At 60.4% G+C, this 57,671-nt stretch carries 49 protein-coding genes (1 of these 49 only partly in view); 25 read left to right on the top strand and 24 right to left on the bottom strand.

Annotation, left to right across the window (positions count from 1 at the left end; all coding sequences use genetic code 11):
* The first annotated feature begins 35 nt into the window (after positions 1–35).
* Entirely contained in the window at positions 36–2,198 is a 2,163-nt protein-coding gene (dinG, locus tag ASF13_RS13560; RefSeq protein WP_056237037.1) for an ATP-dependent DNA helicase DinG, read from the top strand.
* Positions 2,199–2,222: 24 nt separating this feature from the next.
* Entirely contained in the window at positions 2,223–3,194 is a 972-nt protein-coding gene (gene ybiB, locus ASF13_RS13555) for a DNA-binding protein YbiB (RefSeq protein WP_056237035.1), read from the top strand.
* Positions 3,195–3,322: 128 nt separating this feature from the next.
* Here the strand turns inward: ybiB and ASF13_RS13550 are convergent, their stop codons facing one another.
* The 3 genes from ASF13_RS13550 to hutH all read right to left on the bottom strand — a co-directional run bounded on the left by ASF13_RS13550 (position 3,323) and on the right by hutH (position 7,870).
* Positions 3,323–4,480: a M20 aminoacylase family protein gene (locus ASF13_RS13550; protein WP_056237033.1), complete on the bottom strand. Its 1,158-nt coding sequence runs from the start codon at positions 4,478–4,480 to the stop codon at positions 3,323–3,325.
* A gap of 131 nt (positions 4,481–4,611) precedes the next feature.
* Positions 4,612–6,297, bottom strand: a complete 1,686-nt coding sequence (gene hutU / locus ASF13_RS13545) for a urocanate hydratase (protein WP_056237030.1) — start codon at positions 6,295–6,297, stop codon at positions 4,612–4,614.
* A gap of 16 nt (positions 6,298–6,313) precedes the next feature.
* A complete protein-coding gene (hutH, locus tag ASF13_RS13540; RefSeq protein ID WP_056237028.1) occupies positions 6,314–7,870 on the bottom strand; it encodes a histidine ammonia-lyase in 1,557 nt (518 codons plus the stop codon).
* Between the two features lie 311 nt (positions 7,871–8,181).
* Here hutH and hutC point away from each other — a divergent pair, with 311 nt between their 5' ends.
* Entirely contained in the window at positions 8,182–8,937 is a 756-nt protein-coding gene (hutC, locus tag ASF13_RS13535; protein ID WP_056237026.1) for a histidine utilization repressor, read from the top strand.
* Here the strand turns inward: hutC and ASF13_RS13530 are convergent.
* Both ASF13_RS13530 and ASF13_RS13525 read right to left on the bottom strand, forming a co-directional pair.
* Positions 8,921–9,481 (bottom strand): HutD family protein, encoded by a 561-nt coding sequence (locus ASF13_RS13530; RefSeq protein WP_056237024.1) that lies wholly within the window; start codon positions 9,479–9,481, stop codon positions 8,921–8,923. The two genes, hutC and ASF13_RS13530, sit on opposite strands and share 17 nt — an antisense overlap.
* On the bottom strand, positions 9,478–10,833 hold the full coding sequence (locus ASF13_RS13525; protein WP_056237022.1) for a formimidoylglutamate deiminase: 1,356 nt from the start codon (positions 10,831–10,833) through the stop codon (positions 9,478–9,480). Before ASF13_RS13525 ends, ASF13_RS13530 begins: the two co-directional genes overlap by 4 nt.
* An 81-nt stretch (positions 10,834–10,914) precedes the next feature.
* Here ASF13_RS13525 and hutI point away from each other — a divergent pair, with 81 nt between their 5' ends.
* A complete protein-coding gene (gene hutI / locus ASF13_RS13520; RefSeq protein WP_056237020.1) occupies positions 10,915–12,129 on the top strand; it encodes an imidazolonepropionase in 1,215 nt (404 codons plus the stop codon).
* Complete coding sequence (gene hutG, locus ASF13_RS13515) at positions 12,126–12,914, top strand: N-formylglutamate deformylase (protein WP_056237019.1); 789 nt, start codon at positions 12,126–12,128, stop codon at positions 12,912–12,914. The genes hutI and hutG overlap by 4 nt, the downstream gene beginning before the upstream one ends.
* Before the next feature lie 259 nt (positions 12,915–13,173).
* On the opposite strand, the gene ASF13_RS13505 is transcribed toward hutG, so the two are convergent.
* The gene (locus tag ASF13_RS13505; protein WP_056237015.1) at positions 13,174–13,695 is read right to left on the bottom strand and encodes a 5'-3'-deoxyribonucleotidase; all 522 of its coding nucleotides are present in this window, start codon (positions 13,693–13,695) and stop codon (positions 13,174–13,176) included.
* Between the two features lie 122 nt (positions 13,696–13,817).
* A complete protein-coding gene (locus tag ASF13_RS13500; RefSeq protein WP_056237013.1) occupies positions 13,818–14,447 on the bottom strand; it encodes a flavin reductase family protein in 630 nt (209 codons plus the stop codon).
* Positions 14,448–14,600: 153 nt separating this feature from the next.
* Between ASF13_RS13500 and ASF13_RS13495 the strand changes: the two genes are divergently transcribed.
* The gene (locus tag ASF13_RS13495; RefSeq protein ID WP_082502350.1) at positions 14,601–15,137 is read left to right on the top strand and encodes a hypothetical protein; all 537 of its coding nucleotides are present in this window, start codon (positions 14,601–14,603) and stop codon (positions 15,135–15,137) included.
* Positions 15,138–15,286: 149 nt separating this feature from the next.
* A complete protein-coding gene (gene rlmF, locus ASF13_RS13490) occupies positions 15,287–16,225 on the top strand; it encodes a 23S rRNA (adenine(1618)-N(6))-methyltransferase RlmF (protein ID WP_056237009.1) in 939 nt (312 codons plus the stop codon).
* Here the strand turns inward: rlmF and ybiO are convergent.
* The 7 genes from ybiO to rhtA form a co-directional block, all read right to left on the bottom strand.
* Positions 16,222–18,489: a mechanosensitive channel protein gene (ybiO, locus tag ASF13_RS13485; RefSeq protein WP_056237008.1), complete on the bottom strand. Its 2,268-nt coding sequence runs from the start codon at positions 18,487–18,489 to the stop codon at positions 16,222–16,224. The genes rlmF and ybiO overlap by 4 nt on opposite strands.
* 258 nt (positions 18,490–18,747) lie before the next feature.
* A complete protein-coding gene (glnQ, locus tag ASF13_RS13480; RefSeq protein WP_056237006.1) occupies positions 18,748–19,470 on the bottom strand; it encodes a glutamine ABC transporter ATP-binding protein GlnQ in 723 nt (240 codons plus the stop codon).
* Positions 19,467–20,126, bottom strand: a complete 660-nt coding sequence (gene glnP / locus ASF13_RS13475) for a glutamine ABC transporter permease GlnP (protein WP_056237004.1) — start codon at positions 20,124–20,126, stop codon at positions 19,467–19,469. Before glnP ends, glnQ begins: the two co-directional genes overlap by 4 nt.
* Positions 20,127–20,281: 155 nt before the next feature.
* Entirely contained in the window at positions 20,282–21,028 is a 747-nt protein-coding gene (gene glnH / locus ASF13_RS13470) for a glutamine ABC transporter substrate-binding protein GlnH (RefSeq protein ID WP_056237002.1), read from the bottom strand.
* A 290-nt stretch (positions 21,029–21,318) separates the two neighbouring features.
* Positions 21,319–21,582, bottom strand: a complete 264-nt coding sequence (locus tag ASF13_RS13465; RefSeq protein ID WP_056237001.1) for a DksA/TraR family C4-type zinc finger protein — start codon at positions 21,580–21,582, stop codon at positions 21,319–21,321.
* 86 nt (positions 21,583–21,668) lie between these two features.
* Positions 21,669–22,172 (bottom strand): DNA starvation/stationary phase protection protein Dps, encoded by a 504-nt coding sequence (gene dps, locus ASF13_RS13460; RefSeq protein WP_056237189.1) that lies wholly within the window; start codon positions 22,170–22,172, stop codon positions 21,669–21,671.
* A 366-nt stretch (positions 22,173–22,538) separates the two neighbouring features.
* Positions 22,539–23,435 (bottom strand): threonine/homoserine exporter RhtA, encoded by an 897-nt coding sequence (rhtA, locus tag ASF13_RS13455; protein WP_056236999.1) that lies wholly within the window; start codon positions 23,433–23,435, stop codon positions 22,539–22,541.
* Positions 23,436–23,801: 366 nt separating this feature from the next.
* Here rhtA and ompX point away from each other — a divergent pair, with 366 nt between their 5' ends.
* Entirely contained in the window at positions 23,802–24,311 is a 510-nt protein-coding gene (gene ompX, locus ASF13_RS13450; RefSeq protein WP_056236997.1) for an outer membrane protein OmpX, read from the top strand.
* A 99-nt stretch (positions 24,312–24,410) separates the two neighbouring features.
* On the opposite strand, the gene ASF13_RS13445 is transcribed toward ompX, so the two are convergent.
* A complete protein-coding gene (locus tag ASF13_RS13445) occupies positions 24,411–25,991 on the bottom strand; it encodes a phosphoethanolamine transferase (RefSeq protein ID WP_056236995.1) in 1,581 nt (526 codons plus the stop codon).
* A 514-nt stretch (positions 25,992–26,505) separates the two neighbouring features.
* Between ASF13_RS13445 and mntR the strand changes: the two genes are divergently transcribed.
* From mntR to ASF13_RS13405, 8 genes are all read left to right on the top strand, one after another.
* Positions 26,506–26,958 (top strand): manganese-binding transcriptional regulator MntR, encoded by a 453-nt coding sequence (gene mntR / locus ASF13_RS13440; RefSeq protein ID WP_056236994.1) that lies wholly within the window; start codon positions 26,506–26,508, stop codon positions 26,956–26,958.
* A 24-nt stretch (positions 26,959–26,982) separates the two neighbouring features.
* Positions 26,983–28,098, top strand: a complete 1,116-nt coding sequence (locus ASF13_RS13435) for an SLC13 family permease (RefSeq protein WP_056236991.1) — start codon at positions 26,983–26,985, stop codon at positions 28,096–28,098.
* A gap of 120 nt (positions 28,099–28,218) precedes the next feature.
* A complete protein-coding gene (locus ASF13_RS13430; protein WP_056236990.1) occupies positions 28,219–29,358 on the top strand; it encodes an HlyD family secretion protein in 1,140 nt (379 codons plus the stop codon).
* A complete protein-coding gene (locus ASF13_RS13425; RefSeq protein ID WP_056236988.1) occupies positions 29,355–30,920 on the top strand; it encodes a DHA2 family efflux MFS transporter permease subunit in 1,566 nt (521 codons plus the stop codon). The genes ASF13_RS13430 and ASF13_RS13425 overlap by 4 nt, the downstream gene beginning before the upstream one ends.
* Before the next feature lies 1 nt (position 30,921).
* Complete coding sequence (locus ASF13_RS13420) at positions 30,922–32,469, top strand: efflux transporter outer membrane subunit (RefSeq protein ID WP_056236986.1); 1,548 nt, start codon at positions 30,922–30,924, stop codon at positions 32,467–32,469.
* Positions 32,470–32,979: 510 nt separating this feature from the next.
* Positions 32,980–33,585: a TetR/AcrR family transcriptional regulator gene (locus ASF13_RS13415; RefSeq protein ID WP_056236985.1), complete on the top strand. Its 606-nt coding sequence runs from the start codon at positions 32,980–32,982 to the stop codon at positions 33,583–33,585.
* Positions 33,586–33,695: 110 nt separating this feature from the next.
* Positions 33,696–34,376: a type 1 glutamine amidotransferase domain-containing protein gene (locus ASF13_RS13410; protein ID WP_056236983.1), complete on the top strand. Its 681-nt coding sequence runs from the start codon at positions 33,696–33,698 to the stop codon at positions 34,374–34,376.
* A gap of 223 nt (positions 34,377–34,599) precedes the next feature.
* Entirely contained in the window at positions 34,600–35,565 is a 966-nt protein-coding gene (locus tag ASF13_RS13405; RefSeq protein ID WP_056236982.1) for a zinc-binding alcohol dehydrogenase family protein, read from the top strand.
* A 134-nt stretch (positions 35,566–35,699) separates the two neighbouring features.
* Here ASF13_RS13405 and ASF13_RS13400 read toward each other — a convergent pair whose 3' ends face one another.
* Complete coding sequence (locus ASF13_RS13400) at positions 35,700–36,170, bottom strand: GNAT family N-acetyltransferase (RefSeq protein WP_056236980.1); 471 nt, start codon at positions 36,168–36,170, stop codon at positions 35,700–35,702.
* A gap of 84 nt (positions 36,171–36,254) precedes the next feature.
* On the bottom strand, positions 36,255–37,193 hold the full coding sequence (locus ASF13_RS13395) for a LysR family transcriptional regulator (RefSeq protein WP_056236979.1): 939 nt from the start codon (positions 37,191–37,193) through the stop codon (positions 36,255–36,257).
* 103 nt (positions 37,194–37,296) lie between these two features.
* On the opposite strand from ASF13_RS13395, the gene ASF13_RS13390 reads away from it, so the two are divergent.
* Positions 37,297–38,505 (top strand): MFS transporter, encoded by a 1,209-nt coding sequence (locus ASF13_RS13390; RefSeq protein WP_056236977.1) that lies wholly within the window; start codon positions 37,297–37,299, stop codon positions 38,503–38,505.
* Positions 38,506–38,758: 253 nt separating this feature from the next.
* Positions 38,759–40,351: an ABC-F family ATPase gene (locus ASF13_RS13385; protein ID WP_056236975.1), complete on the top strand. Its 1,593-nt coding sequence runs from the start codon at positions 38,759–38,761 to the stop codon at positions 40,349–40,351.
* Here the strand turns inward: ASF13_RS13385 and ASF13_RS13380 are convergent.
* The 3 genes from ASF13_RS13380 to moeA form a co-directional block, all read right to left on the bottom strand.
* On the bottom strand, positions 40,348–41,934 hold the full coding sequence (locus ASF13_RS13380) for a sensor domain-containing diguanylate cyclase (protein ID WP_056236974.1): 1,587 nt from the start codon (positions 41,932–41,934) through the stop codon (positions 40,348–40,350). The two genes, ASF13_RS13385 and ASF13_RS13380, sit on opposite strands and share 4 nt — an antisense overlap.
* A gap of 105 nt (positions 41,935–42,039) precedes the next feature.
* Positions 42,040–42,798: a molybdopterin-synthase adenylyltransferase MoeB gene (gene moeB, locus ASF13_RS13375; RefSeq protein WP_056236972.1), complete on the bottom strand. Its 759-nt coding sequence runs from the start codon at positions 42,796–42,798 to the stop codon at positions 42,040–42,042.
* Positions 42,799–44,031: a molybdopterin molybdotransferase MoeA gene (gene moeA / locus ASF13_RS13370; protein WP_056237188.1), complete on the bottom strand. Its 1,233-nt coding sequence runs from the start codon at positions 44,029–44,031 to the stop codon at positions 42,799–42,801.
* Positions 44,032–44,314: 283 nt separating this feature from the next.
* Here moeA and ASF13_RS13365 point away from each other — a divergent pair, with 283 nt between their 5' ends.
* The 6 genes from ASF13_RS13365 (at position 44,315) to ASF13_RS13340 (ending at position 51,902) form a co-directional block, all read left to right on the top strand.
* Positions 44,315–45,271 carry an isoaspartyl peptidase/L-asparaginase gene (locus ASF13_RS13365; RefSeq protein WP_056236970.1) on the top strand — a complete coding sequence of 319 codons (957 nt, stop codon included), beginning with the start codon at positions 44,315–44,317 and terminating at the stop codon, positions 45,269–45,271.
* Positions 45,268–47,118, top strand: coding sequence for a dipeptide ABC transporter ATP-binding protein (locus ASF13_RS13360; RefSeq protein ID WP_056236968.1), 1,851 nt, complete (start codon positions 45,268–45,270; stop codon positions 47,116–47,118). The genes ASF13_RS13365 and ASF13_RS13360 overlap by 4 nt, the downstream gene beginning before the upstream one ends.
* 33 nt (positions 47,119–47,151) lie before the next feature.
* A complete protein-coding gene (gsiB, locus tag ASF13_RS13355) occupies positions 47,152–48,687 on the top strand; it encodes a glutathione ABC transporter substrate-binding protein GsiB (RefSeq protein ID WP_200929786.1) in 1,536 nt (511 codons plus the stop codon).
* A gap of 41 nt (positions 48,688–48,728) precedes the next feature.
* Positions 48,729–49,649, top strand: a complete 921-nt coding sequence (gene gsiC / locus ASF13_RS13350; RefSeq protein WP_056236967.1) for a glutathione ABC transporter permease GsiC — start codon at positions 48,729–48,731, stop codon at positions 49,647–49,649.
* 9 nt (positions 49,650–49,658) lie between these two features.
* The gene (gsiD, locus tag ASF13_RS13345) at positions 49,659–50,564 is read left to right on the top strand and encodes a glutathione ABC transporter permease GsiD (RefSeq protein WP_056237184.1); all 906 of its coding nucleotides are present in this window, start codon (positions 49,659–49,661) and stop codon (positions 50,562–50,564) included.
* Between the two features lie 228 nt (positions 50,565–50,792).
* The gene (locus ASF13_RS13340) at positions 50,793–51,902 is read left to right on the top strand and encodes a PQQ-dependent sugar dehydrogenase (RefSeq protein WP_056236965.1); all 1,110 of its coding nucleotides are present in this window, start codon (positions 50,793–50,795) and stop codon (positions 51,900–51,902) included.
* A gap of 12 nt (positions 51,903–51,914) precedes the next feature.
* Here the strand turns inward: ASF13_RS13340 and ASF13_RS13335 are convergent, their stop codons facing one another.
* Positions 51,915–52,568, bottom strand: coding sequence for an HAD family phosphatase (locus ASF13_RS13335; RefSeq protein ID WP_056236964.1), 654 nt, complete (start codon positions 52,566–52,568; stop codon positions 51,915–51,917).
* A 276-nt stretch (positions 52,569–52,844) separates the two neighbouring features.
* Between ASF13_RS13335 and ASF13_RS13330 the strand changes: the two genes are divergently transcribed.
* Entirely contained in the window at positions 52,845–54,047 is a 1,203-nt protein-coding gene (locus ASF13_RS13330; protein ID WP_056236962.1) for a serine hydrolase, read from the top strand.
* Positions 54,048–54,175: 128 nt separating this feature from the next.
* Here ASF13_RS13330 and ASF13_RS13325 read toward each other — a convergent pair whose 3' ends face one another.
* From ASF13_RS13325 to ASF13_RS13315, 3 genes are all read right to left on the bottom strand, one after another.
* Positions 54,176–55,459, bottom strand: a complete 1,284-nt coding sequence (locus ASF13_RS13325; protein WP_056236960.1) for an HAAAP family serine/threonine permease — start codon at positions 55,457–55,459, stop codon at positions 54,176–54,178.
* Between the two features lie 619 nt (positions 55,460–56,078).
* Complete coding sequence (gene ybjG, locus ASF13_RS13320) at positions 56,079–56,684, bottom strand: undecaprenyl-diphosphate phosphatase (protein ID WP_056237182.1); 606 nt, start codon at positions 56,682–56,684, stop codon at positions 56,079–56,081.
* 346 nt (positions 56,685–57,030) lie between these two features.
* Positions 57,031–57,671, bottom strand: the final stretch of a protein-coding gene (locus tag ASF13_RS13315; protein ID WP_056236959.1) for an aspartate:alanine antiporter. Its footprint extends 1,048 nt past the window's final position; only the last 641 of its 1,689 coding nucleotides appear in the window; its start codon lies beyond the right edge, outside the window; the stop codon is at positions 57,031–57,033.

Genomic DNA, 57,671 nt, shown 5'->3' with positions numbered 1-57,671 from the left:
AAAAATACAGCCCTGTTTCATCAATAGTGGTTGTTATGGCGTTAACTGCCGCGTTAAAAACGCAAATCGCCGGGTGGTACAAAGCCCTGCAACAGCAAGTCCCTGATTTTATCCCCCGTGCACCGCAGCGGCAGATGATTGCCGAAGTGGCAAAAACGCTCTCCGGGGAGGAGGGGCGGCACCTGGCGATCGAAGCGCCGACCGGGGTGGGTAAAACCCTCTCTTACCTGATCCCCGGCATCGCCGTTAGCCGCGCGGAAGAGAAACCGCTGGTGGTCAGCACCGCCAACGTGGCGCTGCAGGATCAGATCTACAGCAAGGATCTGCCGCTGCTGAAGAAGATTATCCCCGATCTGCGCTTCACCGCGGCCTTTGGCCGTGGCCGCTATGTCTGTCCGCGCAACCTGTCGGCGCTCTCCACCGACGAGCAGCAGCAGGGCGATCTGCTGCTGTTTCTCGACGACGAGATGACCGCCAGCAAGGCCGAGCGCGCCGTCTGCAGCGAGCTGCAGAAATCGCTCGATCGCCATCAGTGGGACGGCCTGCGCGACCACTGCGCGGAGAACATTGAAGACTCGCTGTGGCAGCGGCTGAGCACCGATAAGGCCAACTGTCTCGGCAGCAACTGCCACTGGTTCCGCGAATGCCCGTTTTACGTGGCGCGGCGAGAAATTGAGGATGCCGACGTGGTGGTCGCCAACCACGCGCTGGTGATGGCGGCGCTGGAGACCGAGTCGGTGCTGCCGCCGCCGAAAAACCTGCTGCTGGTGCTCGACGAAGGCCACCACCTGCCGGAGGTGGCGCGCGACGCGCTGGAGATGAGCGGCGAAATCACCCCCGGCTGGAATACCCTGCAGCTCGACCTGTTCTGCCGGCTGGTGGAGCAGTGCATGGCGCAGTTCCGCCCGAAACGACCGCCGCCGCTGGCCAGCCCGGAACGGCTGAAGGGCCACTGCGAAGAGGTCCGCGAGCAGCTGCAGATGCTGTCGCAGATCCTCGGCCTGTGGCTGCCGCCGGAGGGCCAGGAGGGCGAACACCGCTTTGAGATGGGGCTGCTGCCGGAAGAGGTGCTGACCATCTGCGCACGGCTGTTTAAGCTGACCGACGCGCTGCGCGGGCTGGCGGAAGGTCTGATGAACGATCTCAGCGAAAAGAGCGGCCAGTATGACGTGGTGCGCCTGCACCGCACGCTGCTGCAAATCAACCGCGCGCTGGGCTGGTTTGAGGCCGGCAGCAAGCTGTGGCGGCTGGCCTCGCTGGAACAGGCCTCCGGCGCGCCGGTGTCGAAATGGGTGACGCGCGAGGTGCGCGACGGCGCGGCGCATCTGCTGTTCCACTGCGCCGGCATCCGCGTCAGCGAACAGCTGGAAAAACTGCTGTGGCGTAAAATTCCCCACGTGGTGGTCACCTCGGCAACGCTGCGTTCGCTGAACAGCTTCCAGCGGCTGCAGGAGATGTCCGGGCTCAGCGAACGGGCGGACGACCGCTTTGTGGCGCTGGACTCGCCGTTTAACCATCGCGATCAGGGCAAGCTGGTGATCCCTGAGATGCGCTTCGAACCGCAGCTGGCCAACGAGGTGCAGCACCTGGCCGAAATGGCGCACTTTTTCCGCGACCAGATTAAACAGGGCGCGCACAAAGGCATTCTGGTGCTGTTTGCCAGCGGCCGGGCGATGCAGCAGTTTATCGCCTACCTGCCGGAGCTGCGGCTGACCATGCTGGTGCAGGGCGATAAACCCCGACCTTTGCTGGTTGCGCTGCACCGCAGGCGGGTCGAAGAGGGGGAGACCAGCATTCTGGTCGGGCTGCAGTCCTTCGCCGAGGGGCTGGACCTGAAAGGCGATCTGCTCTCTCAGGTGCATATCCATAAAATTGCCTTTCCCCCGGTGGACAGTCCGGTTATTTTGACCGAAGGTGAATGGCTGAAGAGCCTGAAGCGCTATCCGTTTGAGGTGCAGAGCCTGCCGAGCGCGTCGTTTAATCTGATCCAGCAGGTCGGGCGGCTGATCCGCAGCCACCAGTGCTTTGGCGAGATCGTGATTTACGACCGCCGGCTGCTGAGCAAAAGCTACGGCGCGCGCCTGCTGGGGGCGCTGCCGGTGTTTCCTATCGAGCAGCCGCCGATGCCGGCGGGAGAGCTGCCGAAAGCCGTGATCCCCGCGCCGAAGAAGCGCGCCGCGCCGTACCGCCGGCGATAATCGTAACCCTGAGTGAGCCGATGCATGGAATATAACAAGATTATTAAAGAGGTCGGGCGCGGCAAGAACCATGCGCGTGACATTGACGCAGAAAGCGCTGCCGGACTGTACCGCCGGATGCTGGCCGGTGAAGTGCCGGAGCTGGAGCTGGGGGCGATCCTGATCGCCCTGCGCATCAAAGGCGAGGGCGAGGAGGAGATGCTCGGCTTCTACCGCGCGATGCAGGAGCAGATGCCGCGCCTGACGCCGCCGGCGCACCTGCCGATGCCGGTGGTGATCCCCAGCTATAACGGCGCGCGCCGCCAGGGCAACCTGACCCCACTGCTGGCGCTGCTGCTGCAGGCGCTCGGCTTCCCGGTGCTGGTCCACGGCGTCAGTAACGACGCCACCCGCGTGACCAGCGAGGCGGTGTTCCGTGAGCTGGGCATCGCCTCCCTGAGCACCCCCGAACAGGTGCAGCAGCGGCTGGACGACGGCCAGCTGGCGTTTATCACCATCGATCATCTGTGCCCGCCGGTGGCACGCCAGCTGGACCTGCGCTGGCGGATGGGGGTGCGTAACAGCGCCCATACGCTGGCCAAGCTGGCCACGCCGTTCGCCGAGGACGCCGCGCTGCGCCTCGCCAGCGTTTCCCACCCGGAATATATTCCGCGGGTGGGCAAGTTTTTCAGCGCGGTGGGCGGGCGCGGGCTGCTGCTGAACGGCAGCGAAGGGGAAGTCTACGCCAGCCCGCAGCGCTGCCCGTCGGTCAGCCTGATCCACGGCGAGCAGCCGGAACAGCTGCTGTCGCGCCAGGAGGAGGTGACGCTGGCGGCAGGCGAACTGCCGGCGGCGAAGGATGCGGCGACCACCGCGGCGTGGATTACGCGCTGCCTGCAGCGCGAGGTGCCGGTGCCGCAGTCGCTGCGCCTGCAGGTCGCCTGCTGCTATCTGGCGACCGGCCGGGCGGTGGATCTCGACGGCGCGCTGGGGCAGATTGCCAGCGCCGGATATTGATACCGCAGAGGCTGCGCTAGCGCTGGCCGATCGAGGTCAGCCAGAGGTTGCGCCACATCTGCTGGCCTGCCGGGAGCAGTGGCGTTATTGACGGCCCGGCGCAGGACTGCTCACCGGGTGTGGCACGCTCAGCCGATCGGCAGCAGCCGCTCAACCAGCGTGCTCCACAGGCGGATGCCGGGGCCAATCAGCTCGTCATTAAAGTCATAATGCGCGTTGTGTAGCGGGCGGGACGGGGTGGCACCGTCGGCACCCAGCCAGAAGTAGGCGCCGGGGCAGACGTCGAGCATACAGGCAAAATCTTCTGACGCCATCGACGGGCTGACGTTCCAGTGCACCTGCTCCGCCGGCAGCAGCGCCAGCGCGCAGTCGCGCACCCGGCCGGCTTCCACCGCGTTGTTGTGGGTGACCGGGTAGTCTCCCTGGTACACGATGCTGCCCTCGACGCCCAGCGGCGCGGTCAGGGTGGTGACAAACTCGTTGACCATCTGCTTCACCCTCGCCCGCACGTCCGCCTGCAGGCAGCGGATGGTGCCGCGCAGCACCACGATATCCGGTATGACGTTGATCGCCTCACCGCCGTGGATCTGGGTAATGCTCACCACCGCCGAGGCCAGCGGCGACAGGCGGCGGGCGGGAATGGTCTGCAGGGCGAGGATCAGCTGCGCGGCGGCGACGATCGGGTCGGCACCGTTCTCCGGCATCGCCGCATGGGTGCTGCGGCCGCGCAGGGTAATTTCAAACGAGTCCAGCGACGCCATCATCGCGCCGTCGTTAACCGCCACATGGCCGGCGGGCAGCCCCGGCCAGTTATGCATACCGTAGATCGCGTCCATCGGGAACAGCGTAAACAGCCCCTCTTCGACCATTTTCCGCGCGCCGCCGAGGTTCTCTTCGGCGGGCTGGAAGACGAAGTGTACCGTGCCGCTGAAGTTTCGCGTCCGGCTCAGGTGGGTTGCCGCTGCCAGCAGCATCGCGGTGTGGCCGTCGTGGCCGCAGGCGTGCATCACGCCGGCACGGGTCGAGCGGTGTGGCGGGTGGCTCAGTTCGGCGATCGGCAGGGCGTCCATATCGGCGCGCAGGCCGATGGTCGGCCCCGGGCCGTTTTCCAGCGTGCCGACCACGCCGGTGCCCGCCAGCCCGCGATGCACCTGCAGCCCGGCGGCGGCCAGCTGTTCTGCAACCAGCTGCGCGGTCTGGTGCTCCTGATAACCCAGTTCCGGGTGCGCATGCAGCGCACGGCGCCAGGCGGTGGCTTCGGCGATCAGCGAAACGGAAATTGCCATTGATTACTCTCCTGTAGGGACTCAACCACCCGCTCTGTGGGCAGCAGCTAAGGTAGCATAAAACGCGGCGGGAAACGGGTAAAGCGGGGCAGGGGCGGCAGAAAAAGGGCCGGTTAACCCGGCCCGCTGTGTTACTTAATCATCGGCAGATTCAGCTCATGCTGCGCAGCGCAGCGTTTGGCAATATCGTAACCGGCATCCGCATGGCGCATCACCCCGGTGGCCGGGTCGTTCCACAGCACGCGGCTGAGGCGCTTATCGGCTTCAGCCGTGCCGTCAGCGACGATCACTACCCCGGCATGCTGTGAGAAGCCCATACCGACCCCACCGCCGTGGTGCAGGCTGACCCAGGTTGCCCCGCCTGCGGTGTTCAGCAGCGCGTTGAGCAGCGGCCAGTCGGACACCGCGTCCGATCCGTCCTGCATCGCTTCGGTTTCGCGGTTCGGCGAGGCCACAGAGCCACAGTCGAGGTGATCGCGGCCAATTACCACCGGCGCCTTCAGCTCACCGTTACGCACCATCTCATTAAATGCCAGCCCGGCCAGATGGCGTTCGCCCAGCCCCAGCCAGCAGATACGCGCCGGCAGCCCCTGGAAGGCAATGCGTTCCTGCGCCATATCCAGCCAGCGGTGCAGGTTTTTGTTGTCCGGGAACAGCGTTTTCAGCTTGGCATCGGTGCGGTAGATGTCTTCCGGGTCGCCGGAGAGCGCCACCCAGCGGAACGGTCCTTTCCCTTCACAGAACAGCGGCCGGATATAGGCGGGAACAAAGCCCGGGAAGTCAAAGGCGTTTTCCACCCCCTCTTCCAGTGCCACCTGGCGAATATTATTGCCGTAATCGACGGTCGGGATGCCCATGTTGTGAAAGTCGAGCATCGCCTGGACGTGCACCGCCATCGAAGCGCGCGCCGCCAGTTCCACCGCTTTCGGCTGGCTGCTGCGCTCATCCAGCCAGCGAGCCAGCGACCAGCCTGCCGGCAGATAGCCGTTAACCGGATCGTGAGCGGAGGTCTGGTCGGTAACGATATCCGGCCGCATACCGCCGGCTCTGGCGCGTTTTACCAGCTCCGGCAGGATCTCTGCGGCGTTACCGAGCAGGCCGACGGAGATAGCGCGTTTCTCTTTACAGGCGTTGTCGATCATTGCCAGCGCGTCGTCAATGGTCTCTGCGCGGTAGTCGAGGTAGCGGGTGCGCAGGCGAAAATCAATACGCGAATCCTGACACTCTATCGCCAGCACCGACGCCCCGGCCAGTACGCCGGCCAGCGGCTGTGCGCCGCCCATGCCGCCCAGACCGGCGGTGAGGATCCATTTGCCGCTCAGGTCACCGTTATAGTGCTGACGGCCGGCTTCGGCAAAGGTCTCGAAGGTGCCCTGTACGATGCCCTGAGCACCGATATAGATCCAGGAACCGGCGGTCATCTGACCGTACATCATCAGCCCGGCCTTATCCAGCTTGTGGAAATGGTCCCAGTTGGCCCAGTGCGGTACCAGGTTGGAATTGGCGAGCAGCACGCGTGGCGCATCAGCGTGGGTGCGGAAAATACCCACCGGCTTGCCGGACTGCACCAGCAGCGTTTCATCCGGGTGTAACGCCTGCAGCGAGCGCAGGATCTGTTCGAAGCACTCCCAGTTACGCGCGGCCTTACCGATGCCGCCATACACCACCAGATCTTCCGGGCGTTCGGCCACGTCCGGGTCGAGGTTGTTCTGGATCATGCGGTAAGCGGCTTCAATCAGCCAGTTGGCGCAGTGCAGGGTGTTGCCGTGCGGGGCGCGGATTGTGCGGGCTACCGCGTTGTTTACTGAATGAGTCATCTCTGTATTCCTTTTATCAAAGAGGGGTGTCAGAACAGCGGGTCGGTAACAGTGCCGCCAGACAATCCGGCCAGCCGTCGCGGGTGGCCCACTGACGCATATGCTCAAGATCCGGGGCCATCAGGCGGTCACGCTCAACAAAGGCCACCTGCTGACGGATGGTGGCCAGCGCCTGTTCCAGCAGCGGCGAGCTCTGCAGCGGACGCTGAAATTCAATCCCCTGGGCGGCGGCCATTGCTTCGATGCCGACCACGGCGGCGGTGTTAAAACACATCGCCCCCAGCCGGCGGGCGGCATAGGTGGCCATCGAGACGTGGTCCTCCTGGTTCGCGGAGGTCGGCAGGCTGTCGACGCTGCCCGGATGGGCAAGGGATTTGTTTTCCGAGGCCAGAGCGGCGGCGGTGACCTGGGCAATCATAAAGCCAGAATTGACCCCGCCATCCTGCACCAGGAATGGCGGCAATCCGGAGAGGCTACTGTCAAGCAGCAGCGCCATCCGTCGTTCGGAGATCGCGCCGATTTCGGCTATCGCCAGCGCGATAATGTCGGCGGCAAACGCCACCGGTTCAGCGTGGAAGTTACCGCCGGAGATCACCTCGCCGGTGTCGGTGAACACCAGCGGGTTATCAGAGGCGGCGTTAGCTTCAATCTGCAGCACCCGTGCCGCGTGGTTGAGGTTATCGAGGCAGGCACCCATCACCTGCGGTACACAGCGGATCGAGTAGGGATCCTGTACGCGGCCGCAGTTGGCATGTGAGGTGAGGATCCCACTGCCGGCCAGCAGCTGGCTGACGGCCGCGGCAACGGCGATCTGCCCCGGCTGCCCGCGTGCCTCATGAATGCGCGAGTCGAACGGTTTCACCGAGCCTTTAATCGCCTCCAGCGACAGCGCGCCGGCCATCAGCCCGGCGGCAAAGACGTTTTCGGCTTCAAACAGGCCACGCAGCGCCAGCGCGGTGGAGACCTGGGTGCCGTTCAGCAGCGCCAGGCCCTCTTTCGGGCCGAGCACCACGGGCTGCAAACCGGCGATTGCCAGGCCTTCGCGGGCCGGGATCAGCTTGCCCGCCACCCGTACCTCGCCTTCGCCCAGCAGCATCAGCGACAGGTGCGCCAGCGGCGCCAGATCCCCGGAGGCACCGACCGAGCCTTTCTCCGGAATACAGGGCATCACGCCGGCGTTGAACAGGCTAATCAGCGCGTCGACCAGCTCGATGCGGATGCCGGAGTGGCCGCGCGCCAGGCTAATCACCTTGGTCGCCATGATCATCCTGACCACCTCATCGGGCAGTAATTCGCCCAGTCCAACGCTGTGCGACAGCACCAGGTTGCGCTGCAGCTCCGCCAGGCGATCTGCCGGGATCGTAGTCTGCGCCAGTTTGCCGAAACCGGTGTTGATGCCGTAGGTCACTTTGCCTTCGCTGACGATGGCGGCTACCGTCTCACGCGCCTGTTGAATGCGACCGCGCGCCTGTTCATCCAGCGCCAGCGTCACATTACCGCGCCAGATGGCTTTCAGGGTGGTCAGCGTAACCTGACCGGGGCTGAGCAGGCAGATAGAGGTCGTGGATGTCATGGTTTACTCCTGTAGTGACAACGATATGGGCAGCAATGTCTGGCGAACAAAACGGCCTGACGGAAGCGGCTGCAGCGTAGGTGTTAACAGGAGTGAAACACAATTGTATATTCTTGTCTATACAACTTGACCGGGGAGTTTCTGTCCCTCACAAAAATAGTTGAGCGCCCGTCCGGAGAGGATCGGCTTGCGGGTCAAACGCTGGCTTTGCCAGCGCGTCAGGATAGCAGGCAGGTGGGTTGCAGATGTCTATACATTTAAGAGTTTACCTACTACACTGCCGTCATTAATTTTATCAGGATAAAAAAACTATGGCCGGTCAGTCCGCCATTTCTCAACTTGCCGCCGTAATGAGCGATCGGCCAGCGCCGATCTATCTGCGCGTGAAGCAGGCGATTATCAGCCAGATTACGGAAGGCGTGTGGCAGGCCAGGCAGCGGGTGCCGTCGGAGAGCGAGCTGGTAAACGAGCTCGGCGTCAGCCGTATGACCATCAACCGCGCGCTGCGTGAGCTGACCAGCGAAGGCTATCTGGTGCGTATGCAGGGGGTCGGTACTTTTGTCGCCGAAACCAAAGGCTACACCGCGATGCTCGAAGTGCACAATATTGCCGATGAGATCGCCCAGCGCGGCCACCGCCACAGCTGTAAAATCGTCCATCTGGGCGAGAGCCGCGCCGATCCTGAGCAGGCCGCGGTGCTGGGCATCGGCAGCGGGCAGCCGCTGTTTCAGTCGCTGATCGTGCATTATGAAAACGAGCTGCCGGTGCAACTGGAGGAGCGGCTGGTTAACCCGCAGGTGGCCGCGGAGTACCTGCAGCAGGATTTCAGCCTGCAGACCCCCTATACCTACCTGATGCGCGTGGCACCCTTAACTGCGGGTGAACACGTGGTGGAAGCGGTGCTGCCCGACGCCCGCCAGTGTGAGCTGCTGGCGATGGAGGCGCACCAGCCGTGCCTGCTGATCCGCCGTCAGACCTGGAGCGACAGCAAGATCGTTACCTACGCGCGGCTGCTCTACCCCGGCTCACGTTATAAGCTGTTGGGCCGCTTCAAGGGGCATGGCTGATCGCGGCGATGCTGCCCCATAACAGCAGCGCGTCGGGTGACAGCGGCGTAAAGCTGCCGTCGTCACTTTCCCACCATGCCCCCTGGCCGGCGGACAGCCGCACCTGCGGATGCTGCCACTCGCCCTCCAGCACGTAGACCACCCCGGCGCAGGACGACAGCGGGCAAAAGGGCTTACGGGTGACTCCGGCCGACGCCGAGTGGCTTTCCCGGCGTGACATGATGTTAAAGTCGCGGCTCGGCCCGGCCGACAGGCGTGCGGCGATCGGCTCCTCTCCGGTGAAGGCAAACGGCTGGTTCGGCTGCAGCTGCTGGCGGAGTTGGCCGTCGCCGTACAGCGCCACGCCATCGCCGTCGAGCAGGGTAATGATCCTGTCGATGCCGGGAAACAGCGAGAAGTCGCCGTCGTGGGCGAGGGTGGCGATGCTGGCACGCCAGGCAAAATCTGCCTGGCCCGGCGGAAAGCTGATGATTTCGCGCGTTTCACCGCCGCCGTTGCGCCAGCGGCTGACCGGCAGGCGGGCGCAGTCATAGAAATGAATCATCGCAGCGCCTCCAGTGCCTCACGGCAGGCAGCGTCGATCTGCTCCTGCTGCGCGTGCCGTCCGGCGGTGATGCGCGGCTGCCCTGCGACGTACACCTCCTGAATCTGGCCGCGATGGCCGGCAAACAGCCAGCGGTTGAGCAGGGCGGTGTCCGGCGTGGTGCCGAGCAGCGCATCCTCCTGCAGTACCAGCCAGTCTGCGCGCCAGCCCGGCTGGAGGCTGCCGATTTTCAGACCGCAGGCCTGCGCGCCGCCCGCCAGCGCCTGCTGGTAGAGCACGTCGCCGACCGAGGGCTGTTCTGCGGTAACGATGCGGTTTCGGCGGCGGTCGCGCAGTCGTTGTGCGTACTCCAGCCAGCGCAGCTCCTCGACCACGTCCAGCGACACGTGGCTGTCGGAACCGATCCCCCAACGCCCGCCCTGGGCAATGTAGTCGCTGGCCGGGAAAATGCCGTCGCCGAGGTTGGCCTCGGTGGTCGGGCAGAGACCGGCTACCGCGCCGCTGGCGGCCAGCCTTTTGACCTCCTGCTCCGTCAGGTGGGTTGCGTGGATCAGACACCAGCGCGTATCAACCGCAAAGCGGTCCAGCAGCCAGCTGACCGGCCGCTTACCGCACCAGGCCAGCGAGTCATTAACCTCTTTCTCCTGCTCGGCGATGTGCAGATGCACCGGCAGGTGCGTCGGGCTGGCGGCCAGCACCTCTCGCATCTGCGATTCGTTGACCGCGCGCAGCGAATGGAAACAGAGCCCCTGGCTGAGCAGCGGTCGTCCGGCGATCAGCTTCTGCAGGCGCACCTGCTGCGCAAGATACTGGCTGGTGGTCTGGATAAAGCGTTTTTGCCCCGGCAGCGGCGGCTGGCTGCCAAACCCGGCATAGCTGTACAACACCGGCAGCAGGGTCTGACCAATCCCGCTGCGTTCCGCCGCCGCCGCCAGTTCGCGCAGCATCTCATCATTCGCGTAGGGCTGGCCGTCGGGCTGGTGGTGCAGATAGTGGAACTCCGCGACCTGGGTATAGCCGCCTTTCAGCATGTCGACGTAGAGCGCGCTGGCGATGGCACCGACCTGCGGCGGCGTCAGGCGCTCCGTCATGCGGTACATCAGCTCACGCCAGGTCCAGAAGCTGTCCTGCGGGTTACCGGCGATCTCCGCCAGCCCGGCCATCGCCCGCTGAAAGGCGTGGGAGTGCAGGTTGGCGATGGTCGGCAGAACGGAGCCGTTCAGCCGCACCGCACCCTGTACGCTACTGTTGGGGGTCAGGGCGCTGATGACGCCCTGGTGGTCAACGTCAATTGTCACATTGTGTTGCCAGCCGTCGGCCAGCAGGGCGCGGGGCGCAAAATAGCGGATCATGGTTGCTTCCTGTGCAGTGAGGTTGTATATACATATACATACTTATTATCAGGCCGTAAAGAACACAACGTGGGAGGGAGAATGGAGCCGCTAAGCTGCGATCGTTTATGGACCGGTGCCGATATTGTCACCATGCGGGAAGGGCGCTACAACATCATAGCAGACGGGGCGATCGGCGTGCGCGGCGAGCAGATCGTCTGGGTCGGTTCACGGCAGGAGGCCGCCGGCCTGCAGGCGGAGCGCATCACCGACCTCGGCGGCGGCATTGTCACTCCGGGCCTGGTGGACTGCCATACTCATCTGGTGTTTGGCGGCGATCGCAGCGATGAATTTGAACAGCGGCTGAACGGGGCCACCTACGCCGAAATCGCCGCCGCGGGCGGCGGCATTCTCTCTACCGTGCGTGCTACCCGCAGCGCCTCGCTGGCGCAGCTGGTGGCCAGCGCCCGCCAGCGGCTGACGTTGCTGCTGAACGAAGGGGTGACCACCGTTGAGATCAAGTCCGGCTACGGGCTGGAGGTTGCCAGCGAATTACGTATGCTGCAGGCGATTCGTCAGCTTGCGCAGCAGGTACCGGCGCAGATCCAGGCCACCTGCCTTGCCGCCCACGCCATTCCCCCCGAATTCAGCCAGCGTCCTGACGCGTGGGTCGATATGATCTGTGAGCAGCTGCTGCCGCAGGTGGCGGCCAGCGGGCTGGCGGATGCGGTTGATGCCTTCTGCGAACATCTGGCGTTTTCACCCGAGCAGGTCGCGCGCGTGTTCCGGGCGGCACAGCAGCTGGGCCTGCCGGTAAAACTCCACGCCGAACAGCTCTCCGCGCTGGGCGGCAGCCGGCTTGCGGCCAGCTTTGGTGCGCTGTCGGCCGACCATCTGGAGTATGCCAGCGAGCAGGACGTGGCCGCGATGGCACAGAGCGGCACCGTGGCAGTGCTGCTGCCCGGCGCGTTCTATCTCCTGCGTGAAACCCAGCTGCCGCCGGTGGCGCTGTTCCGCCGTTACCGGGTGCCGATGGCGCTGGCCAGTGATGCCAATCCGGGGACATCACCGGCGCTGTCGCTGCGGCTGATGCTGAATATGGGCTGCACGCTGTTCGGTATGACGCCGGAGGAGGCGCTGGCGGGGGTGACGCTGAACGGCGCACGTGCGCTGGGGCTGGCCGACCAGCTTGGCTCGATTGAGGCAGGCAAGCGGGCTGATTTTGTCCACTGGCCGCTGGCACGCCCGGCGGAGCTAATCTACTGGCTGGGCGGGCAACTGCCCTGCCGGGTTATTTTCCGAGGAGAGGAACGATGAAACCATTTGAATTTAGCTCCGGCACGCTGCCGCTGCTGGTCAGTATTCCCCATGCCGGCACCGCACTGACCCCCGAGGTTGAGGCCGGCCTGACCGACGCCGCGCGGCTGCTGCCCGACACCGACTGGCATATTCCACGGCTGTACGAATTTGTGCAGTCGCTCGGTGCCAGCGTGCTGGTCGGCAACTACTCGCGCTTTGTGGTGGATGTGAACCGCCCGGCGGATAACCAGGCGCTGTACACCACGGCCACCACCGGGCTGTTCCCGGAGACGCTGTTTGACGGCAGCCCGACCTTTCGCACCGGGCAGGCTCCCGATGAGGCCATTCGTCAGCGTGACCTGCGGCAGATCTGGCAGCCGTACCATGACCAGCTGGCTCAGGAGCTGGCCCGGCTGAAACAGCGCTTCGGCTACGTGCTGCTGTTTGACGCCCATTCGATTGCCTCGGTTATCCCGCGGCTGTTTGACGGCCAGCTGCCGGACATCAACCTCGGCACCAATGACGGTGCCAGCTGCAGCCAGGCCATCGCCGATCGGCTGACCGGCATCTGCCAGCAGCAGTCGCAGTTTAGCTGGGTGCTGAACGGGCGGTTTAAGGGTGGCTATATTACCCGCGCCTACGGTCAGCCGGAACATCGCCAGCAGGCGGTGCAGCTGGAGCTGGCACAGGTCAATTATATGGATGAGCAGCCGCCGTTTGGCTGGCGCGAGGATAAACAGCGCCAGCTACAGCCGCTGCTGCAGGGCCTGATTGAGGGCTATCTGGAAGAAGCTGCGCGCTGACCTTACCGGCAGCAAGCCGCCAGCGCCGTGCTGGCGGAAGGCGGGTAGCCGGCAGGATTCGGTGCAGTCACCTTCAGGTAAGGTTCCGCCAGCGCCGTGCTGGCGGAAGACGGGTAGCCAGCAGGGCGCGGTGCAGTCACCTTCAGGTAAAAATCCGCCAGAGCAGCGCTGACGCAAGGCACCCAGCCTATGGCAGGATGCATTCTCAAATGCGGCTACCCCCGCACCTTGTGCGTTGGCGCAGCCGCAGGCAGGCCGTTTACAGCAGCAGCGTTTCGATCTCCTGCCAGTTTTCCACCCGGCGGTAGCCGGTCACATGTCGGTTATGCGCGGCGGAGTAGAGGATCCCTTCACCACAGAAATTCACGAAGTTCTTCGCATTATCGTCGATCATATAGTCGGCCCTGATAATACTTTTATCCCCGCAGAACACGATATTGCGCGGCTTGATATCCGGGAAATGGGTATTCAGCCAGCGGAATTTGGCGTTAAACGAGCTGGGTAGCTCCATCGCGGCGGTCGTGATAAAAATGTCGTAGTGCTGGCTGAGTCGGGCAATCACCCGCTGGCTGTCGGCAATCACCGCCAGGTCGCCAAAAAACTCCGGATCGCTGGCCAGCGCAAAAATCTCTGACAGCTTGTGCGGATCCTTCTGCTGCAGATCGAACAGGTTGAGCTCGTCTGCGGTGAGCTGCTGCGCGAAATGGCTGTTCCAGGTGGTGACCAGCTTGGGATGAAAATCGGCAATCACTTCATCCATGTCAATCGCGATACGTTTCATAATCACTCAATAATCGGGGGTTTTGGAGAAGGTTAGCATATCAAAAAAACCGTTGCCGACGCTGCTGGCTAAAAAAGGCGCAGGCGCGGTCGGCAGACTACTGGGCTATCGTCAGCCCCCCTTCAGGCTTTACGCGCGTCCGGCCGCGTCATATCGAAACGCAGATCCTCACTGATGCCGTAATAGGCGCTCGGCCCGCCGGCGCGCAGAATCGGCTCCGCCTTTGCGGTCTGGTAGATGCCGTTTTCCAGCAGCGCCTCGTCGATATGGATCGCCACCGCTTCGCCCAGCACCAGCCAGCTGGGTAACAGTTCGCCCGCGGCGTTCTGCAGCTGAATGCACTGGGTCAGACGACACTCAAAGTTGACCGGGCTTTCTGCCACCATGCTGACGTTAATCAGGCTGGCAGGCAGCGGCGTCAGGCCGGCAAAGGCGAACTCATCCTCGCCACGCGGCAGCGATGCCGAGCTCTCATTCATCGGCACCGCCAGCGTGCGGGTCGCCAGGTTCCAGACAAATTCCCCGGTTTCCACGATGTTGGCCACGCTGTCCTTCCAGCCGCTGCTGGCAAAGCCGATGATCGGTGGATGGTAGTTAAAGCAGTTAAAAAAGCTGTAGGGTGCCAGGTTGCGCTGGCCGGCGGCGTTCTGCGAGCTAATCCAGCCGATCGGCCGTGGCCCGATAATGGCGTTCAGCGGGTCGTGCGGCAGGCCGTGGCCGCGTGCCGGTTGATATGAGTAGCGGGTCGTCAAAGCTGGCTCCTTGAGGGTCGTTGCGATTATGTATTACATAAGTCAAATTTATTAATATAAAGAAATAATTTGAAACTTGTTGTACAGTAATGCCGCTATTTGTAGCGATATGTCATTCTTATTTCAATGGATTTAAATTTGATGGAGCTTTTCATGTTGTCAAAGTTTGCACGTTTTACCTCAGCAACGGTACTGATTTCTGCCACCACGCTGTTTGCCAGCGCACTGGCCAGCGCGGCGGATAACAGCGCGTTTTTTGATGCGGCGTTATGCCAGCCAGCCTACACCACCAAAGCGGCCACCGCCCTGTACAATGAAGCAGAAAAAGTCTCAAAATATGAGCTGGTGGGGATGATGGCGGTTTATCCGCTGGCCGAAGCGGTGGTCAAAGACGGCTTCAGCGCTAAAGCCTTCGTGCTGGCGGGTACCACCTACGGCGTGCTGGTTGAAGGGCAGAAAGCCGACGAACTGGCAAAAACGTATCAGTTAACCGCTGAAGCGCCGAACCCGATGATCGTGGCGACCAAAAGCTACATTCGCGTATTAGACGATGCCGATCAGCCTTCGCCGGAAACCGGCCGGGTGGCGATCACCGCCCGTGAAGCGCAGGGCATCCCGGGTAAAACGCTGCTGAGCTGTGAATTCACCTCACTGGCCGATCTTGCGGCGATGAAAGCGATGGCGAAATAATCGCCTGTTCTGAACATCAGGGCCGTAAGGCCCTTTTTTTTGGCTGCGTTCAGCAGGGCGTGAAGCAAACCGCGGGAAATCCTGCGCTAGTGGTTTACGATTAATACTCCAGCAGGTATCTTACGCGCCTGCTGATAAGAGAGTGACTGATGAAAACCCCTGCCGAGAAAGACCTTCTCCACCCGCGTAACCGCCACCGCGGCCGCTATGATTTTGCTGCGCTGATCGCCAGCCACCCCCCGCTGGCGGCGTTTGTTGCCGTGAATAACTGGGGCAGCGAGTCGATCGACTTCGCTAATCCGCTGGCGGTGAAAACCCTCAACCAGGCGCTGCTGCGGCACTTTTATCAGATCGACCACTGGGATATTCCGGACGGCTTCCTCTGCCCGCCGGTCCCTGGCCGTGCCGACTATATCCATCACCTGGCCGATCTGCTGGCCGAAGATAACCGCCGCGTGGTGCCGCGTGAGATCAACGTGCTGGACGTCGGCTGCGGCGCCAACCTGATCTATCCGCTGATCGGCCATGCCGAGTACCGCTGGCGCTTTACCGGCAGCGAAGTCAGCGAGCAGGCAATGGCCTCGGCCAACGCGATTATCAGCGGCAACCCGGGGCTGAATCGCGCCATCCGCCTGCGCCGGCAGAAAGAGGCTAACGCCATTTTCACCAGCGTGATCCACAAAAACGAGCTGTATCAGGCCGTGCTGTGTAACCCGCCGTTCCACGCCTCCGCCGCTGACGCGCGCGCGGGCAGCCAGCGTAAGCTGCGCAACCTCGGCCTTGACCGCAGTGCGCCGCTGAACTTTGGCGGCCAGCAGGACGAGCTGTGGTGTGAGGGCGGTGAAGTGGCCTTTATCACCCGGATGATCGAAGAGAGCGCCGGCTTTGCCCGCCAGTGCGTGTGGTTCACCTCGCTGGTGTCGCGCAAAGAGAACCTGCCGGCGCTGTGGCGGGCGCTGGAGGAGGCGGAGGTCGCCGCCGTGCGCACCGTCGATATGGCCCAGGGGCAGAAGCAGAGCCGCTTTATCGCCTGGAGCTTTATGGAACAGCCGCAGCGCTCCCGCCTGCTGGGCAAGTCACCCGCTTAAGGGACAGGTGCCGCCAGCGCTACGCCGGCGGCACCGGCCACATCCACCCCGCTCTGCATCACCTGCACCGTCTGATACGGCGCTTTGATGCCCGCCGCGTCAAAGTGTTTTTTCACCATTGCGTCCAGCGCAAAGCGCACCGTCCACTGCTTCAGCGGTTGGGTGGTGAACGACACGCGTACCGTAAACGCCTGATTAGTCAGCCCGACCAGCCCGGCAAACGACGGCTCGCCGATCACCAGGCTGCGAATCGCGTTATCCTCCAGCAGCTCCTGCACCGCCGCCTGCAGCGTGGCGTTAACCTGTTCGCTGTCCTGCTGACGGTCGACGTCGTAGTTGGCGACAAACGAGCCGATGCCGCGCACGAAGTTTGCGAAGGTGGTAATCGAGGACCAGGGAATAATGTGGTAGGCCCCGGTGTCCTGACGCACGCCGACCGAGCGGATCGACATGCGCTCCACGGTGCCGGTAATCGCGCCGATGGTCACCAGGTCGCCGGTGTTCATGCCGTTTTCAAACTGAATAAACACCCCGGTAATAATATCCTTCACCAGCGTCTGTGAACCGAAGGAGATGGCGAGGCCGAGCGCGCCGGCACCGGCCAGCAGCGGCGCGATGTTTACCCCCAGTTCAGAGAGCAGGATCATAATGGTGATGGTGCTGATCACCACCGCCAGCGCGTTACGGAACAGCGTCAGCAGGGTGCGGGTGCGCGCGCTCGGCATCTGTCTGCCGTGCGAGTCAGAGGCCAGCCGGCTCTCGATCAGGCTGGCCAGCAGGGTCCAGCCGACCGCCGAGAAGAACAGGATCACCACGATGCGGATCAGCACGTCCACCACCTTTTCGCCGGCCCCCACCGTCAGCCAGTGCCACAGGTCAAACAGGTGCCAGGCGCTGAGCAGCATCAGCGTTACCGCAAACACGCTGACGATGCGGGCCAGCTTGAGCAGCGCCGAGACCCAGCCGTTGATGCGCTGCTGCAGCGCCGGGTAGCTGCGCTGCGTCTCCGGCGAGAGGATAATGGTCTTGTTGATCCAGCGGGTCAGCATGCCGGAGACCAGCGCGCCGATGGCGACAATCGCCAGCGAACGCACGGTGGCCGACATCATAAACTGCAGGCTGTCGCCGGGGTTAAACAGCGACATAAAGAACAGCGCGATAAAGTAGGCGCTGGCCAGCCAGTGCCACACCAGGGCAAAGGCGCGAATAAACAGGCCAAAGAAGGCCAGCGAACGGTCGGCCAGCCGGTGCAGTTCGTGGCGGATATTCAGCCGGTTGTGGAAAATCAGGTACAGCGCCCAGACGGTAATCAGCCCCATAATCACCACGTTGGTCAGCGCGCCGATCTGCACGTTCACCTGGTTTGAGACGATCGGCACGATCACCAGCAGTCCGTAGCCGATTAGCCCGCTCAGCCAGCTCAGGCGGGTATTCCAGTAGTGGGCGCGGTTATCCGCAAGGTGGAAGAAGCGCAGCTGCGGGTAGCGCGGGCAGAACAGCAGCCGCAGCACCGCCTTGAAGAACTCGATCAGGGCAAAGGCGTTGAGGAACAACCCCTGCTGGTAAGCGATGGTGCGGCTGCCGCCGTTCATATTGTCGCTGAGGATCTGGCCTGTAAACAGCGCCAGCGCCAGCAGCAGCAGGTCGATCACGAACGCGCCCGCAATCATCGCCGGCAGCTGCAGCCAGTTGTTGCGCGCGCTGTTTTTTCTGCGCCCCCAGTCGCCCATGCGGCGGTAGAGCGGGGTGACGGCGAAACGGATCAGCCAGTAGAAGGCGAACAGCGCCGCCGCCAGCATGGCAAAGTGGCTGACCGCGTTGAAAAAGGTGGTCTGGTTAAACGGCTTGTGCGGCGCGTTGGTGATGTTGCGGTGCAGCGTCTGCAGCCGGGCGGCAAACTCGCCGCCGAAGTGACGGCTGACGTCGGTAACGCCCTGCAGCACCGTTTTATCCTCCGCCTCCTGCGGCGGCGTCAGCACCGGCTCGTTGTTGACCGGCGGCGTGGTCGCCGCGCTGCGCAGCTGGTCGATCAGCTCTTTTCTGGCGCTGTCGTTTTCCAGAATATTGGCCAGCGCGGCGTAGGCGGCTTTTTTGTCCGCGACGTCCGGGGCGTTCTCGCTGGTGGCGGCAGCCGGTTGCGTGCTTTGCGAAGCCGCCACGGCGGCGGCGGGCAGGGTAACGGCCTGGGTTAACGGGCTGATAAGCAATAACAGTAACAGCATGGATTGCAGCAGCGCGCGAAGCGGTGGCGTAATTCCTGACATCCGGTTCTCCTGAAGTCTGACGGCGACAACAGAACAGTATAGACGGCGGTGAGTGGGCGGAAGGGAAGAAGGGCTGAAGAGGGTACTGCACAGAAAGCAGGATAGACACAAAGAGAGGGGGCAGAAAGCTGGGTCGACAGAAACAGAGCGGTAAGAAAGCAGCATGGACAGAATGAGAACGAACAGAAAGCAGGGTGACAGATAAGGTCGGCAGGTAAATAAAACGGGGCAGGCGGATGCTGCCCCGGGAGTGCAGGATTAAGAAACGTGCTGCAGGAACTCGCGCAGGCGTGCGCTTGGCGGGTTAGTGATCAGCTCGTCCGGGTTACCGTCTTCGGCAATCCGGCCTTTATCGATAAAGATCAGCCGTGAGGCCACCTTCTGCGCGAAGCCGACTTCATGGGTCACGATCACCATGGTCATGCCCTCTTCGGCCAGGTCCTGCATCACCTTCAGCACTTCGTGACGCAGTTCCGGGTCGAGCGCGGAGGTCGGCTCATCAAACAGCATCATCTTCGGCTTAACCGCCAGCGCACGGGCAATCGCCACGCGCTGCTGCTGGCCACCGGAGAGCTCGGACGGGAAGTGGTTGGCGCGCTCGGCCAGGCCAACTTTACCCAGCAGCTCGCGCGCCAGGCGCTGTGCGTCTTCTTTCTTCGCACCGCGTACGCGGATCGGGCCAAAGGCGACGTTGTCCAACGCGCTCATCTGCGGGAACAGGTGGAACTGCTGGAACACCATGCCGGCTTCCTGACGGATCAGGCGGTCGTCCACTTTCGGGTCGTTAACCTTCAGGCCGTCGACGATCAGCTCGCCGCTGGTGATCTCTTCCAGCTTGTTGATGCAGCGCAGCAGGGTAGATTTACCTGAGCCGCTCGGGCCGATAATCACCACCACTTCACCCTGATTGATTTTCAGGTCGATGTCGTGCAGCACCTGGGTCTGACCGAAGTGCTTGGATACGTTTTTAAATTCAATCACAGGATTTTCATCCTTCTCTCAAGGCGACGCAGAACAAAGCTCAGCACCAGCGTAATAATCAGATAGATGACGGCAACGGCGCTCCAGATCTCCAGCGCACGGAAGTTACCGGCAATAATTTCCTGCCCCTGACGGGTCAGTTCAGCCACGCCGATCACGATAAACAGCGAGGTATCTTTGATGCTGACGATCCACTGGTTGCCCAGCGGCGGCAGCATACGGCGCAGCGCCAGCGGCATAATCACGTAGCGCAGCGTTTCACGGCTGGAGAGGCCCAGCGCCAGGCCGGCTTCGCGGAAGCCGCGGTTAATCGACAGCACCGCACCACGGGTGATTTCAGCGATATAGGCACCGGAGTTGATCATAATGGTGACCACCGCCGCGCTGAACGGGTCAATGCGCAGGTCGGTGAAGGCCATCGGCAGCGCAAAGTAGATGAACATCACCTGCACCACGATCGGGGTGCCGCGAATTAGCTCAATAAAGACCAGCGCAACGTTGCGCGACAGCCAGCCGCCGTAGGCGCGGGCAAAACCCGCCGCCAGGCCGATAATGACGCCGCCGAGCAGACCGAGGACCGAGATCCACAGGGTCATCTTGGCGCCTTCAAGCAGGATTGGGATAGCAGGCCAGATGGCGCTCCAGTCAAACTGCATGTTTATTCTCCGGTTCAAAAACCATTTTGTTGATGTGGAAAAACGCAGGAGCGCCGTGTAACGCTCCTGTCATTGATGTATACCCTTCCTGCTTTATCCCCGATGGCAGGGTGAACCGGCACCGGGGTCGAAAATCATTTGGGTATCTTCTGTTATTATTTTGGCTCAGTACCGAACCATTTTTTGTAGATCTGGTTATAGGTACCGTTGTCGCGAATGGTTTTCAGCGCGCCGTTAATCTTCTCACGCAGGTCATCACTGCCTTTTGGCAGAGCGATGCCGTACTGCTGGGCTTCAATAGACTCACCGACTGACTTGAACTGGCCTTTACCGGCGGTGTTGATGAAGTAGAGGATATTTGGCGTGTCGTGCAGCACCGCGTCAGCACGGTTGGTACCCAGTTCCATATAGGCGTTATCGATGTTCGGGAACTGACGCAGGTCTTTGGTTTTGATGTGCTGTTTCGCGTAGTCTACAGAACCGGTACCGCTCTTCACCGCCACCACTTTACCGTTCAGATCGTCGATGCCTTTCACTTCGGTGTTGTTGGCTTTGACCATCACCAGCAGGCCGCTTTTGTAGTAGCCGTCGGAGAAGTCGATCGCTTTCTTACGTTCTTCGGTGATGGTGATACCGGCCAGCGCCACGTCAACGTTTTTGGTCTGCAGCGCAGGGATGATGCCGCTGAAGTCCATTGGCTTCAACTCGTAGGCAACGTTCAGCTGCTTAGCGACGGCGTCCCACAGGTCGATGTCGAAACCGACATACTTATCACCCTGCTTGAATTCGAAAGGAACAAAAGCGGTGTCGGTAGCGACAACCAGCTTCTTGTCAGCAGCGGTGGAAGTAACAGCGAATGCCAGCGTTAATGCGGCAAGTGACAGCTTGAAAATCGACTTCATCATTTTATCCTTTTTGCTTCTCGGGAACGGTAGTCGCCCAATGTTGTGCCTGCAGCGCTATGAAAAAATCGTGCCAGCTTTGCAATGGTAATAAAAAACAGTGGCTTGAACACGCTTTTTCTGACGATTCCTGGCGCGCACTGGGGTGCTGCACGAAAGTGGGGCACCGTTTTGGTGCGAATCATCTGTCGTGGTGCAGGTGAAGTTGTAGCAAACTGGCGGATAAAAACAACAGATAGTGCCGCAGGAAATGAATTTGTTGCTGTACAGCGCTGGTTTTGTAAAAAAATTCAGCGCAGCTGGCTGTCCTTACTGCCCCGGCGGTTGAACAGCGCCGCGTCATGACGCTCGTCGTGCGCCTGCTGGCACGCGATGCAGTAACGGACGCCGGGCAGCGCTTCACGGCGCGCCTGCGGAATCGGCTCACCGCACTCCTCGCAGAACTCGGCGCTGGCCCCGTGGTGCAGCGCCCGGCGCGCGCGCAGCACGGCATCATCAATGGTTGAGTCAATCTGCTCCTGCACGGCATCATCCCGTGCCCAGCCGCTGGCCATGGTTACCCCCTGAAATGCAAAAAAGCAGAGGAGTGAGCCTCTGCTTTGGTATCGTTCAGCTGGCCGCCGCGGGCGGCCGGCGTGGATTACTCAATATTGGCTTCGATAAACCACAGGAACTTGTCCAGATCGCGCGAGGCGGCGGTGAAGATATCGGCGGTGTCTTCATCAGAGACTTCGCCAATCGCCTTACGGGTGTCGTTGGCGACGATAGCATAACGATCGGCCAGCGCTTTCAGGTGGTCCTGCACGCTGTGAATGTTCAGCGGGTAGCTTTTCAGCGGGCTTTTGTCCGCCACGATCTGCGCGGTACCCAGCGCCACGCCGCCCAGCTGCACGGCACGTTCGGCTATGGTGTCCTGGTGGTCGGTAATGGCGGTACGGAAGCCGTCCAGCATCTCATGGACGCCGATAAAGTTGGCACCGCGCATGTTCCAGTGCGCCTGTTTGGTGATCAGCGACAGGTCGATAAATTCAATCACCAGACGGTTAAGCACGTCGATGGTGGCTTTTTTCTCGCCGTCGGCCACGTCGTTACGGGTGTAAATCAGATCGGAAGATTTGGCTTTAACCAGTTTTGCGGTACTCATCATTAACGTCCTCTTAATAGTCGGGGTGTCCTGAATTTCTACGAGGTTAAGTATAGCACCGGATCCTGACTCTGCAGCGACGTTAACAGCTATCGCTTTAATAGCGGCTGACTGTCGCTGGTGAAGAGCTGATAATTTGGTAAAAGCGGAGAGGAAAGTATTATTGAGAATTATTACTATAATTGTTTGTGTTTTATGTTATTGATTTAAAATGTTTTGCTTCTGAGGTGATGGTGAGGTTGCGATATTTTATTCGCACCGGTAACAGAATGTTTCATGTAACCGGTGTGAGATCCGCAGATTAATTCACCGCTCAGCGCCTGCGCCGGCAAATAAGGCGCGGCACCCCATCAATCCGTTAACATTTTATTTACCCGACGGCTTCACCGGCACGATCTCAGATTTTGCCGGTCGCAGGGTCAGCGTTGAGCCGACCGAGGCGCTGATAATCGCCAGCAGCGCCAGCCACTGCACCGGGCTGAGCACTTCACCGAGAAACAGCATACCGGACAGCGCGGCCATCGCCGGCTCAAGGCTCATTAAGGTGCCAAAGGTGCGGGACGGCAACCGGGTCAGCGCCACCATCTCCAGCGAGTAGGGCAGCGCGCTGGAGAGAATGGCAATCAGCAGGCCGATCGGCAGCAGCGCCAGCGTCCAGGCTCCGCCGTTGGCCAGCGCCAGTCCCAGCGGCACAAACACCAGCGAGCCGATCAGCGAACCCATCGCTACCGTGGCCGGGCCGTGTTCACTGCCGGCGCGCTGGCCGGCGAGGATATAGACCACCCACAGCGCGCCCGCGGCCAGCGCCAGCAGGGCACCCTGAGGGTCGACGCCGTTAATCTCATTGCCGATCGGCAGCAGCCAGTACATACCCAGTATCGCCAGCGCAACCCAGACAAAGTCCAGCGGCCGCCGCGAGCCGAGCAGCGCCAGCGTCAGCGGCCCGATAAACTCCAGCGCTACCGCGATGCCCAGCGGCACGGTGCGCAGCGAGAGATAAAACAGAAAGTTCATCCCCCCCAGCGACAGGCCATAGAAAATCAGCGGCAGCGCCTGCTGGCGGCTGAAGCGCAGTCGCCAGGGGCGGAAGATGGCGCAGAGGATCAGCGTGCCCAGCCCCAGTCGCAGCGCGGTGATCCCCGGTGCGCCAACCTGCGGAAACAGCGTCTTCGCCAGCGCCGCGCCGCCCTGAATCGAGGTCATGGCGATAAGCAGCAAAAGCACCGAAAACCAGGGGGACTCTTTAACCGTTGGTGAGAACATCCTGTTTGCGCCTTCTATTCCAGTAATCAGTCGGGGGGATCGGCCATGAGTGTAACGGATATGTCTGGCAAAACAGGAGAGGGAAGTAAGAAAAAAACGTCGCGGTAGGGCAAAAAGGGCGATTTTTGGTAAAGAAACGTCAGCTTTTGATTAGGATTACTCTTAATGAACTTTTTTTTACAACGGATGACAATAGCGCATTAATTCCGATAAATATAAGTAAAAAGAATGACATAGGTTGTTTCATTAACTTCCTGTTACACCAAACATTCTATTGGACAACAAAATCAGGGCAGAGTTTCTCGCTGACCTTTGTTATATTTTCAGCGTTGTCAGGAGAGAAGTACTTTCACATTTGAGGTGGTTATGAAAAAAATTGCATGTCTTTCTGCGCTGGCTTGCGTACTGGCCGTTTCTGCTGGTTCTGCGATGGCACAAAGCACCGTCTCTGCCGGTTATGCTCAGGGTGATGCCCAGGGCGTGGCTAACAAAGCTAACGGTCTGAACCTGAAATACCGTTATGAGAACGGTAACGACCCACTGGGTTGGATCGGTTCCTTCACCTACATCAACAAAAACCGTACCGAGTCTGGCGACTACATCAAAGCCCAGTACTACGGCTTCACCGGTGGTCCGGCTTACCGTCTGAACGACTGGGCAAGCGTATACGGTGTTGTAGGTATCGGTTACGGTAAGTTCCAGTACAACGAACCAAACCGCGAAAAAAATGATTCAAGCGACGTAGGTTTCTCCTACGGTGCAGGTCTGCAGTTCAACCCAATCCAGAACGTTGCTCTGGACATGGGCTACGAGCAGAGCCGTATTCGTAACGTTGACGTTGGCACCTGGACTGCTGGCGTAGGCTACAGCTTCTAATCGCTGCTGCCTGACCCGCCAAGCGGGTCCGCGTGAAAATCCGCCCCCCGGGGCGGATTTTTTTTGCCTGTTAACCGGACGTGCGGCGCGGTTAAGCGGCTATTTGAGGATCGGGTCCTGCTGCAGCTGGCTGAACGGCAGCCGTTTCAGCGCAAAGTTAGTCACCTCCACCGGCGGGGCTTTCTCAGCGGAGATAAAGCGGTAGCCTGGGGTGATTTCGCGGGTGCGGATGCCGGTCCACTGCGAGAACAGCGTTAAAAAGTCGTTTGCCGAGCGCGGCTGGTCAATCACCTGATGGTGGGTATCGCCGCTCGAGGCGACGAACAGCGGCACCTCAAAGTTCTGCCGGTACTTATCATCGTGGGTCAGGTATTCGTTGACGGTGCCTTTCTCTTTAAAGGCCAGGCCGTGATCGGAAAAATAGATCATCGAATAGCTCAGTCCGCTGTTGTGCAGCTGCTGCCACAGCTGCTGCAGAAAACCGTCGGTCTGGGTGATGCTGTAGAGGTAGCAGGACGTCTCTTTCGAGTGCAGAAACTCGACGTAGCGCCCCCGGGTGCGGTCGCAGGCCTTAGGATGCGACCCTACCAGGTGATAAACCAGCAGGCGCGGGGCATCCACCGGGCGCGCCAGCGCGGCAGCGGTAAAAGGCAGCAGGTCTTCATCACGGGTGTTCTTATCGGCTTCAAAATCGCCCTGCTTGAGAAAGTGAACGTTTTTCGCCCGCAGGGCGATGCTGGCTACCGGCGTATCGTACTGGCCGATCTGCCCCTGATTTGAGATCCACCAGGTGTCAAAACCGGCGCGGTTGGCGAGGCTGATGATGTTGTTCTGATACTGCGGCGTGCCGTCACTCACCAGGTTTAAGGTCAGCCCCAGCGATTTCTGCGTTGACGAGGCGGCAGAGGTATAACGGGTGAAAAACTGCCCCGGTAGCTGGCTGGCAAACGGCGTGTTATCCCAGCGGCCGCCAAAAGCGCCGAGCGCATCGCGGCGGGCGCTCTCACCGATCACCACCACGTAGATCTGCCGGTCAGGCTTCACGCCGAGCAGGTGCCAGTCGTCCTGCAGGGTGGAGAGCTGCTGCATGCGGCTGATTTCACGGTTGACCGACAGCTTGCTCTCCAGCGTGTCTTTCACAAAGCGCACCAGCGGAATACCGGCATCTTTCGGGTTAAACACGCCGCCGGTAAGCTGGTTAAGCACCGGCTGCGTCAGCCAGGCGATCGCCACCAGCGCCAGGCCGGCGCTGTGCAGATGACCCCAGCGCCGTCTGACCGGTGCTTTTCGCCACAGGGCGATCGCGCCACAGACGACGATCAGCAGCCCCAGCAGATAGTCATGCAGCGGGAAGATCAGCAGCGTTTCGCTGGCCTCTTCCACGCTGGTGGCGTGCATCGCCAGCAGGGTATTGAAGTTGGGCGGGCCGAACGCCTGGCCAAAAGGATAATAGAGCCCGGCGACCAGCGCGGTGCCGGCCACCAACACTTTCAGGCTGCGCGGCGCAACGGCGGCCAGCAGCAGCAGCAGCACGGTAAACGCCACGCTGTAGGGCAGGCTGAGCGGGTAGCCAAAAGCCAGATTAATTAAAACAGAAAACAGCAGGTACAGTCCGGTCCACGGGCTCAGCCACGCACGGTAGCGGCCTGCCGCGGCAGTTTTTATCAGTGTCAGATTCATTCTCGGTTCTTAATCAAAAGCCAAAGCGCGTCGCTTCAGAGGGCTGAAGTGGCAGAGTGCCTGAAACAGCTCGTCAGAAATGGGGGGGACGGGAGGAAGGTGATCCGGTCTGCCTGCACTCTTTACGAAAGGCTGGCAAGATAATCGCTGTTTTAAAGAAAGGCAACCAGTGAAATGAAGTCGTTATGTGAGGGACTAAACAAAAGTGTCATATTGGCCGGGGGTCAGGAAGCCTGACGGGCAGGCTTCCGATCGGTCAGCATTTCCAGCAGCATCAGGCGCAGGGTAAACGGCGAGCGGCAGAGCAGTTTCAGCAGCAGCGGTCGTTTCATGGCAATGTCCCTCCGGTTAATCGGGGTAAGGTCGAATTATCAACAGGTATAGCACAGGCTATACCCTATAGCCAGAGCTAATACGCTAAATTTTGTGCTTCTTTGAGCTTCGATTACAATGTCACTCCAACAGACCGACGCGGTGTTGAAAATGACGTCGGTTAATAAGAAGAGGAAGCTGAATGAGTCGTCGCGCAAAAGTTGCAGTGCCCGCGCCACTGAAAGAGATTGAAGAGCATGTCGAAGGCTTCCGCCAGGTACGTGAGGCCCACCGTCGCGAATTAATCGATGACTATGTTGAGCTGATTTCCGACCTGATCCGCGAGTTTGGCGAGGCGCGTCAGGTTGATATGGCCGCCCGCCTTGGCGTGTCACAACCCACCGTGGCGAAGATGCTGAAACGCCTTGCGGGCGGGGGCCTGGTCGAGCAGGTGCCGTACCGTGGCGTGTTCCTGACCCCGGAAGGGGAGAAGCTGGCGGAAGAGAGCCGCGAGCGCCATCACATCGTCGAGACCTTCCTGCTGGCGCTGGGCATCAGCCCCGATACCGCGCGGCGCGATGCGGAAGGCATCGAACATCACGTCAGCGACGAGACGCTGGCGATTTTCAGGCAGTTCAGCGACAGCCGTCAGTAATATCTATCACCTTTGCGAGCCAGTATGACAACCCTGCTCAGGCCTTTTTTGCACGATCGTTTTCTGCATCTGTTAGTGGTTCTGGGCCTGCTGCTGGCCTGCTTTGTTCCGTTCACCTTCGCCGAGCTGCCGCGCGCCGTCGACTGGCCGACCATGGTAACCCTGTGCGGCCTGCTGATGCTGACCAAAGGCATCGAGGCCAGCGGCTATTTTGACGTGCTCGGCCGCCGCCTGGTACAGGGCTTTCACCGGCAGCGCTCGCTGGCGCTGTTTCTGGTGGCCGCCGCCGCGCTGCTCTCCACCTTTCTGACCAACGACGTGGCGCTGTTTATTCTTGTGCCGCTGACGCTGTCGCTGCGCAAGTACTCGGCGCTGCCGATCGCCCGGCTGATCATCTTTCAGGCGCTGGCGGTTAACGCCGGTTCGCTGCTGACGCCGATCGGCAACCCGCAAAACATTCTGTTATGGCGGCATGCCGGCAGCGGCTTTTTCACCTTTATCGGCCAGATGGCGCCGCTGGCGGCGATGCTAACCGCCAGCCTGCTGCTGCTGACCGCCTGCTGCTTCTCCGGTAAACGCATTGAGCGCCACGAGCACGTTGAGGAGAGCGGCTGGCAGCGACCGCTGCTGTGGACCAGCGCCGTGCTGTACGGCGTGTTTCTGGCGGCGCTGGAGCTGGATCTGGCGCTGTGGGCGCTGGGGCTGGTCGTGGTGGTGTTCCTGATGATGGCGCGGCGCATTCTGCTGACCATCGACTGGAGCCTGCTGGTGGTGTTTATCGCCATGTTTGTCGACGTGTTCCTGCTGACAAAGCTGCCGCTGCTGCAGACTGGCCTGCAGGCGGCGGGTTCGCTGTCGGAACTGCATGGCTTCCTGCTGGCCGCCGGGCTCTCCCAGCTGATCAGCAACGTGCCGACCACCATCCTGCTGTTAAGCAGCCTGCCGCCGACGGTGTTGCTGGCCTGGGCGGTAAACATTGGCGGCTTCGGTCTGTTACCCGGCTCGCTGGCCAACCTGATCGCGCTGCGGATGGCGAAAGATCGCCGGATCTGGTGGCATTTCCACCTCTACTCCGTGCCGATGCTGGCGTGGGCGCTGGTCAGCGGATGGCTGCTCTACCTGGCTATTTATGCTATTTAGCCACGCTTAGCACAAGTTTTGTCAGGAAAGCCTGGTATATGTCAATTTTGGCTCTATGTTTATATACCAGACTGACCACTTGCGGCCTCAGTTTGGGGCCGCCTTATCCTGACGGGAATTATGGCTAATCAAACTTCTTCTGCGGACGACGCACATCGTCCGCAACACGCACCAGAGACTTCATCACAACCCGAACCGCAGCAAGACGATGACGCGCCGCGTAAAACCCCCGGCAAAAAGCCGCTGATTATTCTGGCTCTGGTGGTGGTGATAGCGCTGATCGTCGGCCTGTGGTTCTGGCTGACCACCCGCAATATCGAAACCACCGATGACGCCTTTACCGAAGCGGACGCGGTGACCATCGCCCCAAAAGCCTCCGGCTACGTTACCGAACTGCGGGTGAAGGATAACCAGCGGGTGAAGAAGGGCGATCTGCTGCTGGTGATCGACCCGCGTGACAGCACCGCGCAGCGCGATCAGGCGCAGGCACAGCTGGGGCTGGCCGAGGCGCAGCTGCATCAGGCTCAGGCGCAGCTGGCGCTGGCCCGCGTACAGTACCCGGCGCAGAAGGATCAGGCGCTGGCCCAGCAGGCGCGCGCCGAAGCGAACCTGAAAAATGCCCAGGCGGACGATAAACGCCAGCGCGGCGTCGACCCGCGCGCCACCTCGCAGCGTAATATCGACAGCGCCAGCGCCCAGCTGCTGAGCGCCAGAGCGGAGCTGGCCAACGCCCGCGCGCAGGTTGAAGTGGCCTCGCAGATTGCCCTGCAGATCCGCCAGCAGGAGACCAACGTTGAAGCGCGGCAGAGCCAGGTGCAGCAGGCACAGGCGCAGCTGAACACCGCTAACCTCAACCTCTCCTATACCGAAGTGCGCGCGCCGTACGATGGCTTTGTTACCAAGCGTAACGTGCAGGTCGGCACGCTGGTGCAGGCCGGCACCTCGCTGTTTTCGCTGGTGTCTGCCGATACGTGGATTGTCGCCAACTTTAAAGAGTCGCAGCTGGCGCGCATGAAGCCGGGCGACAAGGTTGAGATCAGCGTCGATGCCTGGCCGGATCGCCAGCTGCAGGGGCATGTTGACAGCGTACAGATGGGCAGCGGATCGCGTTTCTCCACCTTCCCGTCGGAAAACGCCACCGGCAACTTTGTGAAGATCGTCCAGCGCGTGCCGGTGAAAATCATCATCGACAGCGGGCTGGATGCGAATCAGCCGCTGCCGATCGGCCTGTCGGTTGAGCCGAAGGTGACGGTGGAATGAGCCCGCAGAGCTGGAAACCGGCCAGCAACCCCTGGCTGGTCGCCCTGACGGTGACGCTGGCGGTGTTTATGGAGATCCTCGACACCACCATCGTTAACGTTGCCCTGCCGCATATTGCCGGCTCGGTGTCGGCCAGCTATGACGAATCTACCTGGGTGCTGACCTCCTATCTGGTGGCCAACGGCATCGTGCTGCCGATCTCCGCCTTTTTCAGCCGCCTGCTGGGGCGCAAGCAGTTCTTCCTGATCTGCATCGTGATGTTTACCGTCTGCTCATTCCTGTGCGGCATCGCCACCGAGCTGTGGCAGATCATCCTGTTCCGCATTATGCAGGGCTTTTTCGGCGGCGGCCTGCAGCCGGTGCAGCAGTCGGTGCTGCTTGACTACTTTAAGCCGGAGGATCGCGGCAAGGCGTTTGGCCTGTCGTCGATCGCCATCATCGTCGCCCCGGTGCTCGGGCCGACGCTGGGCGGCTGGATCACCGATAACTACAGCTGGCGCTGGGTGTTCTTTATTAATATCCCGGTAGGCATCATCAGCGTACTGGCAATTTACCAGCTGCTGGAAGATCCGCCGTGGGAACGCAAGTGGGCCAAAGGCAAACTGCGCGTCGACTATATCGGCATCAGCCTGATCACCCTCGGCCTCGGCTGCCTGCAGGTGATGATGGACCGCGGTGAGGACGCCGACTGGTTCCACTCCAGCTTTATCGTCACCTTTGCGCTGCTGGCCGTTGTCGGGCTGGTGGGGGCCACCTACTGGCTGCTGTATGCCAAAAGGCCGGTGGTCAACCTGGAGGTGCTGAAGGATAAAAACTTCGCCGTTGCCACGCTGCTGATGTCCGGCATGGCGGCGATCCTTTACGGCAGCTCGGTGGTGATCCCGCAGCTGGCGCAGCAGGACCTTGGCTACACCGCCACGCTTTCCGGGCTGGTGCTGTCGCCGGGGGCGGTGCTGATCGTGCTGTCGATTCCGCTGGTGCTGAAGCTGATGCCGCTGGTGCAGACCCGGCTGCTGATCATGTTTGGCTTTCTGCTGCTGGGCGGGTCGTTTATTTACTCGACGCGGCTGACGCCGGATATTGATTTCGGCTCGCTGGTCATGCTGCGCAGCCTGCAGACCATCGGGCTGGGCTTCCTGTTTGTGCCGCTGACCACCGTGGCGTTTATCACCATCCCGCAGCGGCTGAACGCCGACGCCTCGGCGATCCTCACCATGTTCCGTAACGTGGCCGGTTCGATCGGCATTTCGCTGTCGACGGCGATGATCACCGAGCGCACCCAGGCGCACAGCGCGCACCTGGTGCACAATATGACGCCGCTTAACGAGCCCTTTAATCTGGCGGTGGAGCGCTGGGCGCAGGGGGTGCGCGATGCGGTGCATGCGGCGGGCGATCCGCTGGTGATTGCCACCGGGCAACTCTATAAGCAGATGATCGTGCAGGCGCGTTTCCTCGCCTATATCGACGTCTTTATGTACCTGAGCGTGGTTGCGCTGGTCATGATTCCATTTTGTTTATTGCTTTCGCCGATTCGTAGCGAAGGCAGTGCGGGAGCACACTGATATGCTGGCATTATCTCAATTTTCCCGCGCGCGCGGCGCGCTGTTGATTTCTGCGGCGTTGCTGCTGAGCGCCTGTGCCGTCGGGCCGGATTTTAAAGCCCCGAAGCCGGCCACGCCAGGCAGTTTTAACAGCCTGCAGTCGGACAGCGCCTCAACGCCGCTGGCCGCGAAGATTAACGCCCGCTGGTGGCAGTCGTTTAAGGATGCGCAGCTCAACGGCCTGGTCGAGCGGGCGATGCGCGATAATCTGTCGCTGCAGCAGACGGTGCTGCGCATCGCCGGCGCGCGGCAGCAGCTGAACCAGGCGCGCGGTGCCTGGGCACCTTCCGTTAACGGCAACGCGCGGTTTACCCGCCAGCAGCTGGGGATTAAAGGCGAGCTGGAGTCGGAGGGCGTGTACGATCGGGTGCAGCAGGCCGGTGGCGATACCGATCTGACCCCGGTGCTCGACAGCCTGTCGCAGCCGGTCGGGCTGTATCAGGGCAGCCTGGATGCGTCGTGGGAGCTGGATCTGTGGGGCAAGGTGCGTCGCCAGGTGGAGGTGGCCGGGGCGCAGCAGCAGCAGCAGGTTGAGAGCCGCAACGACGCGCTGGTGTCGCTGCAGGCCGAGGTGGTGCGCGCCTATCTGCAGCTGCGCGGCGCGCAGTCGATTAGCCAGACGTTGCAGACGCAGATTGACGTGGCGCAGCAGACGCTGGAGCTGACGCAGAGCCAGCAGCAGAACGGCCTGGCGCCGCAGACCAGCGTGGAGAGCGCCCGCGCGCAGCTGAACGGGTTGCGTGCCCAGCTGCCGCCGTATCAGGCGCAGATCCATCAGGCGATGAACGGTCTGGCGGTGCTGACCGGCCGGGTGCCGGGGGCGCTGGACGGCGAGCTGACGGCGGTGAAGCCGCTGCCATTGCTGCCGAAGGTGGTGCCTGTGGGGGTGCCGTCGGAGCTGGCGCGTCGTCGTCCTGACGTGCGTGAGGCGGAGGCGCAGCTGCACGCCGCCACCGCCAATATCGGCGTGTCGATTGCCCAGCTGTTCCCGAGTTTTTCGCTGACCGGGCAGTTTGGTATGCGCAACAGCGACGCCGGTTATCTGGATAACTGGAGCAGCCATTTTTACAGTTACGGGCCGTCGGTGAGTATTCCGATTTTCCAGGGCGGGCGGCTGGTGTCGAGCGTGAAGCTGGCGCGGGCGCAGCAGGCCAGCGCGGCGCTGGGTTACCGGCAGGCGGTGTTGACCGCGCTGCAGGACGTGGAGAATGCGCTGGTGAGCTATCGTAGCGATCAGCAGCAGGTGGACGGTCTGGATGAGACGGTGGCGGCGCAGCAGACGGCCTTTACGTTGGCCAGCGATAGTTACCGGCAGGGGATTTCCAGTTTTGTTGAGGCGCTGGATGCGCAGCGGCAGCTGGCGCAGGCGCAGCAGCAGGCGGAGCGGGCGCGGGTGCAGAGCAGTCTGGATTTGGTGGCGTTGTATAAGGCGCTGGGGGGCGGCTGGGAAGTGTATCAGCAGGTTAAGCTGCCGGAGTATACGGTGTTTGGGGAGGCGGAGACGCCTTAACCTTTCTGGGAGGTTGCTGCTAAGGTCAACGTCTACGTCAACGGCCTGTCGTCTGGCAGATCGAGACTGTCGGCATTCCAAAAGCAACGTCAACGTCAACGGCCTGTGGTCTGCGGGATCGAGACTGTCGGGCCTGTCAGCGGGCGACCCTCCGCGGGTTACCCCGCTCCGGGCTCATCCCGCTGCCCTCCCTGTTAATTGGCACTTGTTTGGCCTGGCTGGGGCAACGTCCACTGCTTCGGTACGGTCAACGTCAAATGCTACGGCAGGGCAGGGCTTGGTGTCTGGTTGATGGAGACTCACAGCCGTCATGCGGGCGACCCTGCGCGAGTTACCCCGCTGCGTGCTCATCCCGCTGCCCTCCCTGTAATTTAGCTTCTTTTTGGCCTGCCTGGAGCTGCGGCCGCAGTTTTGGGCCTTGCTACAGGGTTGAACCGCAAATTTTTGACAAGGTCAGTAAAATGCATTTATTTTATAGACGACCGGTCGAATTGTTGTTATCTTAAGCTTATGAAAACTGCAACGTATCAACATAACCAGCAAGTCCGCGAACATATACTGGCCGTTGGCCAGCGGATTATGGCGGGTAAAGGCTTTTCAGCCGTTGGCCTGAAAGAGATCCTTGACGAGTCAGAGGTGCCTAAAGGCTCCTTTTACTATTATTTTGCGTCGAAAGAAGATTTCGGTGTGGCAATGCTGTGCCACTATTTCGCCGCCTATCTGCTGGAACTTGATGAAATGCTGGCGGATAGCAGCATGAACCATGCTCAACGGTTGATGAACTACTGGTTGCAGTGGCGTAAAACGCAGTCCTGTGAAGATTGCCAGGGCAAATGCCTGGCGGTAAAACTGGGCGCTGAAGTATCCGATCTGTCAGACAAAATGCGTGCCGCCCTGATGAACGGTACGGCAGGGATCATTTCCCGGCTGGCGGATGCGCTGGAAGCTGGCGCTGCGGAAGGCTCTTTGCAGTTTGAAGGTGAGGCAGAAAAGGTGGCCGAAGCGCTTTATCAGCTGTGGGTCGGGGCCAGCATTATGGTGAAGATTGTCCGTACGGCCTCGCCGTTTGATGCAGCGCTGAGCCTGACCCGACAGACTTTACGTATCTCCCTCTAGGAGGGGGTTTTTTTTTATCCATTTTATAGACGACCGGTCAGCTTTAAGTGGTGTATTAATCATCACCCGGTCTGCTAATCATCACCACCGCGATAAACAGGAGTGAGACAATGAAAGTTCTGATGGTACTGACCTCGCATGACAAACTGGGCGACACCGGCCTTAAAACCGGCTTCTGGCTGGAAGAGCTGGCGGCACCGTACTACGCCTTTAAAGATGCGGGCGCGGAAATTACGCTGGCTTCACCACAGGGCGGCAAGCCACCACTCGATCCTAAAAGCAATGAACCTGACTTCCAGACCGATTTTACCCACCGTTTTGAAGCCGATGCGGATGCCAATGCCCAGCTGGCAACCACCGTTAAACTGGACAGCCTGTCTCAGGCTGATTTCGATGCCGTATTCTATCCAGGGGGGCACGGCCCATTGTGGGATCTGGCAGAAGATAAACACTCTGTCGCGCTGATCGAAGCGTTCTTTGCCGCTGGCAAGCATGTCGCCTTTGTCTGTCACGCGCCTGGCGTGTTGCGTCATGTGAAAACACCGGACGGCAAGCCGTTGGTGGCAGGGCGTCAGGTTACGGGCTTCACCAACACCGAAGAGGAGGCCGTAGGCCTGACTCAGGTGGTGCCATTCCTGGTCGAAGATGAGCTGAAAGCGAAGGGCGGTCTGTATTCAAAAGCCGCTGACTGGTCATCCTATGTTGTCACTGACGGCCTGCTGATCACCGGGCAAAACCCGGGTTCATCAGAAGCCACCGCCGCACAGCTGATTAAAGCGCTGGCGAAGTAAATGAAACAGCCGGCTGAGCGTTATTTTTCGCTCAGCCAGTCTGCAGCAGTAATGAAGGATTGGTATGCAACCTGAAGCACGGTTACAGCTGGCGCGCTGGGCCCTTTGCCACTGAACGCGCTGAACGCCGAAATCTGTACGGTGGCGCGGAACAGGGCTTCACTGATTATCCGCTTTATCACTCTTCATTTAAGTCATTCACTCATATTCAAGGACACTCAAGATGAAAGCAGTAACCTATGCACGGCCTGGCGGCCCGGAAGTTTTGCAACTAGTGGATATCGCTGAGCCGGCCATCAAACCGCATGAACTGCTGGTAGCGGTAGAAGCCATCAGTGTTGAGGGTGGCGATATCATTTCGCGCAACAGCCAGTCTTTGCAGCCTGATGAATGCCTCGGCTATGCGGCTGCGGGCACCGTTCTGGCAACCGGTAGCGAGGTACAGGACTTTGTCGTGGGGCAGAAAGTGGCCACGTTTAACTGGCGTGGCGCTTACGCCGAGCGGCGTGCGGTTGCGGCGTATAATTGTTTTCCCATCCCGGAAGGCCTGGATCCGCGCGTAGCGGCAGCGATCCCGGTTGGCCCCGGCACTGCCGCATGGGCATACCATCTGGGGAAACTGCAGCCCGGCCAGACTGTCTTGATCCTGGGCGCAGCGGGTGGCGTGGGTGTAGCAGCAGTCCAGCTGGCAGCACGGATGGGCGCACGCGTTATCGGTACCGGAACGCGTGCTGAATCACTTGAGGCGCTGCGCCAGTTTGGCCTGAATGATGCGATCGTTGTCGGCGAGAAGCTGGCGGGTGAGCAGGTTCGTGAACTGCTTGGCGGTAACCACGTCGACCTGCTGATCGATACCATCGGTGGCGATGCGTTATCTGATGGCGTTAAAGTCCTGCGCGATGGCGGTACGGCGGTTATCATCGGTATTCTGGCCGGTCGTAATCATATGATCGATACCGAATATCTGCTGCTGCACCGCATCACGCTGATTGGCTGCCTGTTAGGCGTCGAGTGGGGCGAAAAACAGATTGCGCGCGACCTGGTGAATGAGCTGCTGCATATGGCAGCTAAAGGTGAGTTGATTGTGCCGATTGACAGTACGTTCCCGCTGGAACAGGCTGTGGAAGCACATCAGCGTGCAGAAACACGCGGACGTATGGGTAGGGTCTTCATCACGTTAGCGCCGTAAAAGAATCAGGTCTAATCCGTTACCGGATCTGCAAAGCATCTTTGGCAACTAAGGGTTCCAGTAACAGGCCCTCTGTTGCGAGAATGGGTGTCTGTATGTTTAATTATCCTTAATAATTAATAGGTTGCTGACCATTATAGCCTGCAAATCATATCCATACAGCGCAGATCCGTTTCGGTAAGACCTGATGGATAGAGGCTTTCTCTGACGAGAGTAAAACCGTGTTTTTCATAAAAAGACTGTGCATTCGGCGTTGAGGATAAAGTTAACTCCTCAAACCCCTGTCTCCTCGCTTCGTCTTTGATAGCCTCGATAATCAGGCTACCAAAGCCCTTCCCCAGGTGCTCTGGCAGAGTGAAAACAGCCTCAACGCTTCCCGCAGAAATGTCCAGGAAACCCGTGGCTACCGGTCTGTTACCCGGACAATCAACGACAAAAAAAGGATTTGCCGCGATAACTCTCCTGAAACTCTCGGGCATTGCTGCTGGCGTCCACGCTTCAATAACCGCAGCGTCGTAGCTGCATTTGCATCCATAGCGAATAGCCTGGTTCCTGATGTTCCAGCATTCTTCTGCCTCAGCAGATGTTGCGAGTCTGGCCTTCATAGCTTCCCCTTATCTTTTCTGTACCAGCAAGTTACCCGAATTTACCATAGCATTTGTTGCCCGCCATTGAGCCAGTCGGGTGCTTTATGGCGATGCAATGCCGCACTCTGTTGCTAAGGAGGGATTGCTCAGTTTCTGCTGCATGAAATCAATCAGCGCTCTTGTTTTGGCGGGCAGGTAACGCCGGTTTGAATAAACGGCGAACAACTGCAATGGGGCTGCCGATTGTTCAAACCCGACCTCGATTAACCGTCCATCGCTAATCCAGGGTTGGCAGCCTTGTTTCGATAGTATGGCGAAGCCGACACCTGCCAGCGCAGCGCGTCCTGCCATCTCTCCGCTGTTAACCCGGTAATGCCCTTTAACCTTAATGGTCTCGAACCCTCCCTTTGCATTGACGAACTGCCAGGCAGCCCCTTTCAGTGCGCTTACCGTGGTTATACAGGGTAATTCTTCAAATTGGCGGATATGAGACGGGGTGCCATAACGCTGAATGACGGAGGGGGCTGCAACAATAGTGCAGGGGATAGTCAGCAGATGACGGGCTATATAGTCACTGTCATCCATCTGACCACGGGTAATAATGACCGCTAAATCCAGATCGTCTCGCAGGGAGTCGAAACCAGACAAATTGGTGATGCAGCTGATCTCCAGGTCCGGGTGCTGACAGGCAAACTCAGCAATAACAGAACCCAGTAACGCAGGACCTGATTCATTGGGAATACAGAGTCGTAATGGGCCCTTAAGTTGCATCTGCCGCAGCGTCAATTCTGCCTCAGTTTGCTCGAGTGCCTCCAGCAAGGGCTTCGATCGGGTATAGAGCAGGTGCCCCGACTGGGTGAGTTTCATATGCCGGGTGCTGCGCTCAATAAGCTGAAGATTCAGTTTTTCTTCCAGCTGAGCAATACAACGGCTGACATTTGATGTGGGCATTTCAAGGACTTTCGCAGCACCGACAAAACTATCCCTTTCAACCACAGCAATGAACACTTTCAGCGTATTAAAATCAAGAGCCGGACGCATTAATTATCCCATTTATGGTAATGGTGTGTGCCATTTTTACCCTATTATAACCATCATTGCCAGCGGTTAAACTCAGGTATCTTTCATCCACAGGTCGCTTGCTATGGCACTGGTCACACAAACGTTTAATCATAAAGCCCTTGCGCGGATAGCCATGGTAATGGCTTTTATTCAGTTCACCAATGCGCTGGAGTACATGGCGTTCACGCCCGTATTTGCTTTTATGGCAGACGGGTTTTCGGTTCCCGTAACATTTTCTGGCTATGTCTCTGGTATGTACACGCTGGGTGCTGTCCTTTCCGGAATTGCTGCTTTTTACTGGATCCACCGGTTTAATAAAAAACGGTTCCTGATCAAGAATATGCTGCTGCTGGGAGTGCTGACATTTTTGTCCACACTCACGGCTGATTTTGACACGCTGCTGGTGCTGCGATTTTGCGCAGGATTGGTGGGTGGCACAACAATGGGTGTGGGTATAAGCATTCTGATCAATGCGGCCCCGGAAAACTTACGTGGAAAAATGCTGGCAACGGTGATTGCATCATTTTCTATGGTCAGTATCGTCGGTATGCCGGCTGTCTTATTTCTTTGCACGCACTATGGCTGGCACACTGCGCTGTGGTTGATCGGCTTACTTTGTCTGGTGTCTGTACCCTTGATAATATTTATCCTTCCAGGAGATGCCGTACCATCAGACCTGAAGGCCAGCCTGTCTGTTAATACCCGAACCTTGCTTTTCGCCTCCTGCACTGCACTGGTACAGTTTAGTCCGATGCTGATTATTCCCATCCTGACGCCACTAATGATGCAGTTTCTGGGGGCACAACAGCACCTGTTGCCATTATTGTTCTTAAGTGGCGGGGTTGCTGGTTATCTGGCGACAAAAATAACAGGGATCCTGACGTCACGTTTGTCTGCTCTGATGCTGGCAACCCTTTCAACGCTGCTCTTTGTAGCCAGTTTGCTGATTCCTGCGCTGGGCTATCATCATGCATTTCTGTTTATAACCCTGTTTCTTGCGGCCTCATACAGCCGGCTTGTTTCCGCTTCGTCTGTCGCTGTGCGGTATCCTGAGGATGAACAACGCGCCAGTTTTTCTTCACTACAGTCAGCAATGATGTACCTGATAACCACTTTCGCATTCTTTCTGTGTTCCTTATTACTACCTGAGCAGGGCATAACAACGCAAAATCTAAACAGAGTGCTGGTTGTCAGTGCGTTGGCCGCATCCGGATTTCCCATATTAGTCATCATACTTCAAAAGAAACTGGCTAAACGCGCTGTGCCGCCTGACCACCCGATCGTTGATTAACGTAATGCCCGCTGTTGGCACAGGGTTGCGCTAGCAATCCTGAGAATATCAAACCGCAAACCTCAGTCGATGCAGATGGCCGAGGCGCGTCAGGTACTGATGATCTTTGTCGGCATCTGGCTGCCAGGGCGCATTGGCCGACAACTTCTTCCCGGGGCGACGGCCTTCTGCTCACTGCGCTGTATTCATACCGTCCTTTTTGGCATAATGCGCGCTGACTCACATCCCCATACGCTAACGAAAGGCTATCTCTGTGCTAGTTTCCAGCAACGTCACCATGCAGTTTGGCAGTAAGCCGCTGTTCGAAAACATCTCTGTTAAATTTGGCGGCGGCAACCGCTATGGTCTGATCGGTGCTAACGGCAGCGGCAAGTCCACCTTTATGAAAATCCTCGGCGGCGATCTGGTGCCGACCGCCGGCAACGTCTCCCTCGATCCGAACGAGCGTCTGGGTAAACTGCGTCAGGATCAGTTCGCCTTTGAGCAGTACTCTGTGCTGGATACGGTGATCATGGGCCACGGCGAGCTGTGGGCGGTGAAGGAAGAGCGCGATGCCATTTACGCGCTGCCGGAAATGAGTGAAGAAGACGGCTATAAAGTGGCCGATCTGGAAGTTAAGTACGGCGAAATGGACGGTTATACCGCCGAGGCGCGCGCCGGTGAACTGCTGCTGGGCGTGGGTATTCCGCTGGAGCAGCACTACGGCCCGATGAGCGAAGTGGCACCCGGCTGGAAACTGCGCGTGCTGCTGGCACAGGCGCTGTTCTCTAACCCGGAAATTCTGCTGCTCGACGAACCGACGAACAACCTGGACATCGATACCATTCGCTGGCTGGAGCAGGTGCTGAACGAACGTAACAGCACCATGATCATCATCTCGCACGACCGCCACTTCCTGAATATGGTCTGCACGCATATGGCCGATCTCGACTACGGCGAGCTGCGCGTTTATCCGGGCAACTATGACGAGTATATGACTGCGGCGACCCAGGCCCGCGAGCGTCTGCTGTCGGATAACGCCAAGAAGAAGGCACAGATTAACGAACTGCAGTCGTTCGTCAGCCGCTTCAGCGCCAACGCCTCGAAATCCCGTCAGGCCACCTCACGCGCCAAGCAGATCGATAAGATCAAGCTCGACGAAGTGAAGGCGTCCAGCCGCCAGAACCCGTTCATCCGCTTCGAGCAGGACAAAAAGCTGTTCCGTACCGCGCTGACGCTGGAAGAGGTGACCAAAGGTTTCGACAACGGTCCGCTGTTTAAAAAACTGAGCATGCTGCTGGAAGTGGGCGAAAAGCTGGCGATCCTCGGCCCGAACGGTATCGGTAAAACCACGCTGCTGAAAACGCTGATCGGCGAGCATCAGCCCGATCACGGCACGGTTAAATGGTCCGAGAACGCGCAGATTGGCTATTACGGCCAGGATCACGCCCATGACTTCGCCGACGACCTCAACGTCTTCGACTGGATGAGCCAGTGGATGCAGGAGGGCGACGATGAGCAGGCGGTGCGCAGCATTCTGGGTCGCCTGCTGTTCAGCCAGGACGATATCAGGAAGCCGGCTAAGGTGCTGTCCGGTGGTGAGAAGGGCCGTATGCTGTTCGGCAAGCTGATGATGCAGAAGCCGAACGTGCTGATTATGGATGAGCCGACTAACCACCTCGATATGGAGTCGATCGAAGCGCTGAACATGGCGCTGGAGATGTACGAAGGCACGCTGATCTTCGTCTCCCATGACCGCGAATTCGTCAGCTCGCTGGCCACCCGCGTGATTGAGATGACCCCGGGCAAGCTGAACGACTTCACCGGTAACTACGAAGACTACCTGCGCAGCCAGGGTATCGTTTAATCCTCCGGCGATGGGCCTGCGTTGTCAGGCTCATCGCCGTAAATTACCAGTCGGTTTTTCCCCGCCCGTTTTGCGGCATACAGCGCGTTATCCGCCTCTGCGACCAGTCGTGGCCCGCTGAGCGCATCATTACCCCCTGTCATCACCTGTAGCCCGACGCTGATGGTCACCACCTGCTGGACCGCAGTGGCATCCCCGTGCGGAATTTGCAGTGCGGCAATCGCCGCAATCGCCCGGCGGGCAAAGGCCGCTGCGGCCGGCAGCGAACAGCCGGGCATAATCACCGCAAACTCTTCGCCGCCGTAGCGGGCGATCAGATCGTCGCTGCGGTGCGGCAGGGCGCTTAGCGCGCTGGCGATCTGCGTCAGACAGGCGTCGCCGGCCGGGTGGCCGTAGCGGTCGTTAAAGGCTTTAAACGCGTCGACGTCAATCATCATCAGCGCCAGCGGGGTATGCAGCTTCTGCGATCGCTCGATGCTGCGTTGCAACCACAGGTCGAAGTGACGGCGGTTGGCCAGCCCGGTCAGGCTGTCGATCAGCGCCAGCGACTGCAACGTATGGTTGCTGGCGGTCAGCTTATCGCGTACCCGGGTCAGCTCCTGCTGGTTGGCGAGGTCAAGGCTGATATGGCGCAATAGCAGCAGGCCGAGCCACATCAGCAGCAGCAGCAGAATGGTACAGAGCGCAATATAGACGCTGATGGTCGGAAACCACGCCTGCATCAGTGGCTGCTTTGCGTAACCGGCGGCGACCACCAGCGGGTAGCGCGGCAGGCTGGCGTAGCCAAACACGCGTTCCACCCCGTCGAGCGCCGACTTATAGATCGCGGTGCCGCTGGGGGCGTCCTTTAGCAGCCGGGTAAACAGCGGACTGCTGGCAATATTCTGGTTAACGGCGCTGTCCAGGAACGGCCGCAGGTAAAGGATGGTGCCGTCGTTCTGCATCAGCGCCAGCACGTCCTGACGGCCGAGGTTGTAGTAGTCATACACGGTGCGGAAGAAATCCAGGCTGACCGAGGCCATCACCACGCCGCGGAAGCTGCCGTCGTCATTGTTCAGCCGCATCGATACCGGGATCACCAGCCGCCCGGAGGAGCGGCTGCGGATCACTGTGCCGATATGCACGCCCGGATCGTCATGGGTGGCGTGATAGCGAAAGTAGTTGCGGTCGCCGTTATTGGCGCGCTGGGGGATGTTGCCGTCGGAGGTCACCACCCAGTTACCGGCGGCGTCATAAATAAAGATGCCGCTCAGCTGCGGCAGCGCGGCTTTGCGCTCGGTGAGAATCGACTGCAGATAGCCGTTGCGTTCGTGGCGCAGGCCGATCAGCTTGATGCGATCGCGCAGATCCTGCAGCGTCAGATCAACCTGGAGAAAGGCATCTTCCGCCTGGCGCGACAGCGACTGGGCGAGGTTGTGGGCGTTGTCCTTCGCGGTATCGAGAGCGCTGTTCCAGGAGTTCCAGATAATCCAGCCGTTCACCGCGGTTACGGCACCGGAGATCACCAGCAGAAAAACGATCATCATCTGACGTAATGACAGTTTTCCGCCGTAGGCTGGGGTGCTGCGAAGGTGATCGGTCATCCAGCTGCGCCTCCTCGGCCGGGGTGATGGTTTAACTATAGCCTGGCTGTGCCGAACCCTTTGTTTTTCCTGCCAGGTATCCTGTAAATCGTCGCGGCCATCACGCTATCGTGGGGCCGAACACACGTCGCAGCCGGGGTCTTTCGCCACCTTCAGCGTGCGGAACTGCAGGGTCATGGCGTCGTACAGCAGCAGCTGGCCGGCGACCGTGCTGCCGTAATCGCTGAGCACGCGGATCGCTTCCATCGCCTGCAGCGAGCCGATCACCCCGACCAGCGGGGCCATTACCCCGGCTTCGACGCAGCTCAGGGTGGCATCACCAAACAGGCGGCTCAGGCAGCGGTAGCAGGGCTCGTCGTCACCCCAGCGAAACACGCTGATTTGCCCCTCCATACGGATCGCCGCGCCGGAGACCAGCGGCGTTTTGCTGGCAAAGCAGACGCGGTTAAGTCGTTCGCGGGTGGCGACGTTGTCGCAGCAGTCGACCACCAGATGATGATCGTTAACCAGCGCGGCCAGTTCCGTTTCGCTCAGCCGCGCGTCCAGCGCGCGATAACCGACCTGCGAATTGATCGCCTGCAGCCGCTGGCGGGCGGACTCGACCTTTGCCATCCCCAGCTGCGCCTCGCCGTGCAGCACCTGGCGCTGCAGGTTGGAGAGCGACACCCGGTCAAAATCCAGCAGGGTCAGATGACCGACCCCGGCGGCGGCCAGGTACTGGCTGGCGGCTGAACCCAGCCCGCCCAGCCCGACCACCAGCACCCTGGCGGCCTTCAGCCGTTCCTGGCCGTCAAAGTCAAACCCGCGCAGTACGATCTGGCGGTTGTAGCGCAGCATCTCTTCGTCATTCAGTTCCGCGTGCATTCAGCTCTCCAGCAGGGCGTTGAACGGTTCCACCTCAACCCACTCGCCCGCCTCCACGTTGCCGCGTTCGCGCTCCAGCACGATAAAACAGTTGGCATGCTGGTAAGAGCTGAACACGTGCGAGCCCTGATGGCCGCTGCTGGCCACCTGCAGCGAGCCGTCCTCCGCCCGCGACAGGACGCCGCGCTGGAAGTCGAGGCGGCCGGGGGATTTTTTCAGCGGGCCGGAGGCGCGCACCCGCTGGCGCGGCGGCAGCGCCGCCCCCTGCTGCCCGGCCAGTTTCGCCAGCAGCGGCTGCACCAGCTGGTAGAAGGTCAGCACGGCGGAGACCGGATTGCCCGGCAGGCCGCAGAACCAGCTGTTGGCCAGACGCCCGAAGGCGAAGGGTTTGCCGGGTTTGATCGCCAGCTTCCAGAAGGCGACCTCTCCCAGCTCCTCGAGCATCTGCCGGGTATAGTCGGCGACGCCCACCGAGACGCCGCCGCTGCTGATCACCACGTCGGCGACGGTATCGGCCTCGATAAAGGCAGCGCGCAGCGCGGCGGGGTCGTCGCGAATAATCCCGAGGTCGATGACCTCGCAGCCGAGCTTGTTCAGCATCAGATGTACCGCAAAGCGGTTGGTATCGTAGATCTGTCCGGGTGCCAGCGGCTGGCCCGGCGACTGCAATTCGTCGCCGGTGGAGAGGATCGCCACCCGCAGCGGCCTGACCACCGCGACGTCGGCAACGCCCAGCGAGGCCAGCAGCGGCAGCTCGGCCGGGCCGAGGCGTTGTCCGGCCTGCAGTACCACGTTGCCCTGACGGATATCTTCCCCCGCGCGGCGAATGTTCTGCCCGGCGCTCACCGCCGCGGTGAGGATCATCCTCTCTTCCTGCTGCTGCGTCTGCTCCTGCATCACTACCACCTCACAGCCCGGTGGGATTGGTGCGCCGGTCATAATGCGCAGGCAGCTGCCCGTCGGCCACTCGCCCTGCCAGGGGGCACCGGCCAGCACGGTGCCGGCCACCGGCAGCGGCGCGCCCGTCAGGTCGGCCATGCGCAGCGCGTAACCGTCCATCGCCGAGTTATCAAACGGCGGTACGTCGATTGGAGAGGTGACAGGACGGGCTGCGATGCGTCCGGCGGCGGCGGGCAGCGGCAGGGTTTCAGCGTCCTGCAGCGGCGTGATGCGTGCCAGCAGGGTATCGAGGGCCTGTTCGAACGAGATCAGGCCGGCGGTAAAGGGTTCCATAATATCTCCACGGGCGTGCGCGGCGGGCACGGCATGCATAAGTTGCCGTTATTATGGCGCTAATCCGGCTGCCGGTCACCTGTTGTCCCTGTCCGCAGCACGGCGGGGCGGGCGGGAAAAGTGAGACATATATCTATGTTAGAACCATAAGTTATTATCAGGGAACCACGTTTCTTCTTTACATCCCCTGGCGCCCTACCTATATTCAAAAATGGATTTTTTCAAGTCAAAAAAAGCTAACTCAGTGTTTTGCCAGCTGATTTGCTGAACGGGACAGGGACTTATGGTCAAAGCTACGATTGCCATTCACGGCGGAGCGGGCGCGATTGCCCGCGCCAGCCTCGATGCTGAAACAGAGCTACGCTACCGCCGTGCGTTGCGCGACATTATCGCCAGCGGCCAGCTGCTGCTGGCCGACGGTGCCAGCGCGCTGGAGGTGGTGACCGAGGCGGTGCGTCAGCTGGAAGAGTGCCCGTTGTTCAACGCCGGGCGCGGCTCGGTGTTTACCGCCGCGGCGACTCACGAGCTGGACGCCTGCGTAATGGAGGGCCACACGCTGCAGGCCGGCGCGGTGGCGTCGGTCTCGCGGGTGCGTAATCCGGTGCTGGCGGCGCGCGCGGTGCTGCAGCACAGCCCGCACGTGCTGTTCTGCGGCGCGGGCGCGGAATCGTTTGCGGAGCAGCATGGGCTGGAGATGGTCGATCCTGCTTTTTTCGCTACTCCCGAGCGACGCGCGCAGCTGACGCGGGCGCAGGCCAGCGGCCAGGCCCTGCTCGATCACGATGCCGCAGCAGGTGACCCGCTCGACCCGGATCGTAAATTTGGCACCGTCGGGGCGGTGGCGCTGGATGCCGCAGGCCACCTGGCGGCGGCGACCTCGACCGGCGGCATGACCAACAAACAGCCCGGCCGGATCGGCGACTCGCCGCTGCCGGGGGCCGGCTGCTACGCCAGCGACGGCGTGGCCGTTTCCTGCACCGGCACCGGCGAAGTATTTATCCGCACGCTGGCCGCTTACGATCTCGATGCGCAGATGCGTTACGGCGGATTGTCGCTGCGCCAGGCCGCAGCCCGTCTGATAGATGAAAAAATTGTGCAACTCGGCGGCAGCGGCGGACTGATCGCCATCGATCGCGAGGGGAACGTGGTGCTGCCGTTTAACAGCGAAGGTATGTATCGCGGTTACGGCGTGGTCGGTGACGCCCCTCGCGTGGCGATCTACGCTGAGGACGCGCAATGAGCGACGTTCAGCCCCCGCGCATCCCGGTGCTGGAGGTCAACAACCTCAGCGTCAGCTTTCAGCACCAGCAGCAGCGCATCCAGGCGGTTAACGACCTGTCGCTGAGCGTAGGCCAGGGCGAAACGCTGGCCATCGTCGGCGAGTCCGGCTCCGGCAAGTCGGTCACCTCGCTGGCGCTGATGCGGCTGATCGAACAGGGCGGCGGACGCATCGACAGCGGTGAAATCTGGCTGTCGCGCCCCGGCCAGCCGCGCGTCGATCTGGCCCGCCTGCCGCAGCAGCGGATGCGCAGCCTGCGCGGTGCCGATATCGCAATGATCTTCCAGGAGCCGATGACCTCGCTGAACCCGGTGTTCCCGGTCGGTGAACAGATCGCCGAATCGATCCGCCTGCACCAGGGCAAAAGCCATCAGCAGGCGCTGCACGAGGCGCAGCGGATGCTCGATCTGGTGCGTATTCCCGACGCAAACAACGTGCTGACCCGCTATCCGCACCAGCTCTCCGGCGGCATGCGTCAGCGGGTGATGATCGCCATGGCGCTCTCCTGCCGCCCGGCGCTGCTGATCGCTGACGAACCGACCACCGCGCTGGACGTCACCATTCAGGCGCAGATCCTGCAGCTGATCCGCGTGCTGCAGAAAGAGATGCAGATGGCGGTGATTTTTATCACCCACGATATGGGGGTGGTGGCGGAGATGGCCGATCGCGTGCAGGTGATGCTGCGCGGCGACGTGGTTGAAACCGGCAGCGTGGAGGCGATCTTCTCCCGCCCGCAGCAGCCCTATACCCGGGCGCTGCTGGCGGCGGTGCCGACGCTGGGTGAAATGGCCGGACGACCGCTGCCGGCGAAGTTCCCGCTGGTCGAAAACGGCCAGCGCGGCGACGAGACGCCGCAGGATACGGTGGTGCCTGGCGTGCCGCCGGTGCTGCAGGTGGCTAACCTGACCACCCGCTTTGACCTGCGCAGCGGGCTGCTTAATCGCGTGACCCGCCGCGTACACGCGGTGGAGAAGGTCAGCTTCGATCTCTGGCCCGGTGAGACGCTGGCGCTGGTCGGCGAGTCCGGCAGCGGCAAGTCGACCACCGGCCGCGCGCTGCTGCGGCTGGTCGAGAGCCAGCACGGCACCATCACCTTTAACGGCCAGCGCGTTGACCAGCTTAAAGGTGCGGCGCTGTCGCACCTGCGGCGCGATATCCAGTTTATCTTCCAGGATCCTTACGCCTCGCTCGACCCGCGGCAGACGGTCGGTTTTTCGATTATGGAGCCGCTGCTGATCCACGGCATCGCCCGCGGCCGTGAGGCGCAGCAGCGGGTGGCGGCCCTGCTGGAGCGGGTCGGGCTGCTGCCGGAGCACGCGCAGCGCTACCCGCACGAGTTTTCCGGCGGTCAGCGGCAGCGGATCTGTATCGCCCGCGCGCTGGCGCTGAAGCCGAAGGTGGTGATCGCCGATGAGTCGGTCTCGGCGCTGGACGTCTCGATCCGCGCGCAGATCATCAACCTGCTGCTCGACCTGCAGCGCGAAGACGGCATCGCTTACCTGTTTATCTCGCATGATATGGCGGTGGTGGAACGCATCAGCCACCGGGTGGCGGTGATGTACCTCGGCCAGATCGTCGAGATGGGGCCGCGCCAGGCGGTGTTCGAGAATCCGCAGCACCCCTACACCCGTAAACTGATGGCCGCCGTGCCGGTCGCCTGTCCCGGCCAGCGGCGGCGCGAGCGGGCGCTGCTGGTGGATGAGATCCCCAGCCCGCTGCGCGCGCCGGGGGATGAGCCGCTGGTGGCACCGCTGGTTGAGGTCAGCGCCGGCCACTTTGTTGCCCGGCACACCATCAGCCGCGCATAAAATTTGAGCATAACGATACTAAAGGACTGAGATATGATGAATCACTCGCGTAAATGGCTGTTAACCGCCGGTCTGCTCGGCAGCATGGCTGCCGTACCGGCCTGGGCGGCGAAAGATATTACCGTGGCGGTCGGCTCGAATTTCACCACGCTGGACCCGTACGATGCCAACGACACCCTGTCGCAGGCGGTGGCTAAATCCTTCTATCAGGGGCTGTTTGGCTTCGACAAAGAGATGAAGCTGCAGAACGTGCTGGCCGAGAGCTATCAGGTCAGCGACGACGGGCTGAACTACACCATTAAGCTGCGTCAGGGGGTGAAATTCCAGGACGGCACCGATTTCAACGCGGCGGCGGTCAAGGCCAACCTCGATCGCGCAAGCGCGCCGGACAACCACCTGAAGCGCGGCAACCTGTTCCGCCCGGTGGCCGGCACCAGCGTGGTCGATGAGCATACGGTAAAAATTACCCTGAAGGCACCGTTCTCGGCGTTTATCAACACCCTTGCCAGCCCGGTGGCGGCGATGATTTCGCCGGATGCGCTGAAAAAGTACGGCAAGGATATCGGCTTCCACCCGGTGGGCACCGGCCCCTATGAGTTCGTCACCTGGAATCAGACCGATTTTGTGAAGGTGAAGAAATTCGCCGGCTACTGGAAGCCGGGCTATCCGAAGCTGGACAGCATTACCTGGCGTCCGGTGGTGGACAACAACACCCGCTCGGCGATGCTGCAGACCGGTGAGGCCAACTTTGCTTTCCCGATCCCGTTTGAGCAGGCGAAGCTGCTGGAAAAAAACAGCAAGGTTGATCTGGTGACCTCACCGTCAATCATGCAGCGCTATATCAGCTTTAACGTCACCCAGAAGCCGTTTGACAACCCGAAGGTGCGTGAGGCGATTAACTACGCGATTAACCGTGAGGCGCTGGTGAAGGTGGCCTTTGCCGGTTACGCCACGCCGGCCACCGGCATTGTGCCGCCGTCGATTCAGTATGCGCAAAGCTATCCGGCCCTTGAGTACAACCCAGCGAAAGCGCGCGAGCTGCTGAAGGAAGCGGGCTACCCGAACGGCTTTACCACCGCGCTGTGGTCGTCACACAACCACAGCACCGCGCAGAAGGTGCTGCAGTTTACCCAGCAGCAGCTGGCGCAGGTGGGCATTAAGGTCGAACTGACGGCGATGGACGCAGGTCAGCGCGCCGCACAGGTGGAAGAGAAGGGGCAGAAAGAGAGCGGAGTCCGTATGTTCTACACCGGCTGGTCTGCCTCGACCGGTGAAGCCAACTGGGCGCTGACGCCGCTGTTTGCCACCCAGTCCTGGCCGCCAGCCATCTTTAACACCGCCTTCTACAGCAATCCGCAGGTGGATAAAGACCTGACCGACGCGCTGAACACCACCGACGGCGCGAAAAAAGCCGCGCTGTATAAGGATGCGCAGGACCGCATCTGGAACGATCGCCCGTGGGCACCGCTGGTGGTGGAGAAACTGGTCTCGGCGAACAGCAAAAACCTCAGCGGTTTTTACGTGATGCCGGACACCTCGTTCAGCTTTGATGATGCCGATCTGAAATAACAGAGCTTAACGCGCCCCCGCAGGGGGGCGCAGGGAAAAGCATGCTTAACTATTTTCTAAAACGCTTACTGGGCCTGATCCCCACGCTGCTGATCGTGGCGGTGGTGGTGTTTCTGTTTGTCCACCTGCTGCCCGGCGATCCGGCGCGGCTGATCGCCGGGCGGGAAGCTGATGCGACGGTGGTGGCAATGGTGCGTCAGCAGCTGGGGCTGGATCTGCCGCTGCCGCAGCAGTTCTGGCGCTATATTACCCACGCGCTGCAGGGCGATTTTGGCCAGTCGATGGTCTCTAAGCGGCCGGTTTCCGAAGAGATCGCGTTGCGCTTTCTGCCGACGCTGTGGCTGACGCTGTGCAGCATGGGCTGGTCGGTGGTATTTGGAATGGCTATCGGCATCAGCTCGGCGGTGTGGCGCAACCGCTGGCCCGACCGGCTGGGGATGGCGCTGGCCGTGTCCGGTATCTCCTTTCCGGCGTTTGCGCTGGGGATCCTGCTGATGCAGGTGTTCTCCGTTGAACTGGGCTGGTTACCGACCGTCGGTGCCGACAGCTGGCTGCACTATATCCTGCCTTCGATGACCCTCGGTGCCGCGGTGGCGGCGGTAATGGCGCGCTTTACCCGCGCCTCGTTTGTCGACGTGCTGCAGGAGGACTATATCCGTACCGCCCGCGCCAAAGGGGTGCGCGAGTCGCTGGTGGTTCTCAAACACGGCCTGCGCAACGCGATGATCCCGGTGGTGACCATGATGGGCCTGCAGTTTGGTTTCCTGCTCGGCGGCTCGATCGTGGTCGAGGTGGTGTTTAACTGGCCGGGGCTCGGACGGCTGCTGGTCGACTCGGTGGAAATGCGTGATTACCCGGTGATACAGGCGGAAGTGCTGCTGTTTTCACTGGAGTTTATTCTGATTAACCTGGCGGTTGATATGCTGTACGCGGCGATCAACCCGACGATTCGTTATAAATAAGGGCAGATGATGATCAACTGGCGGCGCGACGCTGCGCTCTCCACGATGCCGGTTCTGGAACGGGATCGGATTCGTACGCCCTGGCGTGAATTCTGGCGGCGCTTTCGCCGTCAGCCGGTAGCGCTGGCCGCGGCCGGCTTTGTGCTGCTGCTGCTGCTGGTGGCGCTGTTCGCCCCGCAGCTGGCCCCCTTTGATGCCGAAAACTACTTTGACTACGATCGGCTGAACGAGGGGCCCTCGGCGCTGCACTGGTTTGGCGTGGACGCGCTGGGGCGCGATATTTTCAGCCGGGTGCTGGTTGGTACCCGGCTGTCGCTGATCGCCGGCTTCTTCTCAGTGGCCGTCGGTGCCGCCATCGGCACGCTGCTGGGGCTGCTGGCGGGCTACTATGAGGGCTGGTGGGACCGCATCGTGATGCGCATCTGTGACGTGCTGTTTGCCTTTCCCGGCATTTTGCTGGCGATTGCCGTGGTGGCCATCATGGGCAACGGTATGGGCAACGTGGTGGTGGCGGTGGCGATCTTCAGCATCCCGGCCTTTGCCCGCCTGGTGCGCGGTAACACCCTGGTGCTGAAGCATCAGACCTTTATCGAGTCGGCGCGCAGCATCGGTGCCGGTGACGGCACCATCATTTTTCGCCATATCCTGCCCGGCACGCTCTCGTCGATCGTGGTCTACTTCACCATGCGCATCGGCACCTCGATCATTTCGGCGGCCAGCCTCTCTTTTCTCGGGCTGGGCGCGCAGCCGCCGACCCCGGAGTGGGGAGCGATGCTTAACGCGGCGCAGGCCGATATGGTGATGGCCCCCCACGTGGCGGTGTTCCCCAGCCTGGCCATCTTCCTCACCGTACTGGCGTTTAACCTGCTCGGCGATGGCCTGCGCGACGCGCTGGATCCGAAGCTGAAAAGCTGATCGCTGCAGGCTGAATAGTCGATCGCCAGGTCGGGCTGAATCCCTGGCTGAAGATCCGCTTGCCGCGGCCGTCGGCCGCCTCTGCCTCCCTCCTTAACGCCTCAGTTAAGATTAAACTGAGGCTTTTTCATGGGGACCCGGCTCATTATTAAGCTTTTGTAAAAAACGCCGCGTTCTGCCGCTCGTTCGCTAAATTTAGCAAGCCCCCCTTTTTTCTGGAGAATTTTTATGCGGCTTGCTGCCATTCTGTTCAGTGCCTCTGCCGTGCTGCTTAGCGTCAGCGGCGCGCGGGCCGATAACGTCAAGGTTGAAGAGCTGCTGGACGGGCTCGATCACCCGTGGTCGCTGGCATTTCTGCCTGACAATCAGGGGATGCTGATCACCGAACGTTCCGGTCAGCTGCGCTGGTGGCAGCCGGGCCACGCCCTCTCTGCGCCGATTAGCGGGGTGCCGCAGGTGTGGGCGCAGCGCCAGGGCGGGCTGCTCGACGTGGTACCGGCGCCTGACTTTGCCAGCAGCCGCCGCGTCTGGCTCAGCTACACGCTGAAGGGCGAGCAGGGCGCAGGGGCGGCGGTGGGCTACGGTACGCTGAGTGAAGATCATCGCCAGCTGCGCGACTTCCGCGAGGTGCTGCGCCAGCCGGGCCTCTCCTCCGGCGCGAATCTCGGTTCAAGGCTGGCCTTTGACCGTAACGGCGACCTGTTTATCACCTTCGGCGATAACTTCCACGCGGAGAAAGCGCAGGATCTCAACGCGCTGCAGGGGAAAATTGTGCGTCTGAAGGCCGATGGTTCGGTGCCTGAGGACAATCCGCTGGTCGGGCGTAAGGACGCCCGACCAGAGATCTGGAGCTGGGGAATGCGCAACCCGCAGGGTATTGCGCTTAATCCGTGGACGCATGAAATCTGGGAGAGCGAACACGGGCCGCGCGGCGGCGATGAGCTGAATATCCCGCGTAAGGGCCATAACTACGGCTGGCCGCTGGCGACCTGGGGCATTGACTACGGCGGCGACAAGGTACCGGGCTCGCAGGGGGGAGAGGTGAAGGGCACCGAGCAGCCGATCAAGTACTGGCCGGTCTCCCCGGCGCTCAGCGGCATGGCGTTCTATAACAGCGCGCGCTTCCCGCAGTGGAAAAACTCGCTGTTTATCGGCGCGCTGAAGGAGAAAAACCTGATCCGCCTGACGCTGAACGGCGACCGGGTGGTGGATGAGCAGCGGCTGCTGGGCGACCGCGGCGAGCGCATCCGCGACGTGCGCAGCGGCCCCGACGGCTGGTTGTACGTGCTGACCGATGAGGCTAACGGCAGGCTGCTGAAGGTGGGACTGGCGCCCTGATTGCGGGCTCTTTTATCTCACCCAGCGATGCACTTCCCAGCCGTGCTGTTCGGCCAGCGCGTGCAGCGGTGGCGCAGGGTTAATCACCCACGCGTGGTCGGCGTGCGCCAGCATCGGCGCGTCGTTCATCGAGTCGCTGTAGGCCCAGATTTTATCGAATAGGTGAGGCTGTTCCGCCTGCCACTCCGCCAGACGGGTCAGTTTACCCTGCTGGTAGGTGATGGTGCCGAAAATGCCGCCGCTGTAGCGTTCATCGACGATCGACACGCCGACCGCCAGCGCCACGTCGGCACCCAGCGCCGCGGCGATCGGGTTGACCAGCTGTTCACCGCTGGCGGAGATCACCAGGATCAGGTCACCGCGCTGGCGGTGCCACTCAAGCCGCTCGCGGGCCTGCGGATAGACGCGGGGCAGGATATCGCGCTGAATAAACCGGCCGATCCAGCCGTCCACGGTGCGGGTTGCCAGCCCGGCCAGCGGGGCTAACGTGGTACGCATATAGTCTTCCATCGACAGGCACCCCTGATAGTAGTGCTCCATCAGCACCCGCTCTTCATCCAGCAGGCCGGGCGGGGCGAAGCCTTCGGAGACCAGCCAGCGCAGCCACAGGCTGGTGGTGTCATCGCTGATCAGGGTTTCGTCGAGGTCGAACAGGGCTAAATCCATTTTTTTACTCCGGTAGGGGACTGGCGGCAGCCTAACGGATTTTTGTGACAGTCATAACCTTTTTGCCAGGAAAAATCCTTCAGCGCGCCCTTAACGGCGTTATCCGTGCAAAAAAACGGCGACTCAGGCGGCAGACCAGGCGATCCTCTTATAAACTTTAGAAAACTTTACGGTTCTGCGGTTCAATTTAACGTCGTAACGCCTTAGTGTAGGACGGTTAATCGTCAGATTACGCTTCACCACTAAATGTCTTTCAAATGGATACCCGGTCCCGCCATGAAGAAAACGCGCCTGCTAACCAGCCTCACCGTGCTGGCCACCACCTCAACGCTACTGTTAACCCTCTCCACCGCTTACGCTGAGCAGGCACCTGCCGCGCCGCAGGTCGACGCCAAAGCCTGGGTGCTGATCGACTATCACAGCGGTAAGGTGTTAACCGAATCGAACGCCGATCAGCGTCTTGACCCGGCAAGTCTGACCAAAATGATGACCAGCTACGTCATCGGCCAGGCGCTGAAAAGCGGCAAAATTAACAACGACGATCTGGTCACCATCGGCAAAGATGCCTGGGCCACCGGTAACCCGGCGCTGAAAGGGTCGTCGCTGATGTTCCTCAAGCCCGGCGACCGTATTCCGGTTTCAGAGCTGAACAAAGGCATCGTCATCCAGTCGGGTAACGATGCCAGTATTGCGCTGGCGGACTACGTCGCCGGTAGCCAGGACTCGTTCGTCAGCCTGATGAACAACTACGTCAAGGCCTGGGGCCTGCAGAATACCCAGTTTAAAACCGTGCACGGGCTGGATTCAGAAGGTCAGTACAGCACCGCGCGCGATATGGCGCTGATCGGCCAGGCGCTGATCCGCGACGTGCCGGACGAGTACGCGCTGAATAAAGAGAAAGAGTTCACCTTTAACAAAATCCGCCAGTACAACCGCAACCGCCTGCTGTGGAGCACCAATCTGCAGGTTGACGGCATTAAAACCGGCCACACCTCCGGTGCCGGCAATAACCTGGTAGCCTCGGCGGTGGACGGCGATATGCGTCTGATCTCGGTGGTGCTGGGCACCGCCACGGACGCCATTCGCTTCCGTGAAAGCGAAAAGCTGCTCACCTGGGGCTTCCGCTTCTATGAGACCGTGACGCCGATTAAGGCCGATAAACCCTTTACCACCCAGCGCGTCTGGTTTGGTGACCGCAGCGAAGTCAGCCTCGGAGTGGCTAACGATGCGGCGGTAACGTTGCCGAAAGGTCAGCTGAAAAATCTGAAGGCCAGTTTTACGCTTAAAGATCCGCAGCTGACCGCGCCGCTGGCGAAAAATCAGGTGGTGGGCACCATTGATTTCCAGCTGGACGGAAAATCGGTGGAGCAGCGGCCGCTGGTGGTGATGGAAGAGGTGAAAGAGGGCGGCTTCTTCAGCCGCATCTGGGACTTCGTGATGATGAAACTGCACGGCTGGTTTGGCAGCTGGTTCGCGTAATCCAGACAACCCGTTGTTTGCTTAATCAATAAAAAAACCCGGCGTTTTTGCACTGCACCTGAATCAGTTGGCTAACCAACTTCTGGGGTGCAGGACAATTGCCGGGTTTCTTTATGAGCGAGTCAGGATCAGAACAGGGTGTAGGCCACTGCAGAGATGGCCACCAGGCCAACCAGCACCACAAACACGTTGCTCAGCTTGCCGCTGTACTGGCGCATCGCCGGTACTTTGTTAATGGCATACATCGGCATCAGGAACAGCAGCACGGCGATAATCGGGCCGCCCAGGCTTTCGATCAGGCCGAGGATGCTCGGGTCCAGCGTGGCGACGATCCAGGTGGTCACCAGCATAAACAGCGCGGTAAAGCGGTTCAGCTTGCTCTCGGTAATGCTCTTGCCGCGGCTGCGCAGCATCTTGTTCACCGTACCGTTAAAGCCTTCACGCGCGCCAAGGTAGTGGCCGAGGAAGGATTTGGTAATTGCCACCATGGCGATGATCGGTGCCAGCCAGGCCATCAGCGGCGTATCGAAGTGGTTAGCCAGGTAAGACAGAATTGAAATATTCTGCGCCTTGGCTTCCGCCAGGTTTTCCGGCGTCAGGCTCAGCACGCAGCTGAACACGAAGAACATCACCGTCAGCACCATCATGATATGGCTGCGCGCCAGGATGCGTGAGCATTTCTTCTCTGCCTGGTCGCCGTACTCTTCACGTTTTGCCACCGCAAAAGCGGAGATGATCGGCGAGTGGTTGAAGGAGAACACCATCACCGGGATCGCCAGCCACATTGTCATCATCAGCCCTTTACCGCTGCCGCTCAGGCTGACGTTGTCGAAAATCGCGCTGTTCCAGTGCGGGATCAGGTACAGCGCCAGCGCCATCAGCACCAGCACAAACGGATAGACCAGCACGCTCATGGTCTTCACGATCATCTCTTTACCGAAGCGCACGATGGTCATCAGGCCGACGATCAGCACCAGCGCCAGCAGCGCCCGCGGCGGGGCCTGCATATGCAGCTGGTGGGTCATAAAGCTTTCAACGGTGTTGGTGATCGCCACGCTGTACACCAGCAGAATCGGGTAAATGGCGAAGAAGTAGAGCAGGGTGATCAGCTTACCGGCACCGACGCCAAAATGCTCTTCCACCACCTCGGTGATGTCTTCGCCTGGTTTACGGCCGGAGAGCACAAAGCGGCACAGCCCGCGGTGGGCGAAGAAGGTCATCGGAAACGCCAGCAGCGCCATGATCACCAGCGGGATCAGACCACCGATGCCGGCGTTGATCGGCAGGAACAGCACCCCGGCACCGATAGCGGTTCCGTACAGGCCCAGCATCCACATGGTATCGCTCTTGTTCCAGCCGCTGGCATCCTGAGTTGCCTCCGGGCTGAGCACCGCCGTTTGTGAAGATTCCATCGATTTCTCCCGTGTTGAAAAGGTAAATTGCTGTGCCAGACCGCTGGCTGACGTTTTGCTGCCCTTCAGACAGGCGGCGCGTCCGCAATCAATCTGGCTTTAAATACGCCATCAGCGCGCTATCAGAATGGGCAATGACAATGCCGTTTTTATTAATCGCGCTAATTTAATGGCGCACACTCTACCATCAGAAAAAATAGAAGAAAGTGCTGCTTTGATAACTCCTGGTGATCCTAATCACACTTTCATCACCTTTTTTAGGGGTAATGTCTGTCAGCCCTGGCTTACAAGGGGGAATTGACCACTAAACTGGCTTTAAAACAGGGGTTTAAACTGAATTTCACTATTTTTAAATGGTGAAATAATGAGTGGGTTGCGTGTTTTTACAACAGGGTTTACTGATAATATATTAATTTACAACAGGTTATGAATTTTATCCTGCAGCAGGTTGTTGCGCTTTTAATCATTTGCGCAACATATTTGTCTGTAAGCCGGCAACAGTATTCCGGTTGCGCAAAACAGGCAGAGTGGGTAGGAACAGGCTTACGTGGCGTCAGTAAAGGCGGGAAGGGAAATAAGCGGCAGGCGGGCAGATGATTCTTACCCGCCTGCGTTTAAATCAGTCGCGTACCCAGCCCTTGCCAATGGGCACGGCAAACAGCAGGCGATATAGCGCAGACAGGCGGGGCAACAGGCGCTGCCCAAACAGCAGCCAGAAAATTTGCGCAAACAGGCAGGCGAGCATGCCCACCAGCAGTCCGCCGAGCATATCCAGCGGCCAGTGAATCCCCAGATAGACGCGTGACCAGGCGATCGCCGCACCACAGACCAACAGCAGTATGCCGGACCAGACGCGGTGCCAGCAGATAAACGCGATGGCGAAAGTAAAGATCACCGTCCCGTGGTCGCTGGGATACGAGTCATCCGGCGCGTGTTCGAGGAACTGATGGCCGAGGCCGATGGCAAACGGCCGCGGGTGGGGAAACAGCTGCGCCAGGCACCAGGAGAACGCCAGTGCGTAAAGCAGCGCCACGGCGGTTTTGACCACCAGCACCCGCTGCGAGTGCAGCCGGCTGCGCGGCCCCCACAACCACAGGCCGACAATCAGCAGCGGCACGATGGCGATCAGGTCGCGGGCAATAAACGTGGCCAGGGCGATTAACCAGGCAGCAGAATCGCCGCTGGCGTTAATGGCCAGAAACAACCCGCGGTTTAACTCTTCCATCATAAAAAAATAATCCTCATCGATAGCCTGCGCATAAAGCGATCGCACCCGCCAGAGGCCCGTCGGTGCAGGCCCTGTGCAACGAAAAGTCGTTGTCAGGTGGGGGTATAGCACGAAATGCTTAAGGTAAAATTAGCGGCAGGCGACGTAAAGGGGGGCAGTCCCAAATCGCGTCTTTGTTTCAGTTGTGTTGAGGATTGATGACGGCTGGGTTACCGGAGGCATAAAAAAACCCGTTAAACAGAAGTTTAACGGGCTCCTCAATTTGGGGATTTCAAAGAAAAGCAGTGGCACTAATTAAGACTGTGACCCCTGCCGAAAGTTCGCTGAAATCGTCAAATTATTTTCAGCCACCCAGAACCGGCCAGAGTATCACGATCAGCGTACCGGCCAGCGTCAGCAAAACGTTAGCAATGGCATAAGTTCCTGCATAGCCGAGTGCCGGAATGTTGCTGCGCGCGGTATCGCTGATGATCTCCATCGCCGGGGCGCAGGTGCGCGCGCCCATGATCGCGCCGAACAGCAGCGCGCGGTTCATCTTCAGCACCCAGGCGCCAAACAGGAAGCAGATTACCACCGGCACCAGGCTGACCACCAGCCCGGCGCCGAGCATCAGCAGCCCTGTTTCGCCGATGCCGTGGCTGATGCCGCTACCGGCGCTTAAGCCCACGCCGGCCATAAACACCATCAGCCCGAACTCTTTCACCATGGTCAGTGCACCCTGCGGGATGTAGCCGAACGTCGGGTGGTTGGCGCGCAGGAAGCCGAGCATGATGCCGGCAAACAGCAGCCCGGCGGCGTTGCCGATGCCAAAGCTGAAGCTGCTGAACTGGAAGGTGATCATGCCGATCATCAGGCCGATGATAAAGAAGGCGCAGAACGCCAGCAGATCGGTGACCTGGCTGTGAATGGAGATAAAGCCGATACGGTCCGCCACCGACTTCACCCGGCGGGCTTCGCCGCTGATATGCAGCACGTCACCCTTGT

The organism is Erwinia sp. Leaf53, from assembly GCF_001422605.1.
Classification (GTDB): Bacteria; Pseudomonadota; Gammaproteobacteria; order Enterobacterales; family Enterobacteriaceae; genus Erwinia.
The sequence above is the reverse complement of the archived record's forward strand: the minus strand, read 5'-3'. Positions and strand labels throughout refer to the sequence as shown.

Excerpts from the sequence above, each read along its gene's own strand:
- mntR (WP_056236994.1), top strand. The coding sequence starts at position 26,506 with ATGAGTCGTCGCGCAAAAGTTGCAGTGCCCGCGCCACTGAAAGAGATT.
- rhtA (WP_056236999.1), bottom strand. The coding sequence starts at position 23,435 with ATGTTCTCACCAACGGTTAAAGAGTCCCCCTGGTTTTCGGTGCTTTTG.
- ASF13_RS13405 (WP_056236982.1), top strand. The coding sequence starts at position 34,600 with ATGAAAGCAGTAACCTATGCACGGCCTGGCGGCCCGGAAGTTTTGCAA.
- hutC (WP_056237026.1), top strand. The coding sequence starts at position 8,182 with ATGGCCGGTCAGTCCGCCATTTCTCAACTTGCCGCCGTAATGAGCGAT.
- ASF13_RS13360 (WP_056236968.1), top strand. The coding sequence starts at position 45,268 with ATGAGCGACGTTCAGCCCCCGCGCATCCCGGTGCTGGAGGTCAACAAC.
- ybiB (WP_056237035.1), top strand. The coding sequence starts at position 2,223 with ATGGAATATAACAAGATTATTAAAGAGGTCGGGCGCGGCAAGAACCAT.
- ybiO (WP_056237008.1), bottom strand. The coding sequence starts at position 18,489 with ATGTCAGGAATTACGCCACCGCTTCGCGCGCTGCTGCAATCCATGCTG.
- rlmF (WP_056237009.1), top strand. The coding sequence starts at position 15,287 with ATGAAAACCCCTGCCGAGAAAGACCTTCTCCACCCGCGTAACCGCCAC.
- ASF13_RS13425 (WP_056236988.1), top strand. The coding sequence starts at position 29,355 with ATGAGCCCGCAGAGCTGGAAACCGGCCAGCAACCCCTGGCTGGTCGCC.
- ASF13_RS13380 (WP_056236974.1), bottom strand. The coding sequence starts at position 41,934 with ATGACCGATCACCTTCGCAGCACCCCAGCCTACGGCGGAAAACTGTCA.
- moeB (WP_056236972.1), bottom strand. The coding sequence starts at position 42,798 with ATGCACGCGGAACTGAATGACGAAGAGATGCTGCGCTACAACCGCCAG.
- ASF13_RS13340 (WP_056236965.1), top strand. The coding sequence starts at position 50,793 with ATGCGGCTTGCTGCCATTCTGTTCAGTGCCTCTGCCGTGCTGCTTAGC.
- ASF13_RS13415 (WP_056236985.1), top strand. The coding sequence starts at position 32,980 with ATGAAAACTGCAACGTATCAACATAACCAGCAAGTCCGCGAACATATA.
- ASF13_RS13410 (WP_056236983.1), top strand. The coding sequence starts at position 33,696 with ATGAAAGTTCTGATGGTACTGACCTCGCATGACAAACTGGGCGACACC.
- ASF13_RS13435 (WP_056236991.1), top strand. The coding sequence starts at position 26,983 with ATGACAACCCTGCTCAGGCCTTTTTTGCACGATCGTTTTCTGCATCTG.
- hutI (WP_056237020.1), top strand. The coding sequence starts at position 10,915 with ATGGAGCCGCTAAGCTGCGATCGTTTATGGACCGGTGCCGATATTGTC.
- ASF13_RS13325 (WP_056236960.1), bottom strand. The coding sequence starts at position 55,459 with ATGGAATCTTCACAAACGGCGGTGCTCAGCCCGGAGGCAACTCAGGAT.
- moeA (WP_056237188.1), bottom strand. The coding sequence starts at position 44,031 with ATGGAACCCTTTACCGCCGGCCTGATCTCGTTCGAACAGGCCCTCGAT.
- dps (WP_056237189.1), bottom strand. The coding sequence starts at position 22,172 with ATGAGTACCGCAAAACTGGTTAAAGCCAAATCTTCCGATCTGATTTAC.
- hutG (WP_056237019.1), top strand. The coding sequence starts at position 12,126 with ATGAAACCATTTGAATTTAGCTCCGGCACGCTGCCGCTGCTGGTCAGT.
- hutU (WP_056237030.1), bottom strand. The coding sequence starts at position 6,297 with ATGACTCATTCAGTAAACAACGCGGTAGCCCGCACAATCCGCGCCCCG.
- ASF13_RS13420 (WP_056236986.1), top strand. The coding sequence starts at position 30,922 with ATGCTGGCATTATCTCAATTTTCCCGCGCGCGCGGCGCGCTGTTGATT.
- ompX (WP_056236997.1), top strand. The coding sequence starts at position 23,802 with ATGAAAAAAATTGCATGTCTTTCTGCGCTGGCTTGCGTACTGGCCGTT.
- glnH (WP_056237002.1), bottom strand. The coding sequence starts at position 21,028 with ATGAAGTCGATTTTCAAGCTGTCACTTGCCGCATTAACGCTGGCATTC.
- ASF13_RS13550 (WP_056237033.1), bottom strand. The coding sequence starts at position 4,480 with ATGGCAATTTCCGTTTCGCTGATCGCCGAAGCCACCGCCTGGCGCCGT.
- gsiD (WP_056237184.1), top strand. The coding sequence starts at position 49,659 with ATGATCAACTGGCGGCGCGACGCTGCGCTCTCCACGATGCCGGTTCTG.
- ybjG (WP_056237182.1), bottom strand. The coding sequence starts at position 56,684 with ATGGAAGAGTTAAACCGCGGGTTGTTTCTGGCCATTAACGCCAGCGGC.
- ASF13_RS13430 (WP_056236990.1), top strand. The coding sequence starts at position 28,219 with ATGGCTAATCAAACTTCTTCTGCGGACGACGCACATCGTCCGCAACAC.
- ASF13_RS13525 (WP_056237022.1), bottom strand. The coding sequence starts at position 10,833 with ATGATCCGCTATTTTGCGCCCCGCGCCCTGCTGGCCGACGGCTGGCAA.
- hutH (WP_056237028.1), bottom strand. The coding sequence starts at position 7,870 with ATGACATCCACGACCTCTATCTGCCTGCTCAGCCCCGGTCAGGTTACG.
- ASF13_RS13390 (WP_056236977.1), top strand. The coding sequence starts at position 37,297 with ATGGCACTGGTCACACAAACGTTTAATCATAAAGCCCTTGCGCGGATA.
- dinG (WP_056237037.1), top strand. The coding sequence starts at position 36 with ATGGCGTTAACTGCCGCGTTAAAAACGCAAATCGCCGGGTGGTACAAA.
- ASF13_RS13465 (WP_056237001.1), bottom strand. The coding sequence starts at position 21,582 with ATGGCCAGCGGCTGGGCACGGGATGATGCCGTGCAGGAGCAGATTGAC.
- ASF13_RS13365 (WP_056236970.1), top strand. The coding sequence starts at position 44,315 with ATGGTCAAAGCTACGATTGCCATTCACGGCGGAGCGGGCGCGATTGCC.
- ASF13_RS13330 (WP_056236962.1), top strand. The coding sequence starts at position 52,845 with ATGAAGAAAACGCGCCTGCTAACCAGCCTCACCGTGCTGGCCACCACC.
- ASF13_RS13400 (WP_056236980.1), bottom strand. The coding sequence starts at position 36,170 with ATGAAGGCCAGACTCGCAACATCTGCTGAGGCAGAAGAATGCTGGAAC.
- ASF13_RS13445 (WP_056236995.1), bottom strand. The coding sequence starts at position 25,991 with ATGAATCTGACACTGATAAAAACTGCCGCGGCAGGCCGCTACCGTGCG.
- ASF13_RS13335 (WP_056236964.1), bottom strand. The coding sequence starts at position 52,568 with ATGGATTTAGCCCTGTTCGACCTCGACGAAACCCTGATCAGCGATGAC.
- gsiB (WP_200929786.1), top strand. The coding sequence starts at position 47,152 with ATGATGAATCACTCGCGTAAATGGCTGTTAACCGCCGGTCTGCTCGGC.
- ASF13_RS13505 (WP_056237015.1), bottom strand. The coding sequence starts at position 13,695 with ATGAAACGTATCGCGATTGACATGGATGAAGTGATTGCCGATTTTCAT.
- ASF13_RS13530 (WP_056237024.1), bottom strand. The coding sequence starts at position 9,481 with ATGATTCATTTCTATGACTGCGCCCGCCTGCCGGTCAGCCGCTGGCGC.
- ASF13_RS13395 (WP_056236979.1), bottom strand. The coding sequence starts at position 37,193 with ATGCGTCCGGCTCTTGATTTTAATACGCTGAAAGTGTTCATTGCTGTG.
- ASF13_RS13495 (WP_082502350.1), top strand. The coding sequence starts at position 14,601 with ATGTTGTCAAAGTTTGCACGTTTTACCTCAGCAACGGTACTGATTTCT.
- gsiC (WP_056236967.1), top strand. The coding sequence starts at position 48,729 with ATGCTTAACTATTTTCTAAAACGCTTACTGGGCCTGATCCCCACGCTG.
- glnP (WP_056237004.1), bottom strand. The coding sequence starts at position 20,126 with ATGCAGTTTGACTGGAGCGCCATCTGGCCTGCTATCCCAATCCTGCTT.